The 54574-nt window shown below is 67.7% G+C and carries 57 protein-coding genes and 2 tRNA genes (1 of these 59 cut by a window edge); 27 read left to right on the top strand and 32 right to left on the bottom strand.

Annotated features, from left to right (window positions below; all coding sequences use genetic code 11):
* On the bottom strand, window positions 1-1870 hold the 5' portion of the coding sequence (locus ACO1BU_RS06885; RefSeq protein WP_424135177.1) for an acetate--CoA ligase family protein. Its footprint begins 224 nt before the window's first position; only the first 1870 of its 2094 coding nucleotides appear in the window; the start codon lies at window positions 1868-1870; the stop codon falls past the left edge of the window.
* A 5-nt stretch (window positions 1871-1875) separates the two neighbouring features.
* Window positions 1876-3057 carry an acyl-CoA dehydrogenase family protein gene (locus ACO1BU_RS06880; RefSeq protein ID WP_424135176.1) on the bottom strand — a complete coding sequence of 394 codons (1182 nt, stop codon included), beginning with the start codon at window positions 3055-3057 and terminating at the stop codon, window positions 1876-1878.
* Window positions 3058-3207: 150 nt separating this feature from the next.
* Between ACO1BU_RS06880 and ACO1BU_RS06875 the strand changes: the two genes are divergently transcribed.
* Window positions 3208-4095 (top strand): LysR substrate-binding domain-containing protein, encoded by an 888-nt coding sequence (locus tag ACO1BU_RS06875; RefSeq protein WP_424135175.1) that lies wholly within the window; start codon window positions 3208-3210, stop codon window positions 4093-4095.
* A 159-nt stretch (window positions 4096-4254) separates the two neighbouring features.
* On the opposite strand, the gene glnA is transcribed toward ACO1BU_RS06875, so the two are convergent.
* On the bottom strand, window positions 4255-5676 hold the full coding sequence (glnA, locus tag ACO1BU_RS06870) for a type I glutamate--ammonia ligase (RefSeq protein ID WP_424135174.1): 1422 nt from the start codon (window positions 5674-5676) through the stop codon (window positions 4255-4257).
* Window positions 5677-5788: 112 nt separating this feature from the next.
* Window positions 5789-6127 carry a P-II family nitrogen regulator gene (locus tag ACO1BU_RS06865; protein WP_159350169.1) on the bottom strand — a complete coding sequence of 113 codons (339 nt, stop codon included), beginning with the start codon at window positions 6125-6127 and terminating at the stop codon, window positions 5789-5791.
* A 311-nt stretch (window positions 6128-6438) separates the two neighbouring features.
* Here ACO1BU_RS06865 and ACO1BU_RS06860 point away from each other — a divergent pair, with 311 nt between their 5' ends.
* Together ACO1BU_RS06860 and ACO1BU_RS06855 are read left to right on the top strand one after the other, a co-directional pair.
* Window positions 6439-7665, top strand: a complete 1227-nt coding sequence (locus tag ACO1BU_RS06860; protein WP_424135173.1) for an aminotransferase — start codon at window positions 6439-6441, stop codon at window positions 7663-7665.
* A gap of 84 nt (window positions 7666-7749) precedes the next feature.
* Window positions 7750-7822 (top strand) — tRNA-His (locus tag ACO1BU_RS06855).
* A gap of 44 nt (window positions 7823-7866) precedes the next feature.
* Here ACO1BU_RS06855 and ACO1BU_RS06850 read toward each other — a convergent pair.
* Window positions 7867-8052: a hypothetical protein gene (locus tag ACO1BU_RS06850; RefSeq protein WP_424135172.1), complete on the bottom strand. Its 186-nt coding sequence runs from the start codon at window positions 8050-8052 to the stop codon at window positions 7867-7869.
* Window positions 8053-8233: 181 nt separating this feature from the next.
* Here ACO1BU_RS06850 and ACO1BU_RS06845 point away from each other — a divergent pair, with 181 nt between their 5' ends.
* Both ACO1BU_RS06845 and ACO1BU_RS06840 read left to right on the top strand, forming a co-directional pair.
* Window positions 8234-9001, top strand: coding sequence for an SDR family oxidoreductase (locus ACO1BU_RS06845; RefSeq protein ID WP_424135171.1), 768 nt, complete (start codon window positions 8234-8236; stop codon window positions 8999-9001).
* A gap of 14 nt (window positions 9002-9015) precedes the next feature.
* Window positions 9016-9822, top strand: a complete 807-nt coding sequence (locus ACO1BU_RS06840) for an aspartate dehydrogenase (protein ID WP_424135170.1) — start codon at window positions 9016-9018, stop codon at window positions 9820-9822.
* A 66-nt stretch (window positions 9823-9888) separates the two neighbouring features.
* Here the strand turns inward: ACO1BU_RS06840 and ACO1BU_RS06835 are convergent, their stop codons facing one another.
* Both ACO1BU_RS06835 and ACO1BU_RS06830 read right to left on the bottom strand, forming a co-directional pair.
* On the bottom strand, window positions 9889-10860 hold the full coding sequence (locus ACO1BU_RS06835; RefSeq protein WP_424135169.1) for a Bug family tripartite tricarboxylate transporter substrate binding protein: 972 nt from the start codon (window positions 10858-10860) through the stop codon (window positions 9889-9891).
* Window positions 10860-12566 carry an acyl-CoA dehydrogenase family protein gene (locus ACO1BU_RS06830; protein ID WP_424135168.1) on the bottom strand — a complete coding sequence of 569 codons (1707 nt, stop codon included), beginning with the start codon at window positions 12564-12566 and terminating at the stop codon, window positions 10860-10862. Before ACO1BU_RS06830 ends, ACO1BU_RS06835 begins: the two co-directional genes overlap by 1 nt.
* 116 nt (window positions 12567-12682) lie before the next feature.
* On the opposite strand from ACO1BU_RS06830, the gene ACO1BU_RS06825 reads away from it, so the two are divergent.
* Complete coding sequence (locus tag ACO1BU_RS06825) at window positions 12683-13648, top strand: LysR substrate-binding domain-containing protein (protein WP_424135167.1); 966 nt, start codon at window positions 12683-12685, stop codon at window positions 13646-13648.
* Here the strand turns inward: ACO1BU_RS06825 and ACO1BU_RS06820 are convergent.
* From ACO1BU_RS06820 to ACO1BU_RS06810, 3 genes are read right to left on the bottom strand one after another with little or no spacing between them, the layout of a single operon-like run.
* Window positions 13572-14747: a M20 aminoacylase family protein gene (locus ACO1BU_RS06820; protein ID WP_424135166.1), complete on the bottom strand. Its 1176-nt coding sequence runs from the start codon at window positions 14745-14747 to the stop codon at window positions 13572-13574. The genes ACO1BU_RS06825 and ACO1BU_RS06820 overlap by 77 nt on opposite strands.
* A gap of 32 nt (window positions 14748-14779) precedes the next feature.
* Window positions 14780-15634: an SDR family oxidoreductase gene (locus tag ACO1BU_RS06815; protein ID WP_424135165.1), complete on the bottom strand. Its 855-nt coding sequence runs from the start codon at window positions 15632-15634 to the stop codon at window positions 14780-14782.
* 9 nt (window positions 15635-15643) lie between these two features.
* Entirely contained in the window at window positions 15644-16330 is a 687-nt protein-coding gene (locus ACO1BU_RS06810) for an extensin-like domain-containing protein (protein ID WP_424135164.1), read from the bottom strand.
* A 141-nt stretch (window positions 16331-16471) separates the two neighbouring features.
* On the opposite strand from ACO1BU_RS06810, the gene rplM reads away from it, so the two are divergent.
* From rplM to ACO1BU_RS06780, 6 genes are all read left to right on the top strand, one after another.
* Window positions 16472-16957 (top strand): 50S ribosomal protein L13, encoded by a 486-nt coding sequence (gene rplM / locus ACO1BU_RS06805; protein WP_424135163.1) that lies wholly within the window; start codon window positions 16472-16474, stop codon window positions 16955-16957.
* A gap of 2 nt (window positions 16958-16959) precedes the next feature.
* Window positions 16960-17457: a 30S ribosomal protein S9 gene (gene rpsI / locus ACO1BU_RS06800; RefSeq protein WP_424135162.1), complete on the top strand. Its 498-nt coding sequence runs from the start codon at window positions 16960-16962 to the stop codon at window positions 17455-17457.
* Window positions 17458-17582: 125 nt separating this feature from the next.
* Window positions 17583-18536 (top strand): N-acetyl-gamma-glutamyl-phosphate reductase, encoded by a 954-nt coding sequence (gene argC, locus ACO1BU_RS06795; RefSeq protein WP_424135161.1) that lies wholly within the window; start codon window positions 17583-17585, stop codon window positions 18534-18536.
* The gene (locus ACO1BU_RS06790; protein WP_424135160.1) at window positions 18533-19054 is read left to right on the top strand and encodes a gamma carbonic anhydrase family protein; all 522 of its coding nucleotides are present in this window, start codon (window positions 18533-18535) and stop codon (window positions 19052-19054) included. Before argC ends, ACO1BU_RS06790 begins: the two co-directional genes overlap by 4 nt.
* Before the next feature lie 14 nt (window positions 19055-19068).
* Window positions 19069-19617: a hypothetical protein gene (locus ACO1BU_RS06785; protein WP_424135159.1), complete on the top strand. Its 549-nt coding sequence runs from the start codon at window positions 19069-19071 to the stop codon at window positions 19615-19617.
* 52 nt (window positions 19618-19669) lie between these two features.
* The gene (locus tag ACO1BU_RS06780; protein WP_424135158.1) at window positions 19670-20305 is read left to right on the top strand and encodes a hypothetical protein; all 636 of its coding nucleotides are present in this window, start codon (window positions 19670-19672) and stop codon (window positions 20303-20305) included.
* 33 nt (window positions 20306-20338) lie between these two features.
* Here ACO1BU_RS06780 and ACO1BU_RS06775 read toward each other — a convergent pair whose 3' ends face one another.
* On the bottom strand, window positions 20339-22087 hold the full coding sequence (locus ACO1BU_RS06775) for a PHA/PHB synthase family protein (RefSeq protein WP_424135255.1): 1749 nt from the start codon (window positions 22085-22087) through the stop codon (window positions 20339-20341).
* 745 nt (window positions 22088-22832) lie between these two features.
* Here ACO1BU_RS06775 and ACO1BU_RS06770 point away from each other — a divergent pair.
* From ACO1BU_RS06770 to ACO1BU_RS06735, 8 genes are all read left to right on the top strand, one after another.
* Entirely contained in the window at window positions 22833-23321 is a 489-nt protein-coding gene (locus tag ACO1BU_RS06770; RefSeq protein WP_424135157.1) for a hypothetical protein, read from the top strand.
* Between the two features lie 45 nt (window positions 23322-23366).
* The gene (locus ACO1BU_RS06765) at window positions 23367-24596 is read left to right on the top strand and encodes an LL-diaminopimelate aminotransferase (RefSeq protein WP_424135156.1); all 1230 of its coding nucleotides are present in this window, start codon (window positions 23367-23369) and stop codon (window positions 24594-24596) included.
* Entirely contained in the window at window positions 24593-25879 is a 1287-nt protein-coding gene (locus ACO1BU_RS06760; RefSeq protein WP_424135155.1) for a homoserine dehydrogenase, read from the top strand. The genes ACO1BU_RS06765 and ACO1BU_RS06760 overlap by 4 nt, the downstream gene beginning before the upstream one ends.
* Window positions 25876-26880 (top strand): class II fructose-bisphosphatase, encoded by a 1005-nt coding sequence (gene glpX, locus ACO1BU_RS06755; protein WP_424135154.1) that lies wholly within the window; start codon window positions 25876-25878, stop codon window positions 26878-26880. Before ACO1BU_RS06760 ends, glpX begins: the two co-directional genes overlap by 4 nt.
* Window positions 26881-26929: 49 nt before the next feature.
* A complete protein-coding gene (gene recJ / locus ACO1BU_RS06750) occupies window positions 26930-28675 on the top strand; it encodes a single-stranded-DNA-specific exonuclease RecJ (protein ID WP_424135153.1) in 1746 nt (581 codons plus the stop codon).
* 119 nt (window positions 28676-28794) lie between these two features.
* Window positions 28795-29469: a hypothetical protein gene (locus ACO1BU_RS06745; RefSeq protein WP_424135152.1), complete on the top strand. Its 675-nt coding sequence runs from the start codon at window positions 28795-28797 to the stop codon at window positions 29467-29469.
* Window positions 29470-29538: 69 nt separating this feature from the next.
* Window positions 29539-29614, top strand: a tRNA-Glu gene (locus ACO1BU_RS06740).
* 480 nt (window positions 29615-30094) lie between these two features.
* A complete protein-coding gene (locus ACO1BU_RS06735; protein ID WP_424135151.1) occupies window positions 30095-30337 on the top strand; it encodes a hypothetical protein in 243 nt (80 codons plus the stop codon).
* Window positions 30338-30518: 181 nt separating this feature from the next.
* On the opposite strand, the gene ACO1BU_RS06730 is transcribed toward ACO1BU_RS06735, so the two are convergent.
* The 12 genes from ACO1BU_RS06730 to ACO1BU_RS06675 all read right to left on the bottom strand — a co-directional run bounded on the left by ACO1BU_RS06730 (window position 30519) and on the right by ACO1BU_RS06675 (window position 38342).
* Window positions 30519-30755 (bottom strand): hypothetical protein, encoded by a 237-nt coding sequence (locus tag ACO1BU_RS06730; protein WP_424135150.1) that lies wholly within the window; start codon window positions 30753-30755, stop codon window positions 30519-30521.
* A gap of 135 nt (window positions 30756-30890) precedes the next feature.
* Entirely contained in the window at window positions 30891-31232 is a 342-nt protein-coding gene (locus tag ACO1BU_RS06725; protein WP_424135149.1) for a hypothetical protein, read from the bottom strand.
* Entirely contained in the window at window positions 31229-33268 is a 2040-nt protein-coding gene (locus ACO1BU_RS06720) for a DUF927 domain-containing protein (protein WP_424135148.1), read from the bottom strand. The genes ACO1BU_RS06725 and ACO1BU_RS06720 overlap by 4 nt, the downstream gene beginning before the upstream one ends.
* Window positions 33268-34266, bottom strand: coding sequence for a hypothetical protein (locus ACO1BU_RS06715; protein ID WP_424135147.1), 999 nt, complete (start codon window positions 34264-34266; stop codon window positions 33268-33270). Before ACO1BU_RS06715 ends, ACO1BU_RS06720 begins: the two co-directional genes overlap by 1 nt.
* Window positions 34263-34544: a hypothetical protein gene (locus tag ACO1BU_RS06710; protein WP_424135146.1), complete on the bottom strand. Its 282-nt coding sequence runs from the start codon at window positions 34542-34544 to the stop codon at window positions 34263-34265. The genes ACO1BU_RS06715 and ACO1BU_RS06710 overlap by 4 nt, the downstream gene beginning before the upstream one ends.
* Window positions 34541-35089 (bottom strand): hypothetical protein, encoded by a 549-nt coding sequence (locus ACO1BU_RS06705; protein ID WP_424135145.1) that lies wholly within the window; start codon window positions 35087-35089, stop codon window positions 34541-34543. Before ACO1BU_RS06705 ends, ACO1BU_RS06710 begins: the two co-directional genes overlap by 4 nt.
* Complete coding sequence (locus ACO1BU_RS06700) at window positions 35089-35304, bottom strand: hypothetical protein (RefSeq protein ID WP_424135144.1); 216 nt, start codon at window positions 35302-35304, stop codon at window positions 35089-35091. The genes ACO1BU_RS06705 and ACO1BU_RS06700 overlap by 1 nt, the downstream gene beginning before the upstream one ends.
* Before the next feature lie 146 nt (window positions 35305-35450).
* A complete protein-coding gene (locus ACO1BU_RS06695; RefSeq protein ID WP_424135143.1) occupies window positions 35451-35651 on the bottom strand; it encodes a helix-turn-helix domain-containing protein in 201 nt (66 codons plus the stop codon).
* 91 nt (window positions 35652-35742) lie between these two features.
* On the bottom strand, window positions 35743-36453 hold the full coding sequence (locus tag ACO1BU_RS06690) for a hypothetical protein (protein ID WP_424135142.1): 711 nt from the start codon (window positions 36451-36453) through the stop codon (window positions 35743-35745).
* A gap of 586 nt (window positions 36454-37039) precedes the next feature.
* A complete protein-coding gene (locus tag ACO1BU_RS06685; RefSeq protein WP_424135141.1) occupies window positions 37040-37594 on the bottom strand; it encodes a hypothetical protein in 555 nt (184 codons plus the stop codon).
* A complete protein-coding gene (locus ACO1BU_RS06680; RefSeq protein WP_424135140.1) occupies window positions 37591-38061 on the bottom strand; it encodes a hypothetical protein in 471 nt (156 codons plus the stop codon). Before ACO1BU_RS06680 ends, ACO1BU_RS06685 begins: the two co-directional genes overlap by 4 nt.
* Window positions 38058-38342 (bottom strand): hypothetical protein, encoded by a 285-nt coding sequence (locus tag ACO1BU_RS06675; RefSeq protein ID WP_424135139.1) that lies wholly within the window; start codon window positions 38340-38342, stop codon window positions 38058-38060. The genes ACO1BU_RS06680 and ACO1BU_RS06675 overlap by 4 nt, the downstream gene beginning before the upstream one ends.
* A 571-nt stretch (window positions 38343-38913) precedes the next feature.
* On the opposite strand from ACO1BU_RS06675, the gene ACO1BU_RS06670 reads away from it, so the two are divergent.
* From ACO1BU_RS06670 to ACO1BU_RS06650, 5 genes are all read left to right on the top strand, one after another.
* Window positions 38914-39159 carry a helix-turn-helix domain-containing protein gene (locus ACO1BU_RS06670; protein ID WP_424135138.1) on the top strand — a complete coding sequence of 82 codons (246 nt, stop codon included), beginning with the start codon at window positions 38914-38916 and terminating at the stop codon, window positions 39157-39159.
* A gap of 238 nt (window positions 39160-39397) precedes the next feature.
* Window positions 39398-39652: a hypothetical protein gene (locus ACO1BU_RS06665; RefSeq protein WP_424135137.1), complete on the top strand. Its 255-nt coding sequence runs from the start codon at window positions 39398-39400 to the stop codon at window positions 39650-39652.
* Between the two features lie 340 nt (window positions 39653-39992).
* Entirely contained in the window at window positions 39993-40226 is a 234-nt protein-coding gene (locus ACO1BU_RS06660) for a helix-turn-helix domain-containing protein (RefSeq protein ID WP_424135136.1), read from the top strand.
* Between the two features lie 18 nt (window positions 40227-40244).
* On the top strand, window positions 40245-40520 hold the full coding sequence (locus ACO1BU_RS06655; RefSeq protein WP_424135135.1) for a hypothetical protein: 276 nt from the start codon (window positions 40245-40247) through the stop codon (window positions 40518-40520).
* A 24-nt stretch (window positions 40521-40544) separates the two neighbouring features.
* Window positions 40545-41228, top strand: coding sequence for a hypothetical protein (locus ACO1BU_RS06650; RefSeq protein ID WP_424135134.1), 684 nt, complete (start codon window positions 40545-40547; stop codon window positions 41226-41228).
* Between the two features lie 312 nt (window positions 41229-41540).
* On the opposite strand, the gene ACO1BU_RS06645 is transcribed toward ACO1BU_RS06650, so the two are convergent.
* The 8 genes from ACO1BU_RS06645 to ACO1BU_RS06610 form a co-directional block, all read right to left on the bottom strand.
* Entirely contained in the window at window positions 41541-42362 is an 822-nt protein-coding gene (locus ACO1BU_RS06645; RefSeq protein ID WP_424135133.1) for a DUF1828 domain-containing protein, read from the bottom strand.
* Entirely contained in the window at window positions 42359-42727 is a 369-nt protein-coding gene (locus ACO1BU_RS06640) for a hypothetical protein (protein WP_424135132.1), read from the bottom strand. Before ACO1BU_RS06640 ends, ACO1BU_RS06645 begins: the two co-directional genes overlap by 4 nt.
* 110 nt (window positions 42728-42837) lie before the next feature.
* A complete protein-coding gene (locus tag ACO1BU_RS06635) occupies window positions 42838-43080 on the bottom strand; it encodes a hypothetical protein (protein WP_424135131.1) in 243 nt (80 codons plus the stop codon).
* A complete protein-coding gene (locus ACO1BU_RS06630) occupies window positions 43077-43238 on the bottom strand; it encodes a hypothetical protein (protein ID WP_424135130.1) in 162 nt (53 codons plus the stop codon). Before ACO1BU_RS06630 ends, ACO1BU_RS06635 begins: the two co-directional genes overlap by 4 nt.
* Window positions 43239-44139: 901 nt before the next feature.
* The gene (locus ACO1BU_RS06625; RefSeq protein WP_424135129.1) at window positions 44140-44502 is read right to left on the bottom strand and encodes a hypothetical protein; all 363 of its coding nucleotides are present in this window, start codon (window positions 44500-44502) and stop codon (window positions 44140-44142) included.
* A 30-nt stretch (window positions 44503-44532) separates the two neighbouring features.
* On the bottom strand, window positions 44533-48567 hold the full coding sequence (locus ACO1BU_RS06620; protein WP_424135128.1) for a hypothetical protein: 4035 nt from the start codon (window positions 48565-48567) through the stop codon (window positions 44533-44535).
* A gap of 15 nt (window positions 48568-48582) precedes the next feature.
* Window positions 48583-48861: a hypothetical protein gene (locus tag ACO1BU_RS06615; protein WP_424135127.1), complete on the bottom strand. Its 279-nt coding sequence runs from the start codon at window positions 48859-48861 to the stop codon at window positions 48583-48585.
* Window positions 48862-48875: 14 nt separating this feature from the next.
* A complete protein-coding gene (locus tag ACO1BU_RS06610; protein ID WP_424135126.1) occupies window positions 48876-49484 on the bottom strand; it encodes a hypothetical protein in 609 nt (202 codons plus the stop codon).
* A 1168-nt stretch (window positions 49485-50652) separates the two neighbouring features.
* Between ACO1BU_RS06610 and ACO1BU_RS06605 the strand changes: the two genes are divergently transcribed.
* Window positions 50653-51360, top strand: coding sequence for a hypothetical protein (locus tag ACO1BU_RS06605; RefSeq protein WP_424135125.1), 708 nt, complete (start codon window positions 50653-50655; stop codon window positions 51358-51360).
* A gap of 153 nt (window positions 51361-51513) precedes the next feature.
* On the opposite strand, the gene ACO1BU_RS06600 is transcribed toward ACO1BU_RS06605, so the two are convergent.
* Window positions 51514-52857, bottom strand: a complete 1344-nt coding sequence (locus ACO1BU_RS06600; RefSeq protein WP_424135124.1) for a tyrosine-type recombinase/integrase — start codon at window positions 52855-52857, stop codon at window positions 51514-51516.
* 594 nt (window positions 52858-53451) lie between these two features.
* On the opposite strand from ACO1BU_RS06600, the gene ACO1BU_RS06595 reads away from it, so the two are divergent.
* The gene (locus tag ACO1BU_RS06595) at window positions 53452-53790 is read left to right on the top strand and encodes a hypothetical protein (RefSeq protein ID WP_424135123.1); all 339 of its coding nucleotides are present in this window, start codon (window positions 53452-53454) and stop codon (window positions 53788-53790) included.
* Window positions 53791-54574: the final 784 nt, after the last annotated feature.

Below are 54574 nucleotides of genomic sequence, written 5' to 3'. Positions count from 1 at the left end.
GGACCTCGGCGATCATCTCGCATGCCCCCTGGTAATCGACAGGGGCCAGGCGGACGCTGCGGTCGCGGTAGATCTCGGTCAGGATGCCGCCGGCCGCGAGGAGGATGATAGGGCCGACCTGCGGATCGCGGCGGTAGCCCAGCAGCACCTCGCCCAATGGGCGCGTCATGGCCTGGACAAGAACGCGGTCGGCCCCGAGGCTGGGACGCTGCGCGCCAACGCTGGCCACGATGCGACTGGCGGCCTCCGCAAGGGCAGCATCGGAATCCACGCCCAGTGCGACGCCGCCCAGATCGGTTTTGTGCAGGATGTCGCGGTGCAGGATCTTCACCGCGACGGGATAGGGGAAGGGCAGGGCTTCCCGGCCCGCCTGCGCGGCGGGAAGGGCGATGCAGGGGGCATGGGGCACGCCGAGACCGGCGAGCAGCTCGTAGGCTTCGGCCTCGTCCAGCATGCGCTCGCGCCCCTGCGGGGGCGGCGGCGCGGCAGGGGCCGGGCGCGGCTCGCGGCGGGCGAAGGCGGCGGCGATGGCATCCGCGCAGGCTTCCGGCGTTCGGAAGGCAGGGACGCCCGCTTCGGCGAGCATGGCGAGGGCCTGCGGCGCCTCGGGCACGCAGAAGGAGGCGAGATGGGCCTTGTTCCTCGCGGTCTCCACCACCGGCTGCACGGCCAGCTCGGGCTGAAAGCGGGAGGAGGAGCCGGCGACGGCGATCACCAGGTCGTATTCCGGTGCGTGCAGCAGGGCATCCAGCGCGGCCCCCATCACCTCCGGCTTCACCCCGGCCAGGGTGAGATCGAGGATGCGGCCATGGCCGGGATCAATTCCCGCAGCCGCCAGGCGCTGGCGGGTGGGCTCGGCGGGCGCCTCAACGGAGATGCCGCGGATGCCGAGCTGGTCCACCACCATGGCCGCGCCCCCACCCGTGGTGGTGACGACGCCGACCACGGGCTTGCGGGCGCCGGGCTTGCGAATAGGAAGGCGGTGCAGCAGGGCAGGGGCCTCGAACAGCCCCTCCAGCGTGTCCACACGGGCAATGCCGCATTCGCGCAGGAAGGCGTCAGCCACGTCATCCTCACCGGCCAGGGCGCCGGTATGGGAGACAGCGAGTTCCGCCGCCTCGGGCGAGCGGCCGAGCTTGTAGGCAATGACCGGCTTGCCGCGCGCGGCGGCGCCGATGGCGAAGTCACGCAGCGCATCGGCGCCGCGCAGGGTCTCGAGGAAGAGCAGGTAGGAGGTCACGGCCGGGTCATCGAGCGTGCCGGCGCAGACCGAGCCGATGTCGAGATCGACCTCTGCGCCCACTGAGACGAGGCCGGAGAAGCCCAGGCCGCGCTGGCGGCCGCGGGAGAGGATGGCGCCGATCATGCTGCCGCTCTGGGAGGCGACGAAGGCGCCGCCACGCGGCAGGTCGGGCTCGGCAAAGGCGGCATTGGCGGTCAGCACCATGCGATGGTGCAGGTTCACCAGGCCGATGCTGTTCGGGCCGAGCAGGCGTGTCTCCGTGCCGCGCAAGGATTCGCGCAGCGCTGACTCGCGCTCGACGCCCTCCGGCCCTGCCTCGGAGAAGCCACCGGCGAGGACCGTGACGGCGGGAATGCCGAGGCGCGCGCATTCGGCCACGGCCTGCATGGCGCCCTCCGTGGGCAGCAGGATGAAGGCGTGGTCGGGCCGGTCGGGAAGGGCTGAGAGCGAGGGCCAAGCCTTCTGGCCCATCACCGTATCGCGCCGCGCGATCGGGTAGACCATTCCCTCATAGCCGCCCGCGCGCAGAAAGCGCAGCGGACGGGAGGCGGTCTTGGTCACGTCGTCGGAAGCGCCGACAATGGCGATGCTGCGCGGCGAGAGCAGGGCGCTCGGGGCGGGGCGCATCGCGCTCACTCTGCGGCTGCCGCGGGCGGTGCAACCGGGCGGGGTGGGCGCTGCGGGAAGCGACGGCCGAACACCTCTTCCGCCAAGCGGTTCTTCATCATCTCAATGGAGCCGCCCGCGATCATCCAGCCGCGGCAACGCCGCATGCAGTACTCAACCAGGGATTCCTCGGAGAATCCGGTGCCGCCCATGATCTGCACGGCCTCATTCGCTACATCGAAGCCCGCTTGGTTGCAGGCGAGCTTGGCCAAGGTGGTCTCATAGGCCGAGGGAAGGCCGTGATCGGCATTGACGGCGGCGCGGTAAAGCAGGAGCTGCGCGGCTTCCAGCTTCAGCGCCATATCCGCGAATTTCCACTGGAGGCCCTGGAACTCGTTCAGCGTGCGGCCGAACTGTCGCCGTGTCGCGGCATGTTCCTTCGCGCGTTCGAAGGCGTAGCGACCAACGGCGAGGGAGCGGGCGGTGTTGCCCACGCGCTCGGCGTTGAAGGCGGCGATCTGCTTCTTGAAGCCGCCGGGGCCGAGAAGCAGGTTCTCCTTCGGCACGCGGCAATCCTCGAAATAAAGCGCGCTCCACTCCTCCCCGTTCATGAAGCGGGAGGGCTGCCCGATAGTGAAGCCCGGCGTGCCGCGCTCGATCAGGATGGAGCCGATGCCGTCAATGCCCGGCCCGAAGCGGCAATAGATCAGGTAGAGCGAGGCCTCGGCGCTATGCGTGCCGAAGACCTTGGAGCCATTGACGATATAGTGGTCGCCCTCGAGCCGGGCGGTGGTCTTCAACTCGGTGGCGGCTGAACCGGCCTCAGGCTCGCTCATGCCAAGGGAAATGGCGTTCTTCCCGGCCAGCAGGTCCGGCAGCCACTTCGCCTTCTGCTCTGGTGTCGCGTACTCGGCGAAGGTGCGGATGGGGCCGAAATTGCCGGCCTGGACCACATCGGCGCTGCGCGGGCACACCGCGGCCACCTGCTCGATCGCCAGCACCGCATCCATGAGCGTACCGCCCTGGCCGCCATCCTTCTCGGCGATGGTAATGCCGAGCAGGCCCTGCTGCGCCATGAGTTGTGCGACGTCATAGGGAAAACCAGGCGTGTGGGCGCGCTTCAGGGCGCCAGTGGCCAGGTTCTCCTCCGCGAAGCGGCGGACGGAGTCGGCAAAGATCCGCTGGTCCTCGGTGAGGCTGAAATCCATGCCGCGCTGTTTCCTCCGCTTTGCAGACCTTGGGTCTGAAGACCGGGCGCATCCTGCGCCTTGTGGGGCCGGCACGGGTAGCCGACCACTCTTTATGGTGTGATGACTTTTTGGTATGCCTGGGCCTCATCCTGGGGTGGGGACGACCGCGTGAACGGGCCGATGCCGCCGCTGAACCCGCTGCATGTCTTTGCCGTGGCCGCGCGCCTCGGCAGCTTCACGCGCGCGGCAGAGGAACTGGGCGTCTCGCAATCGGCGGTCAGCCGGCAGGTGGCGGTGCTGGAGGGCTATCTTGGCACCCGGCTGTTCCAGCGGGAGCGGCATGGCACCGCCCTGACCGCCGAGGGCTTGGCGCTGCAGGGGGATGTTGGCCCTGCTTTCGAAAGAATTATCGCCGCCGTCATGCGGTTGCGGCAAGAGGCCCAGGAAACGCCGCTGCGGCTTCGGGTTTATGCAACCTTCGCGGCGAAGTGGCTGCTGCCGCGCCTGCACCGTTTCGAGGCCGCTAATCCAGGCATCCGGGTCAGCCTGAGCAACACTGTCGCACCGGTGGATTTCCGCCGTGATGCGGTGGATCTGGCGATCCAGTTGGGTGATGGGCACTGGGCAGGCCTGGAAGCCCAGCTTCTCATTCCCGACATTCTGCAACCCGTGTGCAGTCCGCGCCTGCTGGAGGTCGGGCCTCCGCTACGAACACCGGAGGATCTGCGGCATCATCGGCTGCTCCTCTCCCGCTATCGCCGGGATGATTGGCGGGACTGGCTGTCCGGGATCGGCCGGCCGGATCTGCTGCAGGAGGGGATGGAGTTCACCAGCTCCGTCCTGACCTATCAGGCCGCCATGGAGGGGCTGGGCGTCGCCATCGGCCAGATGGGGCTGATGGACCATGACATTGAGGCGGGGCAGCTCGTGCCGCTTTTCGGTCTTCCGGTGCGGCGGCCCAAGGCGCATTTCATCGTCTGGCCGGCCGACCGGCCACCTGGCCGGAACGCACGGGCCTTTCTCTCCTGGATCCTGGCGGAGGCTGGCAAGCGCTGAGGGGCACCGCGGCGGCGCCATTTCGGCCTGGGGGCCTCCGCTGGTCAGTCCTGCAGCCGGCGCAATCACGCCACCGGCTTTGCCAGCGCTGGCCGACATGAAAACGGCCCGCGTCAGATGACGCGGGCCGCTCCGTTCTATGGTCTGGAGAGGATCTTCTCAGACCGAGTAGTACATCTCGAACTCAACCGGGTGCGGCGTGTGCTCGAACTTGTACACGTCCTGCCACTTCAGCTCGACATAGCTCTCGATCTGGTCCTTGGTGAACACGTCACCGGCCAGAAGGAACTCGTGGTCGGCCTCGAGCGAGCCCAGCGCCTCGCGCAGCGAGCCGCAGACCGTCGGGATGCCCTTCAGCTCCTCCGGCGGCAGGTCGTACAGGTCCTTGTCCATCGCCTCGCCCGGATGGATCTTGTTCTTGATGCCATCAAGGCCGGCCATCAGCATCGCCGCGAAGGCGAGATACGGGTTGGCCGTCGGATCCGGGAAGCGTACCTCGACGCGCTTCGCCTTCGGGCTCGTCGCATAGGGGATACGGCAGGAAGCCGAGCGGTTGCGGGCCGAGTAGGCCAGCAGCACGGGAGCCTCGAAGCCGGGAATCAGGCGCTTGTAGGAGTTGGTGGACGGGTTAGTGAAGGCGTTCAGCGCCTTGGCGTGCTTGATGATGCCGCCGATGTACCACAGCGCGTAGTCGGACAGGTCCGCATAGCCGTTACCGGCGAAGAGCGGCTTGCCGTCCTTCCAGATGGACTGGTGCACATGCATGCCCGAGCCGTTGTCGCCATAGATCGGCTTCGGCATGAAGGTCGCGGTCTTCCCGTAGGAATGCGCAACGTTGTGGATGCAGTACTTGTAGATCTGCATGTGGTCGGCCTGGGTGATCAGCGGGCCGAACTTCGTGCCGAGCTCATGCTGGGACTGCGCCACCTCATGGTGGTGCTTCTCGCCCAGGACGCCCATTTCCATCATGGTGGAGAGCATCTCGGCGCGCAGGTCCTGCTCGGAGTCCACCGGCGGAACCGGGAAGTAGCCGCCCTTGACGCCCGGGCGATGGCCCATATTGCCCTCGGGGAAGTCCTTCATGGACGCACCCGGGCCCTCACCGCTCTCCAGCTTGTAGTGGCCGAAATTGCCGCCGGTGCCGAACTTCACGTCGTCGAAAATGAAGAACTCGGCCTCGGGGCCGAAAAAGGCGGTGTCGCCGATGCCGGAAGCCTTCAGGTATTCCTCGGCCTTCTTCGCCGTGCCGCGCGGGTCGCGCGTGTAGCGCTGGCCGGTGGAGGGCTCATAGATGTCGCAGAACACGATCAGCTGCGGCTTCGCGCTGAACGGATCCATGCAGGCATTCAGCGTGTCCGGCATCAGGATCATGTCGGACTCGTTGATCGCCTTCCAGCCGGCGATCGAGGAGCCGTCGAACATAATGCCCTCGGCGAAGGTGTCTTCCTCGATAGTGGAGACATGCTGGGCCGTGTGGTGCCACTTGCCCTTCGGGTCCGTGAAGCGGAAATCCACGTACTCGACGCTGTTCTCCTTGATCATCTCCATCACCTTGGAGACGCTTTCCTTATCATTCGCCATTAGCTGGGTCCTGTTCCCCTCTGAGCGTTGGTCATCGCGAGGCATCCGCAAACGAATGCGGCCCCCGCCTGGCCCCACCGCGCGCCTATAAGGCAGCGCGGCGGAAAAGTCGTCACACCGCTTCTTCGCCGCGCTCGCCGGTGCGGATCCGCACCACGTCCAGCACATCGGTAATGAAGATCTTGCCGTCGCCGATCCGGCCGGTGCGGGCGGCGGCGGTGATCGCCTCCACGGCACGCTCAGCCAGGTCGTCGGAGCAGATCACCTCGATCTTCACCTTCGGCAGGAAGTCCACGACGTATTCGGCGCCGCGATACAGTTCGGTATGGCCCTTCTGGCGCCCGAAGCCCTTGGCCTCGACCACGGTCAGGCCCTGGAGCCCGATCTCGTGCAGTGCGTCCTTCACCTCGTCCAGCTTGAAGGGCTTAATGATAGCTTCGATCTTCTTCATCGGCTCCGTGTCCCGCAGGGTGCGGGCACCCCGCTCCTCCCGCGTATTGGCCGCGGCCCGGCATAGCGGGCCACTGGCGGGCGGACGTTGCACGGCCCGTGCCGCAGGAGCAAGGACGGGGCAGCGGGAATTTACGAAGCACCGCTCAGATGCTGCCAGGATGGTGGGCGATTTGCCTAAATTATAAGCATATGGGCGGCGCGCGATTGCGCTGCGGCCCCGGCCACCCCATCATGGGCCGGCCCGCGCGTGGGTTGCCCCGCGGATCGGGCGATCCGCAGCAACTTTTCCGGCCGGAACCCAGCCCTGTGATGACCGTCCCGCTCAAGCCTCAGAATGCGCTCCTTTCGGCCACTGGAACCACTGTCTTTACGGTGATGTCCGCCCTGGCGGTGCAGCATGGGGCCATCAATCTCGGCCAGGGCTTCCCGGATTATGAGGGGCCGGAGGTGGTGGTGCGTGCCGCGGCGGAGGCGTTGCTGGACAACCGCAACCAGTATCCGCCCCTGACGGGCGTGCCCGAGCTGCGCGCCGCAGTGGCTGCCGCCAATCGCCGGTTCTATGGTTTGGAAATCGACCCAGCCTCCGAGGTGGTGGTTACTTCCGGCGCCACGGAGGCGATCACGGCCTGCCTGATGGCCGTGCTGAACCCGGGCGACGAATGCGTCCTGATCGAGCCGCTCTATGACACCTACCTGCCGGTGGTGCGGATGCTTGGGGCCGTGCCGAAGCTGGTCCGGCTGACCCCGCCGAAATGGGAGTTGCCCCGGGCCGAGCTGGCCGCCGCCTTTGGGCCGAAGACCAAGGCGATCCTGCTGAATTCTCCTATGAATCCCTGCGGCAAGGTTTTCACCGCCGCGGAGCTGGCCTTCGTGGCGGATCTGGTGCAGCGCCACGGCGCCTATGCCATCTGCGACGAGGTTTATGAGCACCTGACCTTCGATGGCTGGGCTCATATTCCGCTGATGACTCTGCCGGGCATGCGGGAGCGCTGCATGCGGATCGGCAGCGCCGGCAAGACTTTCAGCCTAACGGGCTGGAAGGTGGGCTACATCACCTGCGACCGCTCGCTGGCGGGCAATGTCGCCAAGGCCCATCAGAACCTGACCTTCACCACCGCGCCGAACCTGCAACGGGCCGTGGCGGTCGGGCTGGGCCTGGAGGATTCCTACTTCGCCGGGCTTTCCACGACGCTCCAGGCCAAGCGGGACCGGTTGGCGGCGGGGCTGGCGGCGCTGGGCTTTGGGGTGTTGCCGGCCCAGGGCTCCTACTTCATTTCCGCCGATTTCCGGCCGGTGGTGCAGGCCTGGGGCTTCACCGGGGACGATGTGGCCTTCTGCCGAATGATCACCGAGGAGGCAAAGGTGACCGCCATTCCCGTCTCGGCCTTCTATGACGGGGAAGGGGCGCCGAAGCACTATGCCCGCTTCGCCTTCTGCAAGGGCGATGCGGTGCTGGACGAGGCGCTGGCCCGTCTGGCGGCCTGGAAGGAGGCCCGGATGGCGGCCATCGGCAACGGCGTGCGCGCGGCCGGTTGACGGCGCCCCCGGCCTGACCCTAAACCGCGCCGCCGGCCGGGAATTCCCGGTGCGGCGGCCGGGACCTTCGGTCCCAGCGATATGGCGGCCTTAGCTCAGTTGGTAGAGCGCCAGGTTGTGGTCTTGGATGTCACGGGTTCGAGTCCCGTAGGTCGCCCATCCGCCCTTTCCCACGCTGAACGGCCCTGAGGGGCCACGGTCTTATGGCTCGGGGAACTGGTCCGGTTCCTCGCGGCTGACCTGCTGGGCCCGGCGCATTGTTTCCAGCAACTTCCGCGCGACAGGGAGCATGACCTGACTGCCGCGGTGCTCAAGTGCGGCGACAATGGCTTCCTGAAGCGCGATCCGCGCTTCGCCGCCGCTCAGGCGGCTTTGTGTGGCTTGCATGCAGGACCTCGGCCCTCAAATCCCAGTTTTCTCCGGTGTTAGCGGTCGCTTCCTAAAAATCTGTCACCGCAGGCCGGGGCTGGGAGGCAGCCGCTCCTCGGTTGACAGGGGCGCAGCCCGCCCGCGAACTCCTGACCGGCTGGAGGCGGACAACGCCGCCCCAGGACTGGAGAGGACGCCCATGCAGCTTTCCCTGGAGGGTCGCCGCGCCCTGATCACCGGTGGGTCCCGTGGACTCGGCCTTGCCATGGCGAGGGCCTTCGCGGCCGCCGGGGCACGCGTCGCCATGGTGGCACGACAGGAAGGGCCTCTGGCCGAGGCGGCTCGGTCGATCCCGGGCAGCGTGCCAGTCACGGCCGACATCGCCACGGCCGAGGGCTGCGAACAGGCTTATCGGGACGCCGAATCGGCGCTCGGCGGCGTCGATATCCTCGTGAACAATGCCGGTACCTCCCGCCGGGGCCCGCTGATGTCGCTTTCCGATGCGGATTGGCAGCAGGATCTGGATCTGAAGCTCTTCGCCGCGATCCGGCTGGCCCGTCTGGTCTGGCCGGGCATGGCAGGGCGGCGCTTCGGGCGGATCATCAACGTGCTGAATATTGGGGCGAAGGCGCCGCCGCCGACGGGTGCGCCCACCGCCGTCTCGCGCGCCGCAGGCATGGCGCTGACCAAGATCATGGCTGGGGAAGGGGCCCCGCTGGGGATCAATGTGAACGCGCTGCTGGTCGGCAAGATCGATAGCGACCAATGGGTGCGCCGCCACGCTGCCGATCCGGGTGGGCAGACCTATGAGGAATGGATGGAGGAGGCCGGCCAGGCCATCCCCATGAAGCGGATGGGCCGCGCCGAGGAGTTTGCCGCCATGGCCCTGGCGCTCGCCTCCCAACCCGGCGATTACGTCACGGGCACCGCCATCAACGTGGATGGCGGCATGTCGCCCGTCGTCTGAGCAGGAGGCTTCCCTTGGTCAAAACGGTTGCCATCGCCGGGCTGGGCGCCATCGGCCTGGAACTGGCCCGCCATCTGGACGCGGAGGTGGAGGGGCTGCGCCTCGTCGCCGTGGCAGCGCGCGACATGGCCAAGGCGGAAGCCAACCTGTTGGGCTTCCGTAGCCGACCCAAGCTGGTGCCGATCGAGGCTCTGGCGGAGGAGGCGGAGATCATCGTTGAATGCGCGCCGGCAGCGGTGTTCGAGGCGGTGGCAGTGCCGGCCATCCGGCGCGGGCGCATTTTCGTCCCGGCTTCTGTCGGTGCGCTGCTGCCGCGCATGCATCTGGTGGAGGAGGCGCGGGCCAGCGGTGCCCGGATCATCGTGCCGACCGGCGCCCTGCTGGGACTGGATGCCGTGCGCGCCGCGGCCGAGGCGCCCGTGGCAAGCGTGGTCATCGAGACCCGCAAGCCGCCGCGCGGGCTGGAGGGTGCGCCCTATCTGGCTGAGAAGGGGCTGGACATGGGGACAGTGACCGAGCCGACCCAGATCTTCAAGGGAAATGCCTTTGAGGCTGCGCGTGGCTTCCCGGCCAATGTGAACGTCGCCGCCGCCCTGGCCCTGGCGGGAATCGGACCGGAGCGGACCGTGGTCGAGATCTGGGCGGTGCCCGGCCTGACCCGCAACACCCACACGATCCGCGTGGAAGCCGATGCGGCGCGCTTCACCATGACGATCGAGGGCGTGCCCAGCGAGACGAATCCGCGCACGGGGAAGCTGACGCCGCTATCGATCCTGGCCTGCCTGCGCGGGCTGGTTTCGACGTTGAAGGTGGGAAGCTGACAAAGCCGGGGGAGAGGAAATTCTCCCCCGGACCCGTTGTGTTTACCTGGAGTTTGACGCGCGGTTTCAATCCGCGCGGACATTTGCCTCGCGGATGACGCGGGCCCAGCGTTCGGACTCCGTGGCCATTAGCGTCTTCAGGGCGGCAGGGGTCCGTTCCGGCGCCAACTGCATGCCCTGGCTTTCCAGGAACTTCCGCATCTCCGGTTGCGCGACTGTGGCCGCGAGCGCGGCGCGCAGCCGTTCACGCAGCGGATCGGGTGTCGCGGCGGCCACGACGAGGCCGAAGAAGACCGAGGCGTCATAGCCCGGCAGACCCTGCTCGGCGATCGTCGGCAGGTCTGGCAGCACCGCGGAGCGTTCCAGGGTTGTGATGCCCAGCGCGCGCGCACGGCCGCCCTGCAGATGGGGCAGGGCGGTCAGCACATCGGTGAACACCATCGCAATATGTCCGGCCAGCAGATCGTTCAGCGCCGGGCCGGTGCCGCGATAGGGGATGTGTTCGAAATTCGTCCCGGCCATGGTGTTGAACAGCGCGCCGGCGAGATGGGAGGAGGCACCATTGCCGGAGGAGCCGAAGGAAAGCCGCTCCTTCTTCGACAGGGCGATCAGTTCCTGCACATTGCGCGCGGGGATATTGGCGTTGACCGTCAGCACGTTCGGGATGAGGCCGAGCGGGGCCACCGGCGCGAAATCCTTCACGGGGTCATAGCCCTGGCCGGGATAGAGCATCTTGTTGATGGCCAGCGGGCCGGAGGTGCCGAAGAGGATCGTGTGGCCGTCCGGCGCGCTGCGGGCCACGAATTCCGCCCCGATATTTCCGCCAGCGCCGGCGCGGTTCTCCACGACCACAACCTGATTCAGGCCCTCGCCGAGGCTGATGGCGAGGCGGCGCGCGATCAGATCCGTCGGACCGCCGGGGGAAAAGGGAACGACCAGCAGGACCGGTCGTCCGCCGGGCTGGGCGAGGGCCGGGCGAGCGAGGGCGGCGACAGTGGCGGCGCCGAGAAGGGCGCGGCGGGGAAGGGTGGGTTCCATCAGGCGTTCTCTCCCTGGTTCGCGCCGGGATCGGGCAGAAGGTCCCGGAGCGTTGCGGCCTCTTCGGTGGCCGGATTCAGCGGATCGCGCGCCAGCACGCGGTGGCGCAGCACGAGCCGCGCGATTTCCAGCCGCTCTGGCATGGCAAGCCGCGCGGCTTCCCAGGCCAGGGCGGCCGCGGAAGTGACGTGATAGAGGGCGGAAGCGGCCTGGCGGGCCAGGGCCGGATCGTCCTGGGCGGCTTCGGCGAGGGCGATGGCGCGGTCCAGCGCGGGGGCCGCCTCGGGAAGCGTTTCGCCATTGCCGAGCAGGGCGCGGACATGATCGCGCAGGACGGGCAGGGAGCCCTCGCGCGTCGCGGCGCGCAGAACATCCAGGGCGACGATGTTGCTCGTGCCTTCCCAGATGCTGCCCAGGTGGGAATCGCGCAGCAGCCGCGCGTCCGACCATTCCTCAATGTAGCCACAGCCGCCACGCACCTCCATCGCGTCGCCTGTCACCTTGCGGGCGTCGCGGCAGGCGCGGAACTTGATCAGCGGCGTGAGAATGCGGAGGAGCGGGTAGGCGCCGTCCTCCCCGGCATCGGATCGGCGCAGCGCCTCGGCGGTCTGGAAGACCATCGTGCGCGCCTGCTCCGTCGGCACTAGCATCTTGGCGAGCTGCCGGCGCATCAGCGGCATCTCGATCAAGCGCTTGCCAAAGGCGACGCGGCGATGGGCGATGAACAGCGCTTCGGTCGTCGCGCGGCGCATCATGCCGGCGGCGCGCACGCCATTCGAGAGACGGGAGTTGTTCACCATATCCGCCATCTGGCGAAAGCCCGCCTCCGGCTCGCCCACCAGCCAGGCAATGGCGCCGTTCATGGTGACCTCGCCCGAGGCCATGGAGCGGGTGCCGAGCTTGTCCTTCAGCCGGACGATGCGGTGGTGGTTCGGCGTGCCGTCTGGCAGGGTGCGGGGCAGGAGGAAGAGGGAGACGCCCTTCAGGCCGGGCGCGCCGTTCTCGCGCCGGGCCAGCACCATGGCGAGTTCCGCATCGGGATTGGAGCAGAACCACTTGTCGCCGGTGAGGGACCAGGTGCCATCCTCACGCGGGGCGGCTTGCACCACCGTCGCGGCGATGTCGGAACCGGCGCCCTGTTCCGTCATGAACATCGAGCCCTGGTTCAGTGCGTCCATGTCCTGGCTGGTCAGCGCGGGCAGGTAGCGGGCGACCAAGGCGGGATCGCCGAACTTCCGGAGCGTGCGGGTCAGGCTGTCCGTCATGCTGACGGGGCAACAGAGGCCGAATTCGGCCTGCACGAAGAGATAGGTCAGCAGGTATTTCGCCGCGGGTGGCATGGGCTTGTCCCAGCCCAGTACGCCGCCGCGATGGGAGAGAGCGGCGAGGCCGAACTCACCGAAGGCCAGCCGCTCCATCTCGCGATAGGCAGGGTGGTACTCGATGCTCTGCGTATCTTCGCCCCGGCGGTTGCGGTGGTGCAGCTCGGGCGGGTTGTGGTCGGCCGTCATGGCCAGGGCGTCGAGCGTGCCGCCGGCCAGGGCGCCGAGCCGGTCGAGATGCGGTTCCAGATGCGCTGCGAGGTCGGGCGGCAAGTAAAGCGAGGCAAGGCGGGCCAGAACCGGGTCCGCGCGGAACAGGTTCAGGCCGTGGCTGTCCGGAATCGCGGCGGCGCCGGCCGGTGGGCCGGGGGGGCGAACATGCATGGCGCGCTTCCTCGAACTGATGGGCCCCTGTGATGCGGGCCGGCGAAAGCTGATCGCGCCGGGGCGGCATGCCAATCGATTTGTTAGGCGGAGGCGTTGAGCTAAGCTCAACGCCGATGACCTATCGGCGCCTGCCCTCCCTGGTCGCGCTGCGCAGCTTCGAAGCAGCGGCGCGGCACCGCAGCGTGACCCGCGCGGCGGGGGAGCTTTCCGTCACGCCCGGCGCCGTCAGCCGTGGGGTAAGGATGCTGGAGGAGGAGCTGGGGACGGCCCTGTTCACCCGTGGTGCATCCGGCCTGGCATTGACACCCGCAGGGGAGGCGCTGTTCGCCGCCGCGCGGGATGGGCTGGACCGGATCGCGGCGGGGGTGGTCGCGATGCGCCATGCGGCGCCGCGCCGGAGGCTGCGGATCGGGGCCTACACCCTCTTCGCCAGCCGCTGGCTGATCCCGCGCTGGAACCGGCTGCGGGAGCGCCATCCGGAGCTGGAGATCGATTTGCAGACCAGCGCCGATCCGCTGGAACTGGTGCCCGGCGCTTTCGACGCGGTGATCGCGGTGGCGGATTCACGGCCTCGTCCGGGCCTGGCGATGCTGCCGCTCGTGCCGATCGAGATGGTGCCGGTCTGCGCGCCCGCCCTGGCCCGGGATGGCTTCGACTGGCGGGGGCAGCGGCTGCTTCATTCGCGGCAGCGGCCGGATGACTGGGCGCGCTGGCTTTCGGCCGCCGGCATCACGGGCCTGGATCCGAATGCGGGACCGCGCTTCGAGAGCATTGCCCTGGCGCTGGATGCGGCGGCGGAAGGGGCGGGGGCGGACGGGCTGGGCGGGGGGCTGGCGCACGGTGCCCTGGTGGGACAGGACCTCGCGGCGGGGCGCGTGGTGGTGCCGCATCCCTTCATGCGGTCCACCACGCGCCGCTTCACCCTGCTGCACGACGCTGAACGGGAGGACGACCCGGCGCTGGCTGCCCTCCGCGATTGGCTGGCCGAGGAGGCCCGGCTGGTCAGCCCTTCCGGGGAAGCTGCTGTTCCACCAGCGTCGCCCACCAGGAGGCACCGACCGGCAGGACATCGTCATTGAAGTCGTAGCGGGGATGGTGGACCTGCGGGTCGCTGGCGGACCGGCCGGCGCCGAGCATGAGATAGGCGCCGTCCTTGGCGTTGAGCATGAAGGAGAAGTCCTCGCCGCCCATGGTCGGCTTCTCCAGCTCCTTCACGCGACCCTCGCCGGCCACGGCGCGGGCGGCCTTCGCGGCCAGGGCGGTGCTCTCGGGCTCGTTGATGGTGGCGGGGTACATGCGGTCGAAATGCACCTCGGCCTGCGCGCCGAAGGCCAGGGCGATGCCGGAGGCGATCGACTTCACCTTCGTCTCCAGGATGTCGCCGACCTCGGGCAGGAACCACCGGGCCGTGCCGCGCAGGGTCACAACTTCCGGGATTACGTTGAAGGCATTGCCGCCCTTGATCTCGCCGATGGTGACGACGGCGCCCTCGACCGGCTCCACGTTGCGGGCCACGATGGATTGCAGTGCGGTCACGATCTGGGCCGCGATGACGACGGGGTCATTGCCCTGGTGCGGCATGGCGCCATGCGCGCCCTTGCCGGTGATGGTGATGCGGATATCCGCCACCGCCGCCATCACGGGGCCGACGCGCCAATAGATCTCGCCCGCGGGCAGGCCGGGCCAGTTGTGAAGGCCGAAGACGCGGTCCATCGGGAAGCGCTCGAACAGCCCCTCCTTCACCATCACCTCGCCGCCCCCGCCCATTTCCTCGGCGGGCTGGAAGATCATATAGGCGGTGCCGGAGAAGTTCCGCGTCTCCGCCAGGTAGCGCGCCGCGCCCAGCAGCATGGTGGTGTGGCCGTCATGGCCGCAGGCATGCATCACGCCGGGGGTCTGGGAGGCGTGGGGCACGCCGGATTCCTCGTGGATCGGCAGGGCGTCCATATCGGCGCGCAGTCCGATGGCGCCGCCCTCGCCACGGCCCTTGATGACGCCGACCACGCCCGTTGTGGCGATGCCGGTAATCACCTCGTCGCAGCCGAATTCGCGCAACTTCTCGGCCACGATGCGGCTGGTGCGGACTTCCTGGAAGTTCAGCTCGGGATGCTGGTGGAAGTCGCGGCGCCAGGCCGTCATGTCGTCGTGGAATTCGGCGATGCGGTTGATGATGGGCATGGGGCCTCGCTGGCGGATGGTCTTGGGCCTCGCTAGCGCGAGGAGAAGGTGAGGGCCAGTCCTTCCGACAGCCCGATCGGGTTGACCCGCAGCTCATCGCGCATCGGGCGGATGTCGAAGGCCTTGTCCTCGGTCAGGCGACGCAGCTCGGCGGCGCGGATGCGGGGAATGCCGGGGACAAGGCGCAGCAGCGGCACGGCGGCAAGCAGCGGGGTCAGGGGCAGGGGCACCACGCGGGGCGGGCGGAACCCGGCTGCACGGCAAACGGTGCGGAGGAAATCGGCGTAGCGCATGGGCTCGGGGCCCGCGATCACCAGGGCATGCGGGCCTTTCCAGTCCCGCCGCAGGGCGGCGACCAGGGACCGCGTGACGTCGGACTGGTGGATGGGCTGCACCAGGGCGCGGCCGCCGCCGGGCAGCGGCGCCAGGGGCAGGCGGCGCAGCAGGGCGGCCAGGCGCTGGACGTTATCCTCACCCTGGGCGCCGTAAATCATGGTGGGGTGCAGGATCACGCCCGGGCGGCCGCTTTCCAGCAGCGCTGCCTCGCCGCTCCGCACCCCGTCGCCATGGTCGTCGCGCCAGCGGGAGAACCGGCGGGTGCTGCCCATCAGAACCACGGGCACGCCGGGCGGAGCGGCGGCCAGGATGGCAGGCGCATGGCGGGCATGGGCGCAGGAGACAATCTGGCCCGCACCGTCCAGCGCCGCGCGCAAGGTGTTCGGGTCGCGCAGATCGGCCAGCCGGGGCGCACCGGGCAGGCCCGTGGCGGCCCAGCGGGCAGCATCCCGCACTACGGGGAGGAAGGGCAGGCCCTCCGCGATCAGGGCGCGGGAGAGGGCGATGCCGGATCGGCCGGAAGCACCAATCACGGCAATCAGTTCAGCCATAAGTCCTCGTCAACGGCATGTGCCCCAGCCTCCCCGGTCCAGGTGGAAATGGTCGCGATGGGCGGCGTTGTAGTCCGGACCGAGCACCGCGCCGAAGACCCGGCAGGCCGAATCCCGCACGGCCCGCAGGAAGGGACCGGCCGAGCCAGGGGCGTTCCAGTCGCGCGGCAAGGCGATGCTGCGGCCGTCGGCCAGGGTGAAGCCCGCGATGTCCAGCGCGTCGGCCGTGGCGTGCCGGCTGCGGCGGCCGTGCTGCTGGTGGTAGATGTTCCGGCAGTTATAGGCGCCGAGATGGTGCACGCCGGTCACGCGCTGGCCGAGGGTCCTCTCAGCGGCCTGCTGCAGCCCGTCGCGCTCGAAAATCGCCCAGGCCGCGGCCAGGGGGCAGTTCACCACGGGGATACTGGGTGAGAAGCGGAGGCTGCTGGGCAGGCGCACGGGCTCCGCGATCCCGCAGCCGTCCCGGAGGGGCTGGGGAGGGAGCCTGTGCAGGGGAATGCCGGAGACGGCGAAGGATGCCTCGCAAAAGCCGGGGTCACGCGCCATGCGGGAGAGCTTGTACCCGGTCAGCAGCCCCGGCGCGTTGCGCAGGTCCAGGGGAGCGGAGGGGTTCAGCTCGGGCGGAAGCACCACCGCCCGGGGCAGCAGCAGCAGGAGCAGAACCAAGAGTGTTAGGAGCAGGAGCCAGCGGCGCATCACGGCCCAAGATGGTGGCGTTTAGCCCCGCAGGGCAGGGGTGCCGGCGTATGTGGTAAGATAATACCACACATCTTTTCCTTGACCTGGGAGCCCGATCCGTCCATACGCGGCGCAATCTTAGGCACTGAACTAGAGAACATGCTCGAAACCCAGACCCGCTCGATCAAGCCGGCCGAGGTCCAGAAGGACTGGATCTTGATCGACGCCGATGGCCTCGTCCTCGGCCGTCTTGCCGCCCTCGTCGCCAACCGCCTGCGCGGGAAGCACAAGTCCACCTTCACGCCGCATGTCGATTGCGGCGACCATGTGGTCATCATCAACGCCCGCCGCGTGCGCGTCACCGGTAACAAGGCCGAGCAGTCGGTCTTCTACTGGCACACCGGCTATGCCGGCGGCATCAAGGGCCGCACGGTGCGGGAGGGCCTCGAGGGCCGCTTCCCCGAGCGGGTGGTCGAGAAGGCCGTGGAGCGCATGATCACGCGCAACAACCTGGGCCGTGCGCAGATGCGCAACCTGCATGTCTATGCCGGTCCCGAGCATCCGCATGCCGGTCAGTCGCCCAAGCCGCTGGATGTCGGCGCGCTGAACCGCAAGAACATCGCCGCCGCGAAGAAGGCTGCCTGAGTATGAGCGAGACCACCGCCACTTCCCTGGCCGATCTCAAGACCCTGGTGGCCGGCACCCCGGCCTCCCCGGAGAACGCCGCCGCTGCTGCGCGTGAGCCGAAGCGCGACGCGCTGGGCCGTGCCTATGCCACCGGTCGCCGCAAGAACGCGATTGCCCGCGTGTGGATCAAGCCGGGCAAGGGCACCGTGGAGATCAACGGCAAGCCGGCCGCGAAGTACTTCGCCCGCCCGGTGCTGCGCATGCTGATCGCCCAGCCCTTCCTGGTGGCCGACCGCTACCAGCAGTTCGACGTCATGTGCACGGTCGTCGGTGGCGGCCTGTCCGGCCAGGCCGGCGCGGTGCGCCATGGCCTGTCCCGCGCGCTGACCAACTATGAGCCGGGCCTGCGCCCGATCCTCAAGAAGGCCGGCTTCCTGACCCGCGACCCGCGCGTGGTCGAGCGCAAGAAGTACGGCAAGCCGAAGGCCCGACGTTCCTTCCAGTTCAGCAAGCGCTGACGCTGGCGGGCCGGCGTCACGCCGGTCCTGTCTGGACTGTTCATCAGGAGGGGCGGCCCGCAAGGGCCGCCCCTCTTGCGTTTCGGCAACCCCAAGCCCCTATTTGCACCCCTGAGGAGAGCCAGATGGCCAAGGGCACGATTCCGAGCGTCTTCATCGACGGCGAGTCCGGCACGACCGGGCTTCAGATCGTCGAGCGCCTTCAGGGGCGGAGCGACATCACCCTGCGCTCGCTGCCCCCCGAGCGCCGTAAGGATCCCGAGGCCAAGCGCGCCCTCTTCGCCGAGGTGGATGCCGTAATCCTGTGCCTGCCCGATGCGGCGGCGAAGGAGGCAACGGCGCTCGCCGCCAGCCTGGGTGCGGATGCCCCGAAGCTGCTGGATGCTTCCACCGCCCATCGTGTGGACCCGGACTGGGCCTATGGCTTCCCCGAGCTGGCCCCCGGCCAGGCCGAGGCCATCGCGGCCAGCCCGCGCGTGGCGAATCCCGGCTGCTATCCGACCGGCGCCATCGCCCTGCTGCGGCCGCTGGTCGATGCCGGAGTCCTGCCGGCCGATTATCCCGTTACCGTCAATGCTGTCTCCGGCTATTCCGGCGGCGGCAAGTCGATGATCGCGCAGTTCGAGGAAGGTGAGCACCCGGCTTTCGAGCTGTATGGGCTGGGGCTGGAGCACAAGCATGTGCCGGAGCTGCAGCATTACTCGCGCCTGGCCCGCCGGCCGATTTTCGTGCCGAGCGTGGGGGATTACCGGCAGGGCATGCTCGTCTCCGTGCCGCTGCATCTGGACCTGCTGAACGGCACGCCCACGCCAGCCGATCTTCAAGCAGTGCTGGAGGCCCATTATCGCGGGGCCGAATTCGTGCGCGTGCTGCCGCCGGATGAGGCGCGGCCGGAGCCGGAGGCGCTGAACGACACGAACCTTCTGGAACTACGCGCCTACGGGAATGCAGCGCTCCGGCAGGCCGTGCTGGTCGCGCGGCTGGACAATCTGGGCAAGGGCGCGTCCGGCGCGGCGGTGCAGAACCTGGAGCTGATGCTGGGCCTGGCCGGCGCGAAGCGGATGGAGCAGGCGGCGTGAGCGGCCCTCTCTACCCCTTCAAGGGCAAGTGGCCGTCCATTCATGAGAGTGCCTGGGTGGCGCCCTCTGCCTCCGTGATCGGCGATGTCGAACTGGGGGAGGGGGCCAGCGTCTGGTATGGCTGCGTGCTGCGCGGGGATACGAACTTCATCCGCGTCGGGCCGCGCAGCAACATCCAGGACGGCACCATCGTTCATGTCGCCCGGGGCACCATCCCCGCCATCATCGGCGCGGATGTCACGGTCGGGCATGCCTGCATCGTCCATGCCTGCACGCTGAAAGACCGTGCCTTTGTGGGCATGGGGGCGACGGTGCTGGACGGGGCGGTGATTGAGGAGGGCGGCATGATCGGCGCCGGCGGCCTGCTGCCGCCCGGCAAGCGGATCGGGCCGAACGAGCTTTGGCTCGGCTCCCCCGCGCGCTTCGTCCGCGTCATGTCCGCGGAGGAGCGAGCCGGATGGGACAAGACGGCCGCCCATTATGCCGAGCTGGCAAGGGAACACCGCGCCAGCCTTTGAGGGACGCCAGCCGCATGCGCCGCATCGCTCCGCTTCTCGTGCTGGCCGTCATGGGATGCACCCCCGTGCGGCAGGAACCAGTTCCGCCGGTGCCGCCGCTGGCGGGGCAGGGAACCCGCAACCCGGCATTCAACGCCATCGAGGGGGCGGCGGAGGCCTTCAGCGGTCCAGCGCGTCTCGCCGGGCGTCCGGCCGACGCGGCGGTTGCCGTCAGCCGGCTCGAATGGGCCACCCTGGCCGTGGCGGCTGACCGCAGCTTCTTCACCTTCAGCACGATCACGCCGCCTTCACTCCAGGCGGCTCGCTGGGAGGTGCGCAGGGCCTTGGGCATCCCGACCGACGTGCCAGGGACCGTGGTGATCAACGGCATGGAAGCCGCGGCCGCCGCGCTCGCCCGTGGGGACACGGCAGCGGCCGCCGCGGCGCTGCCGCCGCCCATTTTCCCGCCGGACATCCTGACCCGGCTCGCGAACCTGCCGCGTATGCCCCAGGCCAACCAGGCCACCCGACGCGCCCAGCGCGACATTGAGTTCGGCCGGATCGAGGACCAGGATCTGGAGTGACGCCAGGGGGCTGGCACGGCATCTTCCCGGCCTCATGGCACAGGATTCTCCGATGACGCGACGCGGTGCGCTGCTCACCCTCCTGGCGCTCGCAACCCTGCCGGGCTGTGATGAGCTGAGGCGCTCCAATGCCAGCTGGCCGCCACCGGCCGGGCTGCTGCCGACGGATATGGATCCCGGCCGCGCGGCCGTGGCGACCCTGGCGCAGGGTATGCAGGGCGCCAGCGCCGGTATCCCGAACGACCCGGCCCGGGTGGCGCGGATGGCTGCCTTGCTGGAATGGCTGTCGGTGGAGCTGACGGCGCAGCCGCGCTGGGCTCCTGTGCCTCGCGCCACGCGCGAGGGCATCGGGCTGGCGCGGGACGAGATGCGCGGGGCGCTCGGGGCCGATCCCCTGGCCGATTCGCCACGCATGGCGGCCGCACTGGCGGCGGCCTATCGCGCGCTGACGGCCGGGAACCGGGACGCTTCAGCGGCTGCGCTGCCTTCCGCACTGTTTCCCCGCGGGGGACAGGCGGCGCTGGGCCGGCTTTCCGATCCCGGGCCGCTGCCGCAAGGCGAGATGGCGACCGCGAATCTGGCCCTGGAAGTCCGGCGGCTGGATGACACGAATGGTTGGGCGGTCGAATTCGACACGCCCGTTCCGCCGGAGCGGGGCGGGCGCGGGTCCGTTCCATTCAGCATCTGAGGAACAGCCGGGGGAGGGTGTTCCCCCGCTGCCTCAATCGCCAGCCATGACCTTCACATAGGTGCCCGGCGCATCCTCCAGCGCCGCCAGGCCGCCCTCGCCGGGTTGGCGGGCCGGGACCATGGTGCGGTCCTGGCTCGTCACCCAGCGCTGCCAGTCCGGCCACCAGGAACCGGCGAATTCGGTCGCGCCCTCGAACCATTCGGCGGGCTGCTCCGGCGCCTTCTCCGCGCTGCCCACCCAATGGCTGTATTTGCCGCTGTCCGGCGGGTTCACCACGCCGGCGATATGGCCGGAGGCGGCAAGAACGAAGCGTACGGGCCCGGAGAGGAGCTGTGTTGCCCGGTAGCTGCTCTTCCAGGGCGCGATATGGTCCTCGCGGGTGGCGAGGAAATAGGTCGGAATCCTGATGTCGCGCAGGTCCAGTGCCTCGCCATCCAGCTCAATCCCGCCGGGCTTCACAAGGTCGTTCTGCTGGTACATGCGGCGCAGATAGAAGCTGTGCATCTTCGCCGGCATGCGGGTGGAATCGCCATTCCAGAACAGCAGGTCGAAGGGAAAGGGTTCCTGCCCCAGCAGATAGTTCTGCACGACGAAGGACCAGATCAGGTCATTGGCGCGCAGCATATTGAAGGTGTCGGCCATCTCCGCCCCCTCCAGGTAGCCGCGCTGGCTCATCTTCGCTTCGATGGACTGGAGCTGCTCCTCGTCGATGAAGACGCCGAGTTCCCCGGTCTCCTCGAAGTCCAGCATGGTCGTGAAGAAGGTGGCGGAGGCGATCCGGTCATCCTTGCGCTTCGCCATATGCGCCAGGGTGCAGGCCAGCAGCGTCCCACCCAGGCAGTAGCCGATGGCGTTCACCTGCCGCTCACCGGTCGCCTTCTCGATGGCGTCGATGGCGGCATAGGGGCCTAGGCGCATGTAGTCGTCGAAGCCCATCTCGGCGAGGGTTTCGTCGGGGTTGACCCAGGAGCAGACGAAGACCGTGTGGCCCTGGGAGACGGCCCAGCGGACAAAGGAGTTCTTCGGACGCAGGTCCAGGATGTAGAACTTGTTGATCCAGGGCGGCAGGATCAGCAGCGGCCGCTTCAGCACCTTCTCCGTCGTGGGGCTGTACTGGATCAGCTCCATCAACTCGTTGCGGTACACCACCTTGCCCGGCGTGACCGCGATGTTTTCCCCAATCGAGAACTTGCTCTCGTCGGTCATGTTGATGCGCAGCTTGCCCTTCCCGCGCTCCAGGTCGGAGAGCAGGTTGGACAGGCCCTTGAGCAGGTTCTCGCCACCGGTCTCGGCGGTCTTGCGCAGGACTTCGGGGTTGGTGAGCCAGAAATTCGTGGGGCTCATCGCGTCCACGAACTGGCGCGTGTAGAAATCGACCTTCTGCGCCGTCTTCGGATCCAGTCCCTCCGCCCCATGCACCACATTGGTGAAGTAGCGGGAGGAGAGCAGGTAGGACTGCTTGATGAAGTCGAAGACCTCGTTCTCGCGCCAGGCTTCGTCCTTGAAGCGCTTGTCGCCCTTCCGCTCCGCGATCACGGGATCAACCTGCGCGCCCAGCATGCGGCGCGCGGTGTTCTGCCAGAGCGTCAGGTAATCCTGCCAGAAGCCGATCTGGGCCTGCATGATGCGCGCGGGATTGGCCATCAGGCGCGCGGTCATCTCCAGGAAAGCCGTGCCGATATTCAGCGGATCAGGATTCGGACGGCCGTCCGCTGTCGTGCTCTGCCGGCGCAGGAAGTCGGCGACGATCCGCTGCCCGCGCTCGGCCACATCGGCCATCGTGCGGCTGACAACGGCCGGGTCGGGCAGGCGAAAGGGAGGCTCAGGCAGGCCCGACAGCGGGGTGGCCGCGGAGGGAGCCGGCTTGGCCGCAGCTTCGGGCTGGGGCGCCGGGCTGGGCTGAGCGGGGCTGGGCGGGGGAACGGCCTGGGGATCAGGCGCAGCCTTGGCCTCCGGGGCTGGTGAGGAGGCCACGGGCCCGGGCGGCGCCGGATCGGCTGCGGAATGGCGGGCATTCATCACCGGCGCGGGGGAGGATTCGGCAATGGCCATGGCGATCCGGGAGGCGTCCGGTTCGGCAGCCGGCACCTCCTGGCCGGGTGGCTTCGCCCGGACCATCGGCGCCTGGATGTCCTGGGACAGGGTGGAGGCAGTGGTCTTCCGGCCGCCCCGGGCCTTCTTCGGCGCGGGTGGGCTGCCCTGCTCGGGGCCGCCAAGCGCCGCAGCGCCGGCCTTCGCCACCTCTGGCGGGGTCCGGCCGCTCTCCCGCTTCTGGCTCATCCGCGTGCTCTCTCCCTTTCCTGGCGGTGCGGCGACTGGCGCGCCGTCGCTCAGGTTTCTCTTCCGTGGCTTCCGCCGGTCGCCAATCTGCGGCAAACCCCGGGCAGAGGAGCGCGCGATGCGAAGGCAGGCCATGCCGGTCCGGCCGGATCTGATCCGGTTCGGGAAAGCTAGGGAGCGGGATTGGGCGAGGCAAGCAGGCCCGGCCCTGCCATTTGTTCCATCTCTGGCCCTTTTGCTGGGCATGGCACCCGTCCTCGGCGGCTGTGTCGGCTCGCCTGGCGAGAGTCCCTGGGAGTTCTACCGCCAGCTCAGCGGGGAGGCGCTGGAAGGCCGGCCCTTGCCGCCCGGGCTGGACCGCGGCAGCCCCAACCTGGCCAGCGTTCCGCAGCGGCCCGCCCGTGGCCCGGCCGCCGAGCGGGCGGAGCTTTCCGCCGCCCTGGCCGCGGCCCGTGCCGCCGCTGAGACACCCCGGCCGTCCGGCGCGCCCGTGCCTGAGCGCCCGGCGACCGAGGGGCTGGCCGCCGTGCCGGCCGCGCCGCCGCCGCCCGCGAGGCTGGCACCCGCCCCGCCTATCGGCACCGGTCCCGCCACGCTGCTGCTGCCGGGGACCACTGTTCCCAGTATCCCAGAGGAGGCGCCGGAGGCGCCACCGGCGGAGATGAACATCCCGGCGCCACCCGATCTCGCGGCGCCACCCAGCTTCCCGCCAATCGCGCCTCGCGGCCTCTGACCGCCGTCGCTATCCTAGCCAAGCAAAGACGCCGAGCACCGGACCATGACCGACGAGTTCCACCGCATCCGCCGACTGCCACCCTATGTCTTCGCGGAGGTCAACGCCGCAAAGGCCAAGGCACGCGCGGCCGCAGAGGATGTGGTGGACCTGGGCATGGGCAATCCCGACAGCCCGACGCCGCCCCATATCGTGGCCAAGCTGATCGAGGCGGTGCAGGATCCGCGGACGCATCGCTATTCCTCCTCCAAGGGAATTCCCGGCCTGCGAAAGGCCCATGCCGCCTATTACGCGCGTCGCTTTGGCGTGAAGCTGGACCCGGAGACGGAGGTGATCGCGACGCTGGGCTCGAAGGAGGGGCTGGCGAATCTGGCCCAGGCCATCGCCTCCCCGGGCGACACGATCCTGGTGCCGAACCCGTCCTATCCGATTCACCAGTTCGGCTTCCTGATCGCGGGCGCCTCCGTGCGTTCCATCCCCTACACGCCGGATGACGAGATGCTGCGCGCGATCGACCGCGCGGTGCGGCATTCCGTGCCCAAGCCGACGGCCGTGATCGTCAACTTCCCGTCCAACCCGACCGCCCTCGTGGCGAGCATCGAGTTCTACCGGGAGCTGGTGGCCTTCTGCCGCAAGCACGAGATCTTCATCCTCTCCGACCTCGCTTATGCGGAGCTGTATTACGGCGACACCCCGCCGCCCTCCGTGCTGGAGGTGCCCGGCGCGAAGGATGTGACGGTGGAGTTCACCTCCATGTCCAAGACCTACAACATGCCGGGCTGGCGCATGGGCTTCGCGGCGGGCAACCCGCGGCTGATCGCGGCGCTGACGCGGGTGAAATCCTATCTGGACTACGGTGCCTTCACGCCGATCCAGGTGGCGGCGACGGCCGCGCTGAACGGGCCGCAGGACTGCATCGCGGAGATGCGCGCGCTTTACAAGGAACGGCGCGACCTGCTGGTGAAGGGGCTGAAGCAGGCGGGCTGGGACGTGCCGTCCCCCGACGCCTCCATGTTCATGTGGGCGCCCATCCCCGAGCGGTTCAGGCATCTGGGAAGTGTCGAGTTCTCCAAGCTGCTGCTGGCCCGCGCCAAGGTGGCGGTGGCGCCGGGCGTCGGCTTCGGCGAGCATGGCGACGACCATGTCCGCATTGCGCTGGTCGAGAACAACCATCGCATCCGGCAGGCGCTGCGCGGGATCAAGAGCTTCCTCCAGGGCGACAATGCGGCGCCCGCCATGGAAGACGCCCACAAGGTGGACGTGGTTCGCGCATGACCCGTCCTCTTGCGGTGGCGGTGGCCGGCCTGGGCACTGTCGGAGCCGGCGTTCTCGGGTTGCTCCGGCAGAATGCGGAAATCGTGGCGGCGCGCGCGGGGCGGCGGATCGCTGTCACGGCGGTGTCCTCCCGAGACCGGACGCGGGATCGTGGCATCAGCCTGGAGGGGCTGCGCTGGTATGACGATCCCATCGCCCTGGCGAATGACCCGGCGGTGGATGTGGTGGTCGAGACGATCGGCGGCAGCGAGGGGCCGGCGCGTGCGCTGATCCAGGCGGCGCTGGCGGCGGGCAAGCCGGTGGTGACCGCCAACAAGGCGCTGCTGGCCATCCATGGGGCGGAGCTGGCGGAGCTCGCCGCGCGGTCGAACGTGCCGCTGGCCTTCGAGGCCGCGGTGGCCGGCGGCATCCCCGCCATCAAGGCGATCCGCGAGGGCCTGGCGGGCAACCGCATCACCCGCGTCACCGGCATCCTGAATGGCACCTGCAACTACATCCTGACCCAGATGCGCGAGCGCGGGCGGGAATTCGCGGAGGCGCTGAGCGAGGCGCAGAAGCTCGGCTATGCCGAGGCAGACCCGACCTTCGACGTGGACGGGATCGACGCAGCGCATAAGCTGGCCATCCTGGCCGCGCTGGCCTTCGGGCGGCCGGTGGATTTCGGCGCGGTGCATGTGGAGGGCATCCGGGCCGTCTCGGCGCTCGACATCAAGCTGGCGGAGGAGCTGGGCTATCGCATCAAGCTGCTCGGCATCGCATCCTGCACGAATGGCGGGGTAGAGACGCGGGTGCACCCCTGTATGGTGCCGGTTTCCCACCCGATCGCGACCGTGGATGGCGTGTTCAACGCCGTGGTGGCCGAGGGCGACCATGTCGGCCGTGTGGTGCTGGTCGGGCGTGGCGCGGGCGCCGGACCAACCGCGAGCGCGGTGGTGTCGGACCTGGTGGATATCGCGCGTGGGCGCCACACCCCGGTCTGGGGCGCGGAATCCTTCTCCGCCCTGCCTTCTGTGGGCATGGAGCGGCATTCCGGAGCTTATTACCTGCGCCTGATGGTGGTGGACCGGCCGGGCGTGATCGCCGATGTGACCGCCGCGCTGCGCGATGCCGGGATCAGCCTGGAATCCATGATCCAGCGCGGCCGCGCGCCTGGCGAAGCCGTCCCAGTGGTACTGACCACCCATGAATCGCGCGAGGCCGCGATGCGCGAGGCCCTCGCGCGCATCGCGGCGCTCGACGCCGTGCTTGAACCCCCCGCCCTCATTCGGATCGAGACGCCATGAGCCAGACCCCCTCCATCAATCCGAACGCGCCGCTTCAGAGCGACCGCAACCTGGCCATGGAGCTGGTCCGCGTGACCGAGGCGGCGGCCATCTCGGCCTCCCGCTGGATCGGGCGGGGCGACAAGAACGCGGCCGACGGTGCCGCGGTGGACGCCATGCGCCGCGCCTTCGACAGCGTCGCCATCACCGGCACGGTGGTGATCGGCGAGGGCGAGATGGATGAGGCGCCGATGCTCTATATCGGCGAGAAGGTCGGCGCGGGCGGCCCCGAGGTGGACATCGCGGTGGACCCGCTGGAGGGCACCTCCATCTGCGCCCGCGGCATGCCGAACGCGATCGCGACGCTCGCCGTCGCGGAGAAGGGCGGGTTCCTGCACGCGCCCGACATCTACATGGACAAGATCGCGGTCGGCCCCGGCCTGCCCGAGGGCGTGGTGCATATCGATGCCAGCCCGAAGGAGAACCTGAAGAACCTGGCCCAGGCGAAGAAGGCGGATATCGAGGATCTCGTTGTCTGCATCCTGGACCGTGATCGCCACAAGGACATCATCCGCGCCTGCCGCGAGGCCGGGGCGCGCATCATGCTGATCCCGGATGGCGATGTGGCGGGCGTGGTCGCCTGTTCCCAGCCGGAAGCGGGCGTGGACATGTATCTGGGCTGGGGCGGTGCACCGGAGGGCGTGCTGGCGGCGGCCGCGCTGCGCTGCATCGGCGGCCAGATGCAGGGCCGGCTGATCTACGAGAATGACGAGCAGCGCGAGCGCGCCAAGGCCATGGGCATCTCCGACCCGGACCGTATCTTCAAGGTGGACGACATGGCACGGGGCGACGTGATGTTCTCCGCCACCGGCGTGACCAGCGGCGCGATGCTGCGCGGCGTGCGGCGGCATGCGAAGGGTGCGGTGACGCATTCCATCGTCATGCGTAGCAAGACCGGCACGGTCCGCTACATCGAGGGCCACCACAACTTCGCCACCAAGCCGAACGCCTTCATTGCCTGACACGGGTCTCCTGGACGCCGGAACCGCCTCCTCTGAGGCGGTTCTTGGCGTGACGCGCAGCGTGACTGGCCGCCGCTGGGTGTGGCGTGAGGCCGATGCGCGCACGGGTCTGGCCATCGCGCAACGGCTGGATGTGCCGGAACTGGTGGGCCGCCTGCTCGCTGCGCGCGGGGTGGGGGTGGAGGCCGCGGCGGATTTCCTGGAGCCACGGCTGCGGGCCATGCTGCCCGACCCGTCCTGCCTGCGCGACATGGACCGGGCGGCGGAGCGGCTGGCCCAGGCTGTCCGCGCTGCGGAGCAGGTGGCGGTCTTCGCCGATTACGACGCGGACGGAGCCTGCGCCGGCGCGCTCATGGTGCGCGTGCTGCGCGACCTGGGCGTGCCCGCCACCCATTACGTGCCGGACCGGATCAAGGAGGGTTATGGCCCGAACGCAGCGGCCATCGCGGCGCTCTGCGATGGCGGGGCGACGCTGATCGTCTGCGTCGATTGCGGCATCGCGGCCCATGCGGCGCTGGAGGCGGCGCGAGGCCGCGCCGATGTGGTGGTCCTCGATCACCACAAGGCCGAGGGACCGCCGCCGGCCATTCTGGCCACGGTTAACCCGAACCGGCTGGACTGCGATTCCGGCCTCCGCACCCTCTGTGCGGCTGGGGTGTGCTTCATGGCGGCGGTGGCCCTGCACCGTGTCCTGCGCCGCACCGGCTTCTTCGAGGGGCGGGCGGAACCGCCGCTGCTGGATCTGCTGGACCTCGTCGCCATCGCGACCGTCTGTGACGTGATGCCGCTGACGGGGCTCAATCGCGCCCTCGTATCCCAGGGACTGAAGCTGATGGCGCGGCGCGGCCGGCCGGGCGTTGCCGCGCTGCTGGAGGTGGCAGGGGTGAAGGACGCACCCAATGCCCATTCCCTGGGCTTCGGCCTCGGGCCCCGCATCAATGCCTCCGGCCGGATCGGCGAGAGCGATCTCGCGCTGAAATTGTTGCTGGAGGATGATCCGCTCGAGGCCAAGGCCATGGCGGAGCAGCTCGACAGCACCAACCGCCGCCGCCAGGAGGTGGAGGCAGAGGTGCTGGGCACCGCGCTGAGCATGGCGGAGAGGGCGGTGGCGGCGGGCCATCCGGTGCCACTGATCTGCGGCGAGGGCTGGCATCCCGGCGTTGTGGGCATCGTGGCCGGGCGGGTGAAGGAGAAGTTCAACCGGCCCACGCTGGTGGCCGGGATCTCGGACGGGATCGCCAAGGGGTCGGGGCGCTCAGTGCCGGGTATCGACCTTGGCGCGGCCATCATTGCGGCGCGCCAGGCCGGATTGCTGGAAACAGGTGGCGGGCACGCCATGGCCGCGGGCTTCAGTTTCCGGTTGGAGAAGCGCGACGCCTTGCAGACTTTCCTGAACGAACGCCTGGCCCGCGCGGCCGATTTGCCGGATGCGGCGGCGCTGGTCGTGGAAGGTACGCTTTCGGTTTCCGCCGCGAACACGGTACTGGCGGAACAGGTCGGGCGCCTCGCCCCGTTCGGTACGGGCAATGAGGAGCCGATCTTCGCGCTTCGCCGGGCCCGGGTGGTGCGCGCGGACCGCGTAGGGAAAGAGGGCGGCACGATCCGGCTCTTTCTGGAAGGGGAGGGGGGAGGGCGGCTCAAGGCCGTGTGCTTCCGGGCCAAGGAAGGGCCGCTCGCGGATCTTCTGCTGAAGGCGCGCGGGATGCCGCTTCATCTCTGCGGTACGCTCCGCGCCGAGAGCTGGAATGGCGAGGTCTCAACCTGCCTGCATGTGCAGGACGCCGCCCCGGCCTGAGGCCTTTCGGGTTGCCCTGGGCGGCAGGGCGCCCTAACTCGCGGCGCTGGGGTTCGGGGCGAGGGGCGGGTGTATCACCGGCGCTGCCCCAGCCTTGCCGGACACACCGCGGAGATCCCATGCCGCCAGGCCGTTTCCTGATTCCCCTTCTGCTGCTCGCTGGCTGCGGCAGTGACTATTCTGCCGATACCTATGCGACCCGCGCGGTGCAGCAGGTGGACCCGGTGCAACAGGGTGTCATCGTCGGCGCGCGGGAGGTTGCCATCTCGGCGGATGGCACCTCCGGCGCGGCCGTGGGCGCCGCGGCTGGCGGGATTGTCGGGGCGGCGACGCCGGGCGGCAACATGACCGCGGCCCTGGCCGGCGTGGGCGGTGGCCTGATCGGCGGGTTGTTCGGCAGCACGGCCGAGCGTGCCGTGAACGACAATCGCGGCACCGAGTACATCGTGCGCCAGACCGATGGGAAGCTGGTGCGCGTGACCCAGCGTGATGTGCCGCCCCTTCCCATCGGCCAGAAGGTTCTGGTGATCGCTGGGGCGCAGGCGCGGATCGTACCAGACTACACTGTTGCCGATGTGCCACCTCCCCCGGGCCAGGCGCCGGCGCTCATGCAGTCACCGGTGCGGGCCGATCCACCGGCTTCCTCCTCCTCAGAGGGCCAGCCGCCAGCGCCTGCCGAGGCCCCGCAGCGTGAGGAACTGTCTCCACCGCCCTCGCCCTCCCCGGCCTCTTCCGAGGCGCCGGCTTCCCCGCGCAGCCCCTTGGTCCCGCCCGAAGCGCCACTTGCACTTTGAACGGCCGCTAGACGGAGGCCGCCGGGCGTTGTAGTGACCCCCGGCGCGCCACTTGGTGCGGTCCGGCCTGTCCCGTTCGTCTAGAGGCCTAGGACGCGGCCCTTTCAAGGCTGCAACACGGGTTCGAATCCCGTACGGGACGCCACTGGGCGCTGATTCTGCTGGGATTTTTTGGCGTTCTGGTCCCGCACCCCACAGTTACCCCCACACTTAGCCTGTGGTTGGGATGTTTAGAGCAGCGATGAACGTCATTCCCCACCACTTCCTGCCCACGTCCTCTGCCCCTGAGATATTGGTGGAGCGCAGAGGTCCCGGCTCGGCCGGCTGGGGCTGGCGGCTCACCAGAGACGGGGAGACCTTCAGGACAGGCCCTGGCGGCTACCGCAGTGCCCAGGAGGCCTACGAGGCCGCGCAGGCGGAACTTGGGCGAGGGCCGCGGCCACGCTGACCGAGCTACGGCCTGGGCGGTCTTATCCAGCGTGGACTTCATCACCCGAAGCTTCGCGGCGGCGTAGCCTCGAGCAGCTGCTCGCCAAGCGTCCTGACGGTGACCACCGATTTGTGCGGTGCGGTATGATGGATCAGCGTGCCAAGTTCCTCCCGGCCTCAAGAGGAGAAGAGGGCGATGGACGCTGCGGAGTGGCTGGAACAGCGGCTGGATAAGCGTAGCCAGATGCCGGGCTTTGTAAGCCCTAACCTTGCGGATGAAGTGGCTGCGTGTCGTCAGGACGCCATCAACGATGGCCTGAACCTCCAGGAACTCGATGAAGCAGCAGGCGGCAATTTGACCGATTTCCTTAGTGCGGAAGACCGGATGATAGGTCGCCAGGGAAGCCAGCGAGCTTTCTCTCAGACCTCCTTACCTTAGGCCCCCCAAAGCCTCTATCGGCCAGGGCGATCTTCGCCTGCAGGATGGCGAGAGCACTCAGTGCGCCTTCCTGGTCGGAAGAACGCGAAAGGGGCCGGTTCGTGGTGACGGATTCCGACGTGTTGGGACTTCCGAGGCGAGCTTCGCCCGGCGGCAGCGTGGAAGCTGTAACCGTCACGGATCACCTCTGGATGGCTGGGTCGTTCTTCTGCCACCAAGCGGGGCGCGCTGCCTTGGCAGTGCGGGTGCGCTCCAGGGCATCGCTGATCTTGCCGAAGTTAGCAGCCCGCTTCGCGGCAGAGAGGCGGGTGGTCAGTTGCAGAATGACAGCGTCCAAGCGTTCCTCGTCGCCTCTAGCATCAGCCAGCGCCTTCTCCCAAGGCGCGAGCTGCTTGGCATCAGCGTCCAGCAGCAGCACATCGCGTTGATTCTTGGCGGTATCTACGCGGCCCTTGGCGGTAGACTGCGTCGCCTTGGCCCGCTCCAGCGCGGCCGTGATTACTTCGCAGGTATTCGCGCCCTGCCGCAGCTTCGTGAAGTCCCTGATGGTCTCCTATCGAGGGGTGACGGTGCCGGCCCGCGTAGCCGTAAGACGGAGGCGGTATTCGTGGACGCCGCGCAGCAGCCCGTCCCGAAGCGGGTCCGGATCCGTGGGGGCATAGGGGGTGGGTGCCGCGGCGTAGTGCTCGCGCATGGCCTCGGCTTCAGCGGCGTCGTGGTCGATCTCCGTCCTCCACCGGGCAGCCAGAGCGGAGAGAGAAACATCGTTTTTATCCCCACCCTCTGAGTTCTGGTCGGACAAGTCGGACAGGTCGGACCGACCAATAAAACCGGGCCTAAACCGCTGTCCGACCTCGTCTCGGCCGGTCGGACAGGTCGGACGGGGGGTGGTCACCGGGCGCCTCCGTTCGGAGGCTCCGGATCGCCCAGCAGATTGGCCCTGATGACATAGACGCGGGGTCGCCCGACGCCGGGGACGGTCTCGCGCCGGGCCAGATTTTTGTCCTCGCCGGCATTCAGGAAGCCCTGCGCCCGTAGCGTGCGCGCCGCCTCCGTCGGATCAATCCCCGCCTCCCGGCAGAGTTCGCGCCAGACCTCCGGGGAGATGAGGTACTCGTCGCCGCTGTCTGTGCGGCGCCGCCAGCCCGCTCGCTTGATGACGGGGCGGTCGGGATGGCTCTCAACCCATCCGCTGCTGTTCAGACCGCGCTCGAAGTGGATCCCGACAAACCGCGACGCGCCGTGCTCGGTGAGGAACAGCCGCACCGCGCGGACATGCTGCGCCTCCTCCGTCGCGCCGCCGCCGCCACGCTTCTCGATCCATCGCGCCAGCATCGCCGTGACCGCGCGGAATGCCTCGTCCTCGGGCCAGGGCAGGATGCCCCAAACCGTGGCGAGCTCGCCTGCCAGGGCCACCAGGGCGCAGCGGCGGGCAACGTCCCGCACCTGCGGATCCGCGTCGGCCGGCAGGGTGGCGGCCACCCGCTCTCGCATGGCCGCAGCGGCATCTGCCAAGCCCGCGGCGTCGTTCCGCCGCACCTCGGTCAGCTTGGCGATGAACGCCCTTGCGGCATGCCCATGGTGGCGGCGCACCGCGGCGTGCAGGTCGGTCATCAGGTCGCCCAGCGTCACCCGCCCGTGTAGGTCCGGCCAGGCGGTCGCCGCATCCACGCTGATCGAGGGCAGCCGCACCTCTGCCCCGGCCGGCAGGCTCTGCCCGGTACGAGAGACGACGGATGCGATGTCGAGCTCACCCGTGCTTAGGATGAAGGTGCGCCAAGTACGGCGCCGCTGGGCGGTGGTGTCGCGCCGCATCCGGCCCTTCCCGGATTCGTTCGCGAGCATGTAACAGGCGGAGGCCACTTCCCGCGGATCGGCCTGATGGAGTTCATCAAGCCCCAGCAGCCCGTCCCCGGCTTCCTCGGCAGCACCCTCCAGACCATTCGCGGTGCTGCGCCAGTCCCGTAGCATCGCGCCCTTCACGGGCGGGCCCCAGGCCGAGAGCGCGAGGCGCAGCGCCAGGGTCTTCCCCACCTTGCTGCGGCCAGTGATGTGGAAGCCACCGGACGGCTCGCCGCAGGCGTCCAGCAGCGGCCCGGCGAAGGCGGCGGCGAGAAGGAAGGCCGCCGTCGGATTTCCGGCGGCGGGCGCCGCGACCTCCGCCTTCCATCCGTCCAGGGTGCCGGCCTGTGCCACCATCTGCACGGCGTTCTCGGGCGGCGCCTTCATGACCAGCGTCTCGGCCGTGGCTCCGATTACAGTGCCGTCGGGCAGGATGTACGCAGCCTCCTCGGTGCCCACGGCGTGCCAACCGGCCCGAGAGACCAGCGTGACCCGAGAGCCGGCCTGGACGCCACCCAGGGCCTCTCGCAGCAGCAACCGAGCCGCGGGGTTGGGGGAGACCCGTAATCCGCGCTCCAACAGCGCAGCCTCCAGCTCGCCAGGTGCCGTGACCAGCAGCCGGGCCGGCATGGGCCAGGTGTGGAGTCGCCCGTCGCGGTCCTTCCAGCGCAGCCAGAGGCTCCAGCCCTCTCCGGCGGCGTCCCGGGCCTCGCCCAGCACCTCCAGCGGCGCGCAGAGCCAGACCTGCCCGGCCTCTCCCTGATCGGCGTAGAGGCCTTCCTTCTCCATCGTGAAGCCGTGCGGCCACCGCACCTCGCCGGGCTTGGGAGGTGCCTTCCGACGCGCGGCGGCGGCCTTCTCCTGCTGGCGCTTGGCGCGCTCTGCCTTCACCAGTTTATCGAGGGCGGAGAGGGTCAGCCCGCACTCGTGCGCGGCAGCCTTCCGCTGCTGCTGGTAGTCGGCCTCTGGCAGGCCGGCGAGGCGCACCACCATCAGGGTTACGTCCACCGCGTCGGCAGTGCCTTCCTCTGCGTTCGCGGTGTTTGCGAAGCCGTTGAAGGTCGGATCCCCGTCCATGCGCGCGTCCATCACTCGCGCACCCCCTGGGGCAGGTTGCCTGCGTCGGTGCGCTGCGAGACGGCCCAGGCCGCGATCTTCGCGCCTTCGCCCTTCGGTTTGCCCGCCTGCTCCAGGGCACCGTCCACGGCACGGATCACCTCGTCTGCGGTCAGCAGCCCCGCCACCACGAACCGGGCCAAGCCCCACGCCTCCGCCACGGCAGTTGGGTGGCGGCTGTCCACGGGGGCTGTCGCAATGTTTGTGCAGGCCCGCATCAGGGCGGCCCGGACGTAGCGGTCACCGTTGGTGCTGCTGGCAACCCGCGACGGGTCGGCTGCCGGGCGGGGCGGCGGCTGCAACTCCGCTTCCGTCGGGCAGGTCACCGCCTCCAGGCCCGGCAGCATCGCCAGACGGCGCGGGAGCGGATCGGCCATGTCCACGAAGACCGGCGCCGCAGTGTAGGTAACCTGGGCGGCGCGGAGGGTGGACGGGTCCACCCCCGGCACACCGCGAAGCCAGCACTGGCATTCGGCCCCCGTCAGCGCCCGTTCTAGCCGGAACCAGAGCCGCAACCGCAACCCGCGCTTGATCGCGTGCCCGGCCGTGGCCTGGACGATGCAGGCGGCGGCGCTGAATGCCTCTGGGAGCGTTGCGCGCGCCACCTCGCCGCAGGCCGCCAGATTGCGGAGATCCAGCCCTTCCGGTGCCGGGGTGCCGTCCTCGTCGAGCGCCACCCAGCCCCGTGGCACGTCGCGAAGCGTCGGCTCGTCGCCTGTCTCGGGATCACGGTGCAGCAGGCGCCGAACGCCACGGGTACGGGCGGGATCGAAAATGGCGCCGCGCACCACGCAGAGGTCACGGCGAGGCAGGAGCCAGTTCAGAAGGTCGTTCAGTCCCGCTAGATTGGTGAAGGGCTCCTCAACGAGATTGAAGTGCTTGGGGCTGTCAAAGTCCTGGATCCTGCCTGGGCTGATCGTCTTGGCCAGCTTGCAGCGAGCCTGGAGGATGGTGAGGCTGTCGGTGCTCATTGCAGCCCCACCACATCGTCAGGATCGCCTTGCACGAGGCAGCCGGGCTTATCGGCGAGCTCGGCCTTCGCCTCTTCCGGCGAGATGCCCATGGCGCGGCACATCTCTTCCAATGGCACCATCAGCTCGCCGGTCTCGCGGTGGAACCGGGGCTGCACGCCCAGTTCGTGCAGCAGCTTCAGCAGCTCGCCCTGCAGCTTCTGGCGCACCTCTGGCGGGAGCGTATTGATGTCGAAGTCTCCGGAGAGCTGCGCGAGGCGCGAGAGACGGCTAGTCATCGGGTGCCCTCCTGCACGGGGTGGAAGCCGCCGCGCGGCTTGGCGCTCCAGCAGAGGCACGGGAGCCGCTGACCGCTCTTCCCGCGGCGCTCGCCCTCTGCCTGCACCAGAGCCATCCAAGCGTCCTCCTGGGAGGTGGCTGTCTCGATCAGCAGGACGCGCCGCATGATCGTTGTGGCCGCGGCCACGGCCGCGTAGTGGGCCCGCGTGCCGCCCGTGGCGTGGATAACGATGGATGCAGCCCACCGCAGGTATCGTGTGACGTGCGCGAAAGCCTCGGGAGGAGGCGTTGGCGTGCCGAGATCGGGATCTCCGGAGAGGATGATGAGAGAGGGTGGGCGGTGGGGCGCCACGACCTTTGCCGGCAACCGCCCGCCGGGCATGGCGCACGACACACGGAAGTCACCGGCCAGCGCAGCGCGGAACAGAGGGACGGCGAAGTCGCCGCGCGTCCCCTCCATTCGTTGAATGGCCTGTGTCAGTGCCAGCGGTGGCAGGTCCATGAAGGCCAGAGGGGGCAGAATGGTGGGGCGTGAGGGCAGCATCAGCGGCGCGCCTCCATCTCGCGCTTCCCGGCAAGGGCAGCGGCCATGCTGGCGAACATCAGGAGGACCGGACGACGCTGCTGCGCACCGGGACGCGGCGGCACCTCAAGGGCGACGCGGGGCTCACCATCAGCATCGACTGCCGCCGGGATGTGAACGAGCCGGATCGGCAGCGCCGGCTTGGAAGGAATCGACTTCTTACGGGTACGCTTCACGGGAATCTCCATCGAGATGCCCGGCCGGAAGGACTGGCAAAGCGGCGAGGTGTGCGCTACATGCAGGATGTCGATTGCCCGCGTAGTCCAGTAGCGTAGAGTTCTCGCAGCCCGCCCGGCCCCAGCCGCGGCGGGTTTTTGCTTTGTCAGGCGGCGGTCTTGGGGATGCTGGGCAGGCCGTCCACGAGAGCCTGGAGCGACGGGGCCGGGATCAGAGTCCGGTTACCCAGCTTCCTGGCTTCCAACTGGCCTTCCTTGATCAGCGCGTAGAGCTTGGTCCTGCCGATACCCGAGCTGCTGACCGCCTCGGGGATCGTGAAAGCCAGCTTCGCGGGAGGTATGTGCATTGCCGTCCGTCCTCGTGCTGTTGAACGAGGCGGAAGATGATGGACGGAGAAGCCGGGCAGCAAAGCCGGGCAGCGGGCAGGCTTGCCCGGCTTAGATTCGCCTAGGATCGCGTGAAGCGAGCCGCAGATGAGGCGGTAGATTCTGGTACAAGGGCCTGAGCTGCTTGGTACCCAGCCCCGTCCTCGTGGCCGCGAGTGCAAGGAGGGCATCGCGCTTTGCTGGAGCGCCATGCTTGGCCAACTCGGCCTCCGCGATCTCCTGCAGAATGGCCATTGGGGGCACGGAAGTGGCTTCGCGTTTCTGGACCATGGGCACCAGGCGGCCACCGTTTGCCTGGACGTGCGCCCACTCAACGGGACTGAACGACCGAAGGGCATACCAGTACTCCTGCTGCCCAACACCGAAAGACACCGTGCCGGCGGCAGTGACCACGTGCAGATCCATGAAAGCGAGCGCGCCCAAGTTGATCTCTTCGTAGATCGCCGATGCGCCGCGCAACCCTGCCAGTACAGCAGTGCCGTTTTGAAAAGGCGCCTTGATGAACTGTTGCAGTTCAAGGAGGTCGTCTGGCGCGAAGACGAACGTGGCGCCGTTCTGCGTCGTTCTCTCAACCTTGTCCCACAACGATCTGAGAGCGGAGAGATGTGGAAGCGTGAGGGCTGTGCCCGGCAGTAGGTCCTTGTCAGCCGAAGACCGCAGCACGCGTTCTCGGCTGAGGGTCGAGCCATCCGCGAGAACATAACCGGCGCGGTCGCTATCCTGGATTCGGGCCAACGCCAAAGGCCCACTCTCTGCTCGCATCCAAACCCATCCTGTTTTGATGGGTTCACGGTGAGACATGAAAGGCGCCTCCGTAGCGCATTCCGCTTGCAACGCGGCGGGGCAGCAGGCGCGGAGAGCCTGCGTTCGGGGATCAGCCTAGCCCCGCCGAGCGTGATGATAGCAGGCGCGACGACGGCCGGAAGGAGGGAGGGCGATGTGCCCTCCCTCCGAGATTCCGGCGGCTGCTTGGTGGGGCGATGCTTGCTCACGGCGCCGCCCCCCGCCGAGCGAAGCGCCTCATCCATCCGGTCTCGGGCTTCTCGCGCTGTCGCGCCCAGCTCGCGCCACATCCGGTATCCGGCCTCGCGGGCCGGCATGCCGGCGACGATGCGGCGCCCCATCCGAAGCCAGGCCTCGCGCTCTGGCGGCGTGAGCTGGCGCAGAAGATGCACCACCTCCACCTCACGCGGATCGGTGATGAACTCCACCGGTTGGGACAGGCCGATCGGAATGGGTTTCGCGTCAAGTTGACGCAAAACTCCCGGCGGTGCCGATGCGTGCCCGACCACTGGCGCCGCGATCATGGCGCCGATGCCGCCCAGCACGCCGCGGCGGGTGGGGCGCATCATGCCAGCGCCTCCAACCGGAGCACTTCCTCCACCACCGCCCATGCCTCAATGGCGTGCCAATCGAGGTCGATCGACCCGTCTGCATCGCGGGCTGCGATGGCCAAGGCCATTCGAGCCTTCGCGATGAGCCCCTGGCGGGTCTTTGCTGGCATGGCCAGGGCACGGGCGGCATGGCGGTCAGAGATAGCCGCGAGGCGGTCAGCTTCGTTCTCATACGCCCGGGCCACCGCGATCGGTGCATCCACGGGATAGCGGTTGGCGGCATCCGAGGCACGCTTGGCCTCGGTCGCCGCCTCGCACGCCGCGATGAGCTCCGCGTCGGGGGTGGCAGGGCCTGCCACAGCAACGGCCGGGCCCACTGCCAAGGCAGAGACAGCCGCCAGGAAGCCGCGCCGCGGTGGCCGGCCCGGGGCGGGCTTGCTGGGGAAGCGTGGGGGCTTTGCCGGGGGCTGCTGGCCCGGCTCCAGAAAGAGGCGGCCGGAGAGGATTGGCACGTGCACGAGCGGCTCTTGCGGCACCGGCTCGCCAGATGTGCGGAAGGGGCGGCTCATGCTCCAGCCCTCCCCAGCAGATCGACCTCTGCTAGCGCGCCCCGGGGATGGGCCTCCTTCAAGGCGTGCTCGCCCAGCAGGTCACGCAGCAGGCTCCAGGCCAACAGCGCTTCTCCGTCGCGGTTGAGGAAGATCAGCCCCTGAGCGCGATCGCCACCGGCAAGCCAATCGGCTGCCGCTTCGGCTTTTCTTCTCACTCCCTCGGGGGTGCGGGCGGGAATGGCCGCCGCACGGGCCATCAAGGCTTCCCAGGGACGGGGCTCGTTGATCTCCTCCAGCGTGGGCGGCGTGCTCATCGGCCTCTGCCACTCGCGGCAAAGTCTTCTCGCCTCGTCCAGCAGCGCGATCAGTTCCCCGTCCAGCTCGGCCGCCTTGGTGGCGCCGGCCTCGGGAGCAGCCAGGAGAAGAGCGGCGCAGCTCGCACCGGTCAGGACCGCGCGACGGCCCGTGGGGGTACGGCGGCTCATCCGCGCGGCCTCCCGAAGATGTCGAAGCGCAGATTGGCCGGAATCGGGGCACCGATCCGGCGGTAAGCGTCCCGCATCTCGCGGTGGCTGGGGCGGAGGACCTGCACCGGCCGCACCCAGTCGGGCACAAGTGTCACCGGCTGCTGACTGGCCTCGTCCGGCTCGGCCTCGCCCTCCGCGTCCGGTTCCAGGTCGTAGTCACCATCGAGCGCGTCGAGCATGTCGATGGTGTTGGTGACCAGCACCTCCAGACGAGCGCGGAGGGTGCGCAGCTCCGTCACGAGGGGATCGGAGTTTCCCCCCTGGAGGGGGAGCAGGTTCGGGCAACCGTCCGCCGTCCGGATGGGTACTCTTCTCGGTGTCCCAGCCTGGATAGCGCGGCACGGTGGCGCGCTATCAGCCGTGGGGGCAGGAGCGCCGACGAAATCCGTCGCCGCTTGCTCGCCAGAATGGGGGAGCGAGTTTACGCCTTCCGGGGCAAAAACTACCCGGAACCCGGTATTAATCCCCTCCAGGGGAAAAACCCCCGTGCTCCCGGCGCCGTGCGGACGAAATTCGTCCGCGCTTCCCCCCTCTCCAGATCCGGCGGGCGGGGCTCTTCTCACCCGCCCCAGCGTAGGGAGGGGCACTCTTCTGAGCGCCCCGATTTCGGGGAGCGCATCTCTTCTCGACGCACCTGTGGTATGGGCGTGCTTAGCCATAGCCTGCTCCTGATCCGAGCGGGTTGCGGTCAGGCCGGGCGAGGTGTTGGTAGCACCGCGCTCGGCCGTTCTTGTTGAAGCCGGTGGCTTCACGTGACATAAAATACGTCACCTCGGAGGGTGTCAACGTTTTCATGTCATGTGAACCAAAATGCTTCTAACCGGCGCTCAGATACGCGCCGCCCGTGCCTTCGTCGGCTGGTCAGCGAGAGAGCTGTCAGAGAAGGCAGGGCTAAGCCTATCGACGGTTCAGCGCGCTGAAGGGGCAGACGGAGTGCCCTCGGTCACCAGGGCGAACCTCGCGGCCATCCGCGCCGCCCTGGAAGCCGCGGGCGTCGAGTTCATCGAGCGCAACGGCGGCGGTCCCGGTGTGAGGCTTAGGGACTCCACGGCTTGACCCCCGAGCAGTGCCGGACAGCTCGGAAATTGCTTGGCTGGTCGGTGTTGCGGCTCGCGATCCTGTCGTCACTTGCAGAGTCCACGGCGAGAAGGTTCGAAGGTCGTCAGGGGCCGGTCCGGCCGTCAACTATCGCGGCTATGCGCACTGCCCTGGAGGCGGCTCGGGTCGAGTTCATCGAGCGCGATGGCGGCGGCCCGGGCGTGCGGCTGCGGAAGGAGGAGGAGGATACCCGCAGATGATCGAGCCGACGGGAGACTGGATCGAGGACTGGGGCGACACCTGGACCCTAACCATACCCGATAAGCCGGGCAGGCCGGACCTGTTGCTCCGCGTGTTTCCAGACCCTGCTCACTCGCAAGAGCCTTGGACCTGGGAAGTGGTGGCGCTGGATGATGAGGCTGAGCGGGAGATCGAGGTTGGCGGATCGGCCAGTCGCGACGCTGCCATGGCGGCGGCCGTCGCCAGGGCTACAGCCTACGAGCTGGAATGATACCGTGACCGTCGCTGGAGACGGGTTCATTCCTCAGAATAAAGGCGGGGCAGGGGTAAGACTGAGGAAGCGCTTGTGATTGGGGATCTGAATGCGCGGGAGCGGCGCGCGTTAGAGGCTATGGCCGCCTGCCCATATGAATTCGAGCTCAGGGAAAACTTGGGGAGGGGCGTCGGGCTGTCGACGCTGGAGGGCCTTCTCGATCGTGGCTTCGCCACATTGGGCCCCTGCCCTGTGCAGCCACATTCTCACGGCTGGGCCATCACTGCTGCTGGCCGTCGTGCGCTGGACGGGCGCCATGCCCTTGAGCGAGCGAAGCAGACGCCGCGGACGCCACACCATGACCCCTGATCTTTGCCGCCAGGCGCGTGAGCTTTTGGGGTGGAGCCGGACGGATCTGGCCATTCAGGCGCATGTTTCGTCCGGGACGGTTAAGAATCTGGAGGAAGCGCGTTTTCGGCCTACTCTGACTACGTGCTCCGCCATTCGCGCTGCGTTTGAGGCAGCGGGGGTTGAGTTCATCCCTGAGAACGGAGGCGGGGCGGGCGTCAGGGTCCGGAAGACCGCGACATGAAAGAGGGCTTGCCAGGGTATGAGCAACGCCTCCGGAGACTTTCCAGAATGGTTTGAGGAGGTGAAAGGCATCTGGACCAAGTTCCAGCTCGGCCGTGGCACTGGACTTGAGCTGCGTCTCCGCGTTTGGGCCGATCCTATCCATCCGGTCCAGCCGTGGACCTGGGAGGTGGTAGAGACTTCCGAGGACGTGCCTTCCGAGTTCGAAGTGGATGTGGGCGGCGCCGAGAGCCGGGAAGCGGCCATCGAGGCCGCCATCGCGCGGGCGGCAGCCTATCTTGAGACGGGAGAGTGAGCGGAGTGGAGTTCCTTCCCGAGAATGGAGGTGGACCTGGCAGTCAGCTTCCGCGCCGTCCGCTTTCTTGCGGCACGCGCGCCATTCTCAGAACGCCGTGAGCTGAACCCCCGCCCCCCTTCCGCTGCGGTGCAGCATGACGTCAATGAGGCATTGCTTAGGCCGGGAGAGATTATGAGACAGCCACTCGTCTTCGCTGCGCTGCTGACGCTTGCCAGCTGCGGCTATGACGATTCAAGGATGGCCCACCAGGCGCAGATCAACATGACGGGGATGACCGCGGCCGACCTGCAGTCCTGTGCTGGCGTCCCGGACAAGACCAAGAAGGTCGACGACCACACCGAGATTTTCAGCTACAATCTGAAGAACGATTCTGCTGGCGGCGTCCAGATCACCTTGCCAGTCATCGGCGGTGGCTACACGGTCGGCGGCAGCGGGTCGACCTGCAACGCGCACTTTCGGATAGTCGACAACAAGGTTGCCAGCCTCTTCTACAGCGGTAACAACGACCGTCCAGTCGGCGAGGACGGCGTGTGTGCTCCGATCGTCCGCGGCTGCATGCGGCGGCCGCCGTCGAGCATGATTCCGCTGACGGACGAATGGCGGTCGCAATCCTCCGCCTATGGCCAGCCTCCGGCGCCGCCTGAGCCCACGCCTGCTCCCACTCCAGCTCCTGAGGTGGTGCGGATGGACCCGGTGGGACGCTGACGCGCAGCACTATTCAGGCGTGGCGCTCTCCGCTCCATCCACTGCTTCGCACGGCGGGCCGATCCCCCGCCGGGCTTTCTCTGCTGTCCTCTAGGACGTCCACCGGTCGATTAGGATTGCCATGACCGGCGCCAGAACCGCCCAGGCCGGCAGGATCATCAGGGCGCAAATTTTGGCGGTGCTCATTGTGGAAGCCTCCAAGAGCTTCCCCCTCGCACGGGGCCATTTGGGGCTGGGTCTCGCGATGTAAACCCCGGCGCGGCGTGACCCCTGAACGAAGAAGCCCCGCCGGTTAGGGCGGGGTGGGGGCTCTTAGTGCACCTGGGCCGTCGACGCAGATCCCGAGGTGGGCGGCTTGACCGAACCGAAGAGAGCTCGCTCCATGGCGTCCATCGCCTCGCGTTCCTGACCGGCAAACACCGCCGTTTGGAAGCTAGTCATGACCCGAGCGAGCGTGCGCTCCTTTATCTTCGGCGGCTTCGCGCTATCGAGCACTAGCATAACCTTGCTCGCGGACTCTCCCTGGAGCTGAACCTGCATCCAGAGAATGTAAGCCTCTAGCGCTTTTGGTTCCGACGTTCCGACGAACAGCGCCAGCGGTTCGGCCGCCGGCGGTTTGATCACAATGTCCGCTGGAAAGTGCGCCAGGCTGGGAGTAGGCGGTGCATCCACGAGGATTTCCGCTCTCCCTTTGAAGCGCTCCCTTACAGCTGCCAGCACGTCTTCCTTGAAGGTCTCTTCAACCCGCTCGCGCGTGAGTAAAAGCAGGTCCTGCATACGGACGAGCATTGCAACAAAACTAAGGGCTCGACTTGGTAACTGCTCGACCGGAAGATACGGGGTGTGAAGCACGCACTCTTTGCCATCGAAAGATGCTTGCGCCTCGTTTAGAAGCGAGCTGAAGATTTCCGCTCGTGAACCGTTAAAAACGTCCACCCCAGAAGCGGAGAGCATTGGGACGGTCTGCCCATCATCCTCGATGCGCGCTCTGGTCTTTGCTTTGTCCTGGAACACTATATAGAAGCCTACCGCGTCGCCGTTGCTTTGGCGAAAGCCCGTGCCAACGGCAAGCCCGGCCGGGACGTCCCGAACGGTCAGGGAGCAACAGAACGCTTGGCAGAGCTCTTCTTTCACAGCAAGCCTCCGCGTTCTTCAATGCGATAGAATCTCAACGCTACTGCCGTTGCGCTCTCTTGGCCAGTCACGCCAAATTCAGCAGAATAGTCAGGCCGCAGCGGATGCTTCCGTAGCTCTCGGTGCTTCCAGTCGGTAACGCCCTGGCCCGCCTTGATGGCGGCGTGGCAATGCCACCCCGGCTCCTTGGCGTGGAATTCCCGCACGCAAATTATTCGGACTATGTCTCCGACCTCATGGGCCAATGTTGCTCGAAATATTTCTTTTATATCATTTAAAAGAACCAAGACTCGGAAGGCCTCTCCCAAAGCCGAGAAGCGAATTATCCTCCACTCGTAACTTGATCCCTGGTCGGTCGTCTTCATATTAGGGCGGAGCCGAAAGGCTGATGGCGGTATATTGCCTCGCCTCCACCCCTCTAAGACGATTGCGGTCTTTTGCGCTCTGATCACGTCGCGGAGGCGTAAAGGCTCGCTCACCGCTGCCCCTCCGTCATCGCCCTGACCAGCGCCATGACACGAGCGCGCTGTTCCGGGCTCCGCTTCTTCCACCAAGCCGCCAGTTCCGGCGCCAGTGTGCCGCTCCCCTTGGCCACGGATCGGACGAAGAACATGACCATCTCTCGCTCGTCGGGGCTCAGGCTGTCCCAAATGGCCAGCAGCTCGGCACGTTCCTCCAGGCTAGGGCGCTGACCGGGCGGACGGGGCGGGAGGGTCACCCCCACTCCCCCGCCGACATTGCCCTAACCAGGGCCAGCACGAAGCGCCGCTTCTCCGGCTCCAGCTTCGCCCAGCGGGTTATCATCTCCTCCGCCTGGATGAGCAGGATCGTCGCGTCTCGCTCTTGTTCCGGAGTTAGGCGGGGTGGGTGGGTCACCCCTGCCTTCCGTCGGCCATCATCCTGACCAGCGCCAGGAGGACCCGCCGTTGTCCGGGGCTGAGTTTAGCCCACCTGGCTATCAGCTCCTCGCCCTCGACTATCAGCGCCATGGAGCCGTGTTCTTCTTCTGGGGTCAGGGAGGGAGGAAGGGTCATCAGTCCTTGATCTCCGGTGCCATCTTTACCCCGCCTGGATTCTTGCCGGCCAAGCGTGGCCGAACCCGAGCGCGCCGACTAGGGACCTGTGGCCACATAGCCCCGCCGGATGGGCGGCAACCTCCCCAAGCGTCGTGAGTTTTTGGTGTGCCCGATGAGGGTGTGCATAGCATCGAAAACTTGCCGCCCGGTCCGGCTGGCTGCCGCCGGGCGGCTTTTTCGTTCTTGCGCCTTTGCTCCCCACACGCCGGGCTGACTGGCACATCCAGGACGAAGCAGCGTAGGCTCGCTCCACTGCTGGATTGTCCGGGACGGCAAAAGCCGTTCCGCCTGCAACACTGAGCGGCCGGCGGGTGAGGGGCGTCCTCATCCCCGGCCGCTTTTTTGTGCCAGCACAACTTTCGGTTGCATGCTCTCGGTTCTGTGAACTAGAACGCGCCCGACCCAAGCCTTCCCCCCGTTCAGGCTTGGATAAGACGGCCGGCAGACCCACTCCCATTGGGCCCTGCCGGCCGTTTTGCGTTCAGGGGCATGTAACCCTCGTAGGTTAGAAACCCCGACGTTTATGCTTCTCCGACCCGGTCCCTCCGACGGCTGGATAGAGCGGCCGGTGATGTGGCTAGGAGCCCCGTCCTCCGGCCGTTCTGCGGAATTCGAGGTATATCGGACTTGGCGATTGTCCCGGCGGCACGTCAACCTTTGGCCACTGTTCCCGCCTTACCGTCATCCCAGCCCGATGCACGCTAGGGCCGCAGCGCCACCACGTTGCCGCCCTGACCTGGCTCAGCCTGTTCGGGCATCACGTCCTCATCCGTCGCCGGGATCGGCTTCTGCGCCCGCTCCAGCGCCTCCAGCACCGCCGTCGCCTCTGTCCCCAGCGGCTTGCCCACGTCCGGCGGCAGGGTGACCGCCATCATCCGATACCCTTCCACCACGAGGCGTGCGCGCCTGGCCTGCTCAGGCGGGGCATCAGCCGCCAGCTGCACGGTCATGGCCGTCAGGATCTCCAGGCGCGCGATTGTCACCGCGTCCGCCTTCCTCCGCTCATCTACGGCAGCCATTACCGCCTCAAGCCGCCCGAACAGGGCATCCAGTGAACCCGTCATTGCGATACCCTCTCGCACGCGCGCGCTGCCCTATGCGGCCCGCATAAATCGGGCTGTTCTCAGCTCTTCGTAGAGCGCGTCCACGCGATCCGTCAGGCGCTGGAGTGCGGCTGTGGTGTCCGTGCTCGCGGCCACCCAGCGCGAGACAGAAACGTCGATCTGATCTGTGAACCCGCCCAGCCCCAGGGTGCCACCGAGCGCCTGCACCTGACTGAGAACCCCGCTCCGGATCATCGCGGCCTGGGAGCCATCGCCATAGAAGGCACTGCTGGCATTCAGGAGGCTACCGGCGGCGCTCGTAACTGCACCCAGGTCGGCGTCCATCGCTCCGTCCCGGCGCGCGGCCTCCAGGGCCCGGCTGTACTGGTCCTGAGCGGCAAGGAAAGCGTTCTGGGGACTTACCGTGTCGCCGAGAGCCTGTTGGTCCAGGAACGACGACAGGATGCCCCCCTGCCGCGCGAGCCCTTCCAGGGCAGTTTGCTGGGCGGTGAGACGCGTCGTCTCCTCCTGCGCTGCCGCCGCTTCCTGCTGAGCCTCCGCCGCCGCCTGCTGAGCCTTCGCGGCAGCCGATTGGTCCATAATCGCCTGCCGCTGCAGATCCTTCATCTCATCGAAGGCAGCGCGTGCGACCTCAAGCTGAGCCTCGCCCAGGCCAGCCTCCCTGACCTGATCCACCAGCGCCGTCCAGTCGATGTTCCGCTGCAGGTCGAACTGCTGGACCTGAATGCCGAGGGTCTGGTCGATGTTGCCGCGTAACTGGGCGGAGGTGAGCTGCATCCCCACAACCGTCTGGTTGAACTGTGCATTCCGCGCCGCGACCAGCTTATCGATCTGCTCCTGCATCACGTCGGCAATCGGCTCGATCGCCAGCCCGTACTCGCGCGCCTTGTCGATCAGCGGGCCATAGGCCTCACTGATCTGCCCCAAGGACTGCGCGAACTGCGTCGGCTTCTCGGGGTCGATATTGTCCTGGAAGGCCTTGTAGGTGGTGTTCGTCCAGTCGAGCGCCTGTAGCAGCCTGTCAATGTCGCCCGTACCGACGGTGTTGTAGGTCGTGCGCAGGTTGCCCTGGAGCTGCCAGGCGTTGTTCTCCAGCAGGTCGCGGGTGATGTCTCGCATCATCTGCTGGGCAGAGGCTTCGTCAGAGCCGTAGTCGTGCCGCTCGCTGGTCTGCCAGAACATGCCGTCCCGGGCGCCAACGCCGACGATGTACTGGCCATAGGGCGTGATCCCGTAGGAACTGCTCACCTGGCTCGCGAACTGCTTGACCGTGTCGGCCATGGAGGCCGCAGCATCACGGTTCTCCTGACTGTACCTGTCGCCGCTCAGGCCGCCCGCCAGCATGTCCCCGGTCGCGGTGTTGAGCAGCGCGGTGCCGGTCTTGTCCGAGGGCTTCTGTCCGGGAAGGAACATCGCCACGAGAGCGGCGATGGCAGCGATGTAGGGAGCCCAGGCTGCCGTAGCCGCGATCACGCCTCCCGCGGCCGACCCGCCCGCAAGGATGGCCGCGCCGCCCGCCGTTGCCGCTGCGCCGCTCGCCCCCTGGGCCCAGCCCTTCGCGCCGCCGGTCTGAATGCCGGAATAGATGCCGTAGAGGCCGCCGGCCACGCCGAGCGCGCCGCCGGCCGCCTGGCCGATCGAGACGTCCACGCCGGGCTGGGCATAGCTGGCCGCGATGGGGTCGGCCCCAACCGGAATGGCTTCCCCGCCCACGGTATAAAGCGGCCGGTCGAGGAACCCCGCCACGTTCGTGTTGAAGTAGCGGTCCGCGGTGCCGATGAAGCCGCTCTGGAAGTTCTGGCTGCCGCCGAAGAAGCTGCTGTCGAAGAGCCCGCTAACCTGTCGGCCGTACCCGATGAGGCTGGTGCCACCTCCTGCGAGGGATGTGGCTGACGTCGCGCCGCTCGCCTGCCCTGCGATGCTCGCCGCTGTTCCGACGGCGCTACTGCCGGTGAACGCCTGCACCACCGGCATAATGATCGGCCGGGCCGCAGCCTCGAAGGCAATCTTCGCGAAGGTGGCAATAGCCACCCTCTCTAGGTTCGCCATCGTCCGCTTCCAGCCGCCCTCAGTGTTGAGGAAGACGTCCGCGAAAGCGTTACCGGCGTAGTCGGAGATCCGGTCGAAGGTCGCTTCGGCCTGGCGCTGCTGGGTCTTGTAGGCGGCATCGGCTACGCGCTGCGCTTCCTTCGCCGCCTTCTCGATGTCGTCGGGATCAAGGCCAGCACGTTTGATGTTGGCCTGCGCGAACCGGATGGCGATGTCGTCGCCCCGGCCGTAGCTGTCCAAACCCGAGGACGTGCGGCGTGCCGCAGCATAAATCTCGTTTTCGAGCCGAAGCTCGGCCTCAGCGTCTCGCCGGGCCTCCGCGCTCTCGCGTCTAGCGTCAGCGCGGCCCGCAGCCTCAGCCGCCCGAGCCGCTGCCCGCGCGTCCTCAGCCTTCCTGCGCTCGGCGGCAAGCGTCCGCGTCGCATCGACCTCCCGGGTGACATTGACGGTCGCCAGCTCGCCGTACTCGCGCGTCTGCTGAGCCAGATCCGCGCCCTGAGCGCCGGCCTTCTTGAGCGCCTCGGCATAGGTCTCCGTCATCTGAGCGACACGGCTGGTGATCGTGGCCTGGCGCTCTTGCTCGCTGGTCACCCTTTCCAGGGCATCAAGGCCGCCCGGCCCGCGCAGCGCCGCGAGGCGCTGATTGAGGTTAGCGACCGAGGCGTTCACATCGGCGAAGGGGGCATCAATGGCACGATTACGAAGCTCATTCAGGCGCTGTACCGCGGTAGCGAGAGCACCGGAGAGGGCCTGAACCTGGCCGGCCGTCGTCTGGGCGGCGCTCCCCATGCCCGCGAGTGGCCCGCCGGCCGCTTCAATCTGCTGGTTGACCTGCCTTATCGCATCTCCGTTCTTCTCCAGTTCTGGAGCGAGGCGGATAACCTCGTCGCGTGCCGAGGCAATGGCGGAGGAGAAGGACCCGCCCCCTCGCGCGGCCTCATCCATCTGGGCAATGACGGAGCGAATGCCCTCGCGTGTGCGGTTGCTGGCATCGTCCAACTGCGCGAGCGCTGCGGCAGCCTGCTCTACGGTCGCCGGAACTGCTCCAAGCGCCGAGATCCCCGCGTCGCCAATCATATCGCCAGGGGCAATGCCATAGGTCGGGTTATTAACCCGGTCGCGGACTGTGGTCCCGATCCCCAAGGACTGAGTGCGCCCGGTTTGCTCCAGTCGGCTACGCTGCTGGTTGAGCACCACCAGCTCGCCCCGGCGCTGCACCTCTGTGAGGCTGTTGTAGTACGCGGTCAGGTCGATGATTTTCTGCGCTTCATCGTCCAGTCCGGACCGGCGCTGCTTAGCGGCTGCCTCTGCGGCCGAATAGGCAGCCTGTTGCCCCTCGAGAGCGCCCTGGAACTGCTTGGATGCGTCGGCTGCACCCAGCAGGTTATAGGCCATCGAACCGACCGCGACCGCCGCGCCCGACAGGGCCCCAAACACCCCGAACGCCCCAAGAAGCTGCGGAAGCTGCTGCGCGAGGGCGGTCACATAGGACCCACCGCTGGCGACCTGCACGGAGAAGTCAGCAAGCTGAAAACTGGCATTCTGGATCTGCGGCCCGAGGCGCCCGAAGCTGCCACCCACATTGTCGTTCGCGGAGGCAAAAGCCGCGACGTGAGCATTGTAAGTGCTCGACGCTGTGCCCGCCGCTGCAAAGGACGCGGCAAGGGCCTTGGCCCTGACTTCGGCCTGTTCCGCCTTGGTCCGGAGATTATCCAGCGCCCGCGCCGCTGCCTCAGCCTTCTCACCCCCGGCGGCGAGATCATTGGCCAGGGCCTTCTCGGCATTGGCAAGATCGGTCTTAGCCTTCTGCGCCCGGGTAGCCGCCTGGGTCACGGCGTCATTCGCCCGCACCCAACTCGTGGCCGACCGCTCCGAGCGGGTGACCCGCTCCTCCGTCGCCTCAACCGCCGTCGCCAGCTTGTCCATGGCTGCGGCGGCAGCATTCGCCCCCGCGGTCATCTGGTCGTCGAAGCGGGACCGGTAAACGGCCTCGGTGACTTGGCTGACTGTCGCCATCGCTGGTCCTCCCGCCTAGCTCGGCCGACCGGGCGGCACGCCGAATTCGGGCGCCAAGCGGATCCGCTCGAATTCGCCGAGGGCGCCGCACATGAATGTAGTCATGCTCGCCGTGAGCATGTCGGGCGCCGCGCCAGCCCGGACTGCCTCGTGAATGGTGTTGCGGATGACTGTCAGGACCACTGCGCGGAACTGGTCCACAGGCATGGCCTCCAGCACATACGCCCGAGCCAAGGCTCTCCCGTGTGCCCCGAGGTCCCCGCTTGGCAGTCCGTCGAACATATCGGTCCGCATCCGGGGATCTTCCCTTACTGGCGCGCCGGCAGGGCGGCGCGGATGGGCTGTGGCGGAACCTTTGCCGTAACGGTTCCATCCTTGCCGTCGCGACCACGCTTCACCGCGAGGCGGAAGCTTCCGTCAGCGGCGTCGGGTTTGCTCTTCGTGGCAGTCTGCGCGATCCAAAGAGACCCGGCCCAGGTGACAGCATCGCCCTTCGCGTAGGTGGTGCCTTCGCGCCAGGCGCCGCGGTCGAGCACAACCGGCAGGGCCAGCGTGAACTCCTTGGTCTGCCCACTGCGGGCGAACCGCAGGACGATGGTGCGCTCGCCGTCGTAATCGACGGACAGGTCATCGAGCCCGAAGGCGTCGCGCAGCGCCGAGATCTTCCCTGCCTCTTCATGAACCATGGCAGCGACCTCTTTGAGGTCAGCATCTTTCCCGACCACCGGGCCAACCTCTTTCTGGCTGCCATCAGAGAGCGTGAGAATCAGGCTGCCCTTGCGATCGATAAGCGCGCCCGCGACGGAGCGTTGCTTCTCGAGTTCCTCCAAGCGGGCCAGAACGGGAGCCATTGCGCGGTCTACGTGACCTTTCACCGCATCCACGACTGCGGCCCCGAACGCCTTTCCGTCGAACATTGCGCAGTATCTCCTTCGGCTCCGGCCAATCCTTCTGGGAAGCCCGAAAATCCTGCACCGATTCTACTGTCATAACGCGCAGGGATCAAAGAGAATGGCTGTATTATCAGAGGTTTTTGCCGATTGCCGGCACTAAATTTCGATCGCGCTTCTTGCTCTCGAGAGCGAGGAACAAGCCGGGTCTTCGGCTTGGTTCCACCAATTTGATTCGGCAGCCGTGTCCGCAGCAACGGACCATTTGTCCGTTGCTGTCCCGAGGTTTGGCACTCGTTGCCATGCCTCCGGCCGGCAGTATCGGCGGTGAACGCAGGCGCCAACTTCGCGCATGCGTTGCCTATCAATCTGCTGGCGGCATGCGCTCCACGCCGCGACGCCATCCCTTGCCGGTTGATTGATATTCAAACCGGCGACGAAGCGCCGGAAGTGCCAGTCTCGTCGGCATATCCAGGGCGTCGGATGGCCGACGCGTTTGATTAAATATCAAACAAGGCGGGCGCCAAAATCTGCGCGTGAGCCCCCAAGCGGTTGAGGCGCCCCAAACGGCGTAGAGATCGAGCCCCCCCGGCGGGGGGCAGTCCGGATGTTAGCTGACCAACACCCCAGACCGGTTAGGGGCTTCCGCGCACAGCGCCGCGAATTGGCGACCGGGGGTCAACATCCTGATCTGTGGCGCTGCAAATAAAGGCCCCTAACCGGTCTGGACCCCCTTGCCGCCGATTTTCGGACCTCCCCCCCCCGGGGGGCTCAGGCGCGTCCCGTTCCATGCTTAGCCTGGCAAGCACGGGCCGGAATCACGTGGACGAAGAGGCCAGCAAGGGAAACGCTTCTTCCCAGACCAGGCTACCGACCTTCTGCCGCGCTCGGCGAAATCAAAATTGTCGCGATTTATGGAAGATCGAGCCCCGGATCGGTCTGGACCCCCTCGGTCCGGATTTTGAGCACTCCCCCCCCCCCGGCAGAAGGGGGAGCGGCCTTCTTCGCGGCGGCGAGCGTGCGCGGGCAGCTATGGCAGCGATCGCACTCAGAGATGAGGCTGCGGAGGTGCAGTGGGATGTCCCAACCGCCACGACCGGAGATCAAAGGGGTGGGGTGAAAATGAAAGTCGAAGACCGTCGGGCCGGACGTGCGTTCCCGCCTGGCCAGTGTGTTGGCTAACGGGGAGCTTTTGATGCGCAACATGGACTTCAGTTCGTGGCAAGGCGCGCTCATGACGCTGGTCGGCTTGGCGCTGTTCACACTCCTCGGCGTGGGAATTCGGTTGCTGGTGATGTTCACCATCCAGCAGCGCCGCGAGCGCATGAACAGGCAGATCAACGAGCGCCTGCGCACGCTCATCGCGGCCTACAGGACCCTGGGTGGCTCCTTCACGGGCGATCTGACCGTGGATCCCATGCATCTGCGGGATTTGCGCCGACCCGAGGAGCCTTCCTCGGAAGGCGAGGCAGCGGTGGAGTTGCGTCTGGATGCCGTCAGCACCGCGGGGTCCGACAGACCACGGCGGATCCGCGACGCTGTCGAGGCCGCCCTGTCAGACATCATGCTGCTTGGGACCGAAGAGCATGTCCGCTTAGCCGAGCGCGCTGCGCGAGAGTTGGTCGCCGGACACCCCGTTCATACCTATGAGCTCGTCGTCTCACTCCGCAATTTCATCCGCGAAGCGCTCGATCTGGACCCCATACCAGTCGACCTGACGATACCCATGCAGGGTCCCACGCGGCCGTCGAGCTCCGGCGGGCAAAGGCAAGGCAGGGGCGGGCGCGGGAAGGAAGATGCCCGGCAGGGCAGCAGAGGTGAAGGCGGCGGCATGGCACTGGGAGGCGGCATGGGCATTGGGCTTGGCAGCGCTGCGCATGATCCACCCCCACCGGACCGCTAAGCTTGCGAGGACCCTGTCCGACCTGTCCGACCGCCGCCGAGCAGGTCGGACAGCGGTTTAGGCCGATAGAATAAGGCTTGTCCGACCCGTCCGACCTGTCCGACCGGAAATCAGAAGGGTGGGATAAAAACGATGTTTCTCCCTGCTCTTCGGTCACCCCTTGCCCTTGATCGGAACCACCTCTGCCCCTCCTGCAGCGGGCACGCAGAAGTTGCTCCAGGCCTCCATCAGCGGACGGCGCTGCTCCAGCATGTCGGAGCCGCGATAGGCTGCACGGACGGAGTTCTCGTCTGCATGGGCCAGGGCCTTCTCCGCAGCTTCGCCGGCCTCGGGGCGGACGTCGTCCACCCAGCTGCGGAATGACCGGCGAAAGCCGTGCGGGGTAGCGGGGCGCCCGTCCACGTCCAGCCAGGGGAGGGGGGTACCCTTCGGCGCCTCCTCGTTCATCCGTCGGATGCATGCGCCTAGGGCCGCATCGCTGAGGGCCAGCTTCGGCCCTGGAAAGATCAGGGCGGGGGCTCGGAGTGCGGCCTGAGCGGGAAGGGCGGACGGCTTCTCCAGTTCGCCCGTCAGGTGGACAGCGGCAAGGGCCAGCACCTCCAGCATGGGATCCGTGAGCGGTACGCGATGCGGCGGGATGGCAGAGGCCCGGCCGCCTTTCATACGCTCGGCCGGGATGGTCCAGATTCGGGTCGTAAAGTCGATCTCCGACCAGCGGGCGTGCCGCACCTCAGCGGAGCGCACCGCGGTGAGAATGGCGAACCGGAGCGCAAGGGGAGCTGTCCCGTCCATACTCCGCAGGGCAGCGTAGAACGCCGGCACGCGATGCCAGGGGAGGGAAGGCTGGCGCAGCTCGGGGGGCTGCTTCGGCAGAGCCTTGGTCAGGCGCAGGACGCGGCCGGTGGCCGGGTTATCGGTGGAGCGCCAGCCCAGAGCCGCGGCGTAGTCGAGCACGGCGGCGATGCGGCGCTGCAGCTTCCGAGCCGTGGCGGGCTGGGCGGTCCAGACGGGGGTGAGGGCCTGGACGACATGCTCTCGGGTTATGTCGCCGATCGGGACGGATCCGATGGCGGGGTAGGCGTGCTTGTCGAGGGTGAGACGCCAGCTCGCCAGCGTCTTGCCGCTGGTCCATCCCGGCTGCTGCGCCTTCACCAGGCGCTCGGCCACGTCCCGGAAGGTGCGCCCCTGCCGCTCCTCTTCCTGGGCCTTCCTAGCGGCGTCGGCACGATCGGCGGTGTCCCGGTGAGTGATGGGGTCAGTGCCCTTCTCCACCTCCGCCGCGGCGGCCTTGGCCTTCTGCCGAGCCTCCTTCAGCCCAACGGCGGGGTAGGCGCCCAACCCCATGTCTCGGCGCCGGCCAGCCAGCATGAACCGGAACAGCCAGGCTCGCCCACCTGCAGGGCGTACCTCCAGCAGCAGCCCATCGCCGTCCGAGAGCCGGTAGACCTTGTCCCTGGGCTTGGCATTGGCAACGGCGCGCTCGGTCAGCTTCGGCATCGGACCCCCGGTTGTCGGGCGGAAGCACAACTGACCCACCCCCACAATCACCCCCACAATGCGACGACGACGGCAGCGGACACAACCGGACAGCAGCGGACGGGGAGGGGGATAAACAACTGATCCGACCCAAAACACCGGACGGTACTGTACGCGAGCGAACGTCAGTCATAATCCCGTACGGGACGCCACTGACCTAATTTGGTCCTCTCATTGCACCGTTATCGGTCAGCAGTTCTGCTGGAACCGCTACCTGGCCGCGGGCTCCGGTGACCGCGCAGCTGTTCGCTCCCTCGCCCCCGAACCCGTCCGGCATCGGGCCGGGCATGTCTCTTCGGCAAGAAAAATCGCGGCGCGGTTCGAAAATCCTTCCTGTGCAGCACAAGATGGCTCGGCTAGCAGTAGCCAGCGAAATACCGGATCTGGCCAGTGTGGTCGGGGTTTTTCGACGGACACCACTTTGCGGCTTAAGCGAGGCGAATTGTTGAAACATAGCATCCTGGCCGTCATCCGCGCTGCCATGGGGGGCGCGCGCTTGGAGTTCATGTCGGAACATGGAGGGGGAGCCGGAATTCGACTTCGGGAGTGCCAGTCGTGAACCACCGCCAGCGGACCCGGCCCGTGAAGAAGGGCCCCAGCCCGCGCGCTGCAGATCTGGTGACTGAGGTCGCCCGCCTGACACGCGAACTGGACGAGTGCCGGGCTAGGCTAAAACAGATCGAAAAGCATGGGATCGCGAAGGTGACGGCTCAGCGGCTCGCAGCTCTGGAGGAAGGGCAGCAAGTGGCGCGCGGTCAGGCCGTGGACGCGACCTTGGCGAAATCCAAGGCTGAGGCGCAGCTGCGCAGCCTTCAGAAGGCAATCGCGGAGGCGCCGGGCCCGATGGGATGGCTGGTTCGCAGGGCAGCGCGACGCCTTCAGCTTGGCGTTTGACGATCGGCCGGAGTGTATCGCGGAGAGCTGGATAGGAGAGTGGAAGGCGGAAGGAAGGACGGCCAGAGTAGCCCGTTCGTCATCTTAGGCCGTCGCCATGTTCCCGAAGACCTTTTGTATTCAGGGCAATGCGGAGGGAGGCATCATCCGGAGGTCCTGATACATGGGGCCCGTGTGGCGTTTGCTACCGTCTTTGCTACAGATCTGGGTGGTGCTGTCGGCCGGTAAGAACTTCGACAGTAGTCCCGTCCTGGGTGGCGAAGGGCTCGCAGACGCCACTATCTCGTGCTCGGAAGTTGTGGCGAAGAGGCGTGCCTTGCCCAGGATCTTGCTTGGCGCCGGCCTCATACCCCTGGTCTCGCTTCTCCTGGCAGCCTGTGCACAGGGGGTGCCCTCCGTGGACCCAGCGCATCGTGCCGCCGGCAAGAGCGTCCTTATATGCTTGCCAGATGCGCGGGGCGGAGGCTGAGGACATGGTGTGCGGCCCATTAGGTGAGCTGAGCATCCATACCGCCCTGGTGCGTGCCCAAGCCACCGAGGCGTGTCTAAACAACAACGGATGAAACTGAGTAGTGCGACGGTGAGGCGATTCTGTACCGCTGGGCGATACAGCGGGAACTCAGTGCTGGGTGCTGTTATGCGACCACCCACTCTGCTTTCCGGACTTTTCCTGGCACTTCGGTGGAAGAGAGTTGGTTGTGACCACGGTAGGGGGGGGGGGCCCCGCCGGCGGGCCGCCGGCGCGCGGGCCGCACCCGCAGGGGGCGGGCCGCGTAACACGTGA

The sequence above is a fragment of the Roseomonas chloroacetimidivorans genome (genome assembly GCF_049629625.1).
Classification (GTDB): domain Bacteria; phylum Pseudomonadota; class Alphaproteobacteria; order Acetobacterales; family Acetobacteraceae; genus Roseomonas; species Roseomonas chloroacetimidivorans.
This window is presented reverse-complemented; position numbering and strand designations above follow the sequence as displayed.

Bases quoted from the DNA above. Each gene is read 5' to 3' on its own strand.
- ACO1BU_RS06850 (WP_424135172.1), bottom strand. From the start codon at position 8,052: ATGCAAGCCACACAAAGCCGCCTGAGCGGCGGCGAAGCGCGGATCGCG.
- ACO1BU_RS06720 (WP_424135148.1), bottom strand. From the start codon at position 33,268: ATGGACGCGCGCATGGACGGGGATCCGACCTTCAACGGCTTCGCAAAC.
- ACO1BU_RS06610 (WP_424135126.1), bottom strand. From the start codon at position 49,484: ATGTTCGACGGAAAGGCGTTCGGGGCCGCAGTCGTGGATGCGGTGAAA.
- ACO1BU_RS06760 (WP_424135155.1), top strand. From the start codon at position 24,593: ATGACCCGTCCTCTTGCGGTGGCGGTGGCCGGCCTGGGCACTGTCGGA.
- ACO1BU_RS06745 (WP_424135152.1), top strand. From the start codon at position 28,795: ATGCCGCCAGGCCGTTTCCTGATTCCCCTTCTGCTGCTCGCTGGCTGC.
- ACO1BU_RS06690 (WP_424135142.1), bottom strand. From the start codon at position 36,453: ATGCGAGCAGAGAGTGGGCCTTTGGCGTTGGCCCGAATCCAGGATAGC.
- ACO1BU_RS06705 (WP_424135145.1), bottom strand. From the start codon at position 35,089: ATGCTGCCCTCACGCCCCACCATTCTGCCCCCTCTGGCCTTCATGGAC.
- ACO1BU_RS06845 (WP_424135171.1), top strand. From the start codon at position 8,234: ATGCAGCTTTCCCTGGAGGGTCGCCGCGCCCTGATCACCGGTGGGTCC.
- ACO1BU_RS06715 (WP_424135147.1), bottom strand. From the start codon at position 34,266: ATGAGCACCGACAGCCTCACCATCCTCCAGGCTCGCTGCAAGCTGGCC.
- ACO1BU_RS06810 (WP_424135164.1), bottom strand. From the start codon at position 16,330: ATGCGCCGCTGGCTCCTGCTCCTAACACTCTTGGTTCTGCTCCTGCTG.
- ACO1BU_RS06670 (WP_424135138.1), top strand. From the start codon at position 38,914: ATGCTTCTAACCGGCGCTCAGATACGCGCCGCCCGTGCCTTCGTCGGC.
- glnA (WP_424135174.1), bottom strand. From the start codon at position 5,676: ATGGCGAATGATAAGGAAAGCGTCTCCAAGGTGATGGAGATGATCAAG.
- ACO1BU_RS06695 (WP_424135143.1), bottom strand. From the start codon at position 35,651: ATGCACATACCTCCCGCGAAGCTGGCTTTCACGATCCCCGAGGCGGTC.
- ACO1BU_RS06615 (WP_424135127.1), bottom strand. From the start codon at position 48,861: ATGCGGACCGATATGTTCGACGGACTGCCAAGCGGGGACCTCGGGGCA.
- ACO1BU_RS06685 (WP_424135141.1), bottom strand. From the start codon at position 37,594: ATGAGCCGCCCCTTCCGCACATCTGGCGAGCCGGTGCCGCAAGAGCCG.
- ACO1BU_RS06775 (WP_424135255.1), bottom strand. From the start codon at position 22,087: ATGGCCGATGTGGCCGAGCGCGGGCAGCGGATCGTCGCCGACTTCCTG.
- ACO1BU_RS06835 (WP_424135169.1), bottom strand. From the start codon at position 10,860: ATGGAACCCACCCTTCCCCGCCGCGCCCTTCTCGGCGCCGCCACTGTC.
- ACO1BU_RS06650 (WP_424135134.1), top strand. From the start codon at position 40,545: ATGGAGGTGGACCTGGCAGTCAGCTTCCGCGCCGTCCGCTTTCTTGCG.
- ACO1BU_RS06665 (WP_424135137.1), top strand. From the start codon at position 39,398: ATGATCGAGCCGACGGGAGACTGGATCGAGGACTGGGGCGACACCTGG.
- glpX (WP_424135154.1), top strand. From the start codon at position 25,876: ATGAGCCAGACCCCCTCCATCAATCCGAACGCGCCGCTTCAGAGCGAC.
- ACO1BU_RS06710 (WP_424135146.1), bottom strand. From the start codon at position 34,544: ATGACTAGCCGTCTCTCGCGCCTCGCGCAGCTCTCCGGAGACTTCGAC.
- ACO1BU_RS06880 (WP_424135176.1), bottom strand. From the start codon at position 3,057: ATGGATTTCAGCCTCACCGAGGACCAGCGGATCTTTGCCGACTCCGTC.
- ACO1BU_RS06680 (WP_424135140.1), bottom strand. From the start codon at position 38,061: ATGAGCCGCCGTACCCCCACGGGCCGTCGCGCGGTCCTGACCGGTGCG.
- rplM (WP_424135163.1), top strand. From the start codon at position 16,472: ATGCTCGAAACCCAGACCCGCTCGATCAAGCCGGCCGAGGTCCAGAAG.
- ACO1BU_RS06600 (WP_424135124.1), bottom strand. From the start codon at position 52,857: ATGCCGAAGCTGACCGAGCGCGCCGTTGCCAATGCCAAGCCCAGGGAC.
- rpsI (WP_424135162.1), top strand. From the start codon at position 16,960: ATGAGCGAGACCACCGCCACTTCCCTGGCCGATCTCAAGACCCTGGTG.
- ACO1BU_RS06785 (WP_424135159.1), top strand. From the start codon at position 19,069: ATGCGCCGCATCGCTCCGCTTCTCGTGCTGGCCGTCATGGGATGCACC.
- ACO1BU_RS06815 (WP_424135165.1), bottom strand. From the start codon at position 15,634: ATGGCTGAACTGATTGCCGTGATTGGTGCTTCCGGCCGATCCGGCATC.
- ACO1BU_RS06825 (WP_424135167.1), top strand. From the start codon at position 12,683: ATGACCTATCGGCGCCTGCCCTCCCTGGTCGCGCTGCGCAGCTTCGAA.
- ACO1BU_RS06605 (WP_424135125.1), top strand. From the start codon at position 50,653: ATGCGCAACATGGACTTCAGTTCGTGGCAAGGCGCGCTCATGACGCTG.
- ACO1BU_RS06660 (WP_424135136.1), top strand. From the start codon at position 39,993: ATGACCCCTGATCTTTGCCGCCAGGCGCGTGAGCTTTTGGGGTGGAGC.
- ACO1BU_RS06780 (WP_424135158.1), top strand. From the start codon at position 19,670: ATGACGCGACGCGGTGCGCTGCTCACCCTCCTGGCGCTCGCAACCCTG.
- ACO1BU_RS06860 (WP_424135173.1), top strand. From the start codon at position 6,439: ATGACCGTCCCGCTCAAGCCTCAGAATGCGCTCCTTTCGGCCACTGGA.
- ACO1BU_RS06820 (WP_424135166.1), bottom strand. From the start codon at position 14,747: ATGCCCATCATCAACCGCATCGCCGAATTCCACGACGACATGACGGCC.
- ACO1BU_RS06770 (WP_424135157.1), top strand. From the start codon at position 22,833: ATGGCACCCGTCCTCGGCGGCTGTGTCGGCTCGCCTGGCGAGAGTCCC.
- ACO1BU_RS06625 (WP_424135129.1), bottom strand. From the start codon at position 44,502: ATGACGGGTTCACTGGATGCCCTGTTCGGGCGGCTTGAGGCGGTAATG.
- ACO1BU_RS06765 (WP_424135156.1), top strand. From the start codon at position 23,367: ATGACCGACGAGTTCCACCGCATCCGCCGACTGCCACCCTATGTCTTC.
- ACO1BU_RS06830 (WP_424135168.1), bottom strand. From the start codon at position 12,566: ATGCATGTTCGCCCCCCCGGCCCACCGGCCGGCGCCGCCGCGATTCCG.
- ACO1BU_RS06640 (WP_424135132.1), bottom strand. From the start codon at position 42,727: ATGAAGACGACCGACCAGGGATCAAGTTACGAGTGGAGGATAATTCGC.
- ACO1BU_RS06620 (WP_424135128.1), bottom strand. From the start codon at position 48,567: ATGGCGACAGTCAGCCAAGTCACCGAGGCCGTTTACCGGTCCCGCTTC.
- ACO1BU_RS06735 (WP_424135151.1), top strand. From the start codon at position 30,095: ATGGACGCTGCGGAGTGGCTGGAACAGCGGCTGGATAAGCGTAGCCAG.
- ACO1BU_RS06655 (WP_424135135.1), top strand. From the start codon at position 40,245: ATGAGCAACGCCTCCGGAGACTTTCCAGAATGGTTTGAGGAGGTGAAA.
- ACO1BU_RS06865 (WP_159350169.1), bottom strand. From the start codon at position 6,127: ATGAAGAAGATCGAAGCTATCATTAAGCCCTTCAAGCTGGACGAGGTG.
- argC (WP_424135161.1), top strand. From the start codon at position 17,583: ATGGCCAAGGGCACGATTCCGAGCGTCTTCATCGACGGCGAGTCCGGC.